We start from the raw sequence: 54110 nt of genomic DNA, 5'->3' as shown, positions 1-54110 counted from the left end.
AGTTTTCGTGATTTCAAGAATGAGAGATATTTTTCGTTAAGGGCCGCTGGTTTAAAGGGTGTTGTTAAGATGGAGAAATTGATTTTAGTGACTGTAGTTGCTTATATGTTTGTGATTCTTTTTGGTGTTGTTAGTGAAGGAATAAAGGAGTTTGTTGATTTGGTTTCTATGGTTAAAAATGGGAAAAAGAAATTGTTAAGCAGTTTCCGATTGGGTTTAGAATTATTGGATAAGCTGGATTTATCCAAATACCCGTGGCTTTTTTGTTTCAAAAAGTTATGCCCAACCGAAGATTAAAAGTGAGGAGTACTCAGCTGAGTTATCTGAGTCCTCGCTGCTTTTTGTCAAATTATTTTTATGCGCTAAATTATTAGCGGTAGCCGCACCCTTCAGGGGGCGAAATATCCCAGGATTTAAAAACATTTATCCGCAGGCTAAAGCCCGCGCCTACCATTTTACCGGTTACCACCTCAAGTCGGCATTTTTTATTTACGCAATGCGAAAGCCTTGCCCTAAAAAGTACCCAACGCTAAATCATTGGTTACCCTTACAAATCTTGACCATGAGTTTCATCGTTCCTTCATGTGAGTTATTACCAACTTGACTTCTAATCCGAATTTAATTATAATCATCGGTGATGGATGTTGATAAACGCGCCGAAAATATTTTCTAAGGTGCATGACTTATTTCAACTCTGGGTAATTTGGAGATAAACAAGGAGTAATTATGGTGCAGGCGTCGGAATTAAGAATCGGCATGATAATAAAATTACATAATGAGATATACAAGGTTATTTCGGCCGAAATTAAAGCGGGTACTGCAAAATTTGGTTCGATTGTCCATGCGAAGTTGCGCAATCTCAGGACTCATAGTCTAACCGAGCAAAGATTTCATCCGGATGACAAGATTGAAGATGTTATCGTAGATGTGGTACCCATGGAATTTCTTTATCAGGATGGCAGGAATTTTTGTTTCATGCATCCTGAGACCTATGATCAGATTCTGATTGGGACTGAAAAATTGGGTGAATTTAGCAAATTTCTCACTCCAGGGGCGAAGCTAAAGGTTGAGTTCTACGAAGGAGAGCCGATAGATGTGATAATACCTAAAACCGTTGAGATTAAAGTGACATCAACCGGTGAAGGCTTAAAAGGCGAGTTTGATGCTGCATATAAATCGGCAATTCTGGAAAACGGGATGGAGATTATGGTGCCCCAGTTTATTAAATCTGGTGATATAATAAGAATTGATGTAGAAACCAAGAAATATCTGGACCGGGTCAAGAGTTGATTATGGGGGTAAGAATTTATAAGGAAGTCGATTTGAAAGAGCCGATAATGTTATGTGGCTGGCCAGGTATTGGGCGTATTGGCCTGATTGCCATTGATACACTACGCGAACAATTGCAGGCTGAAGAGCTAGGTGAGATTGAGCCGCAGGATTTTTTCTACCCCACCACTGTCACAATAGAAGATGGTGTCATCAAATCTTTGACGTTCCCCCGAAATAAATTCTATTTCAAAAAGACCGAGACTTGTGACCTATTATTTTTTATTGGCGATGAGCAGCCTTCTGAGACCCAGGGTGGTTATGCCCGTGGAGAGGTGGCTTATCAGATTGCCCGGATGGTGATTGAGACGGGTTTAAAATATGGGGTCAAAAGGATTTACACCTCCGGGGCAGCGGTTGCCCAAATTCATCACGCCTCACGACCCAGGGTCTGGGCAGTTCCAAATACAGAGACACTCATCCGTGAAATTAAGCAGTATGAAAATACCGTCTTGATGTCGGAAGTAGAAGGAAGGGGTGGTCAAGGTACGATAACCGGACTGAATGGTTTGACATTAGGAGTGGCAAGAATCTACGGGATAGCGGGGATATGTTTGATGGGCGAAATTCCCTATTACCTCCAATGGCTACCTATTCCTTGGCCTAAAGGTTCTAAGGCGGTCCTTGAGGTTTTGTCCAAAATGCTCCACTTGCGCCTTGACCTTTCGATATTAGAACCCCTGATTGAGCAGGTAGATAGGAGTGTGGACAGAATCCTCAATACTTTTTTGGATAGTTTACCCACAGAGGTGAAGGAAAAGATAACCGAAAGTTTTGAACAGTTAAAGGATAGTCAGATTCCCCGCACCCCGATAAGCGATGAGGAGATAAAATGGTTCCGGGAGCATAGCGATGAATTTTTCCGGGAATTTTTCCAAAAAGAATCAGGCAAGTGATTGGGTAAGGTGGATTAAAAAACCGGAATTAAATAAACCCGAGTTATTCATAATCTGGGAAAAAATTCCGGGGCGGATTGGTGAGGCAGCTTTTCGGGCAATCAATGAAAAGATTGGCCTTGATTGCATCGGTGAAATAATCCCGCAGATTTTTTACCCTTTAAATGGTGTGGATATTGAGAATGATGTTGCCTATATTCCACATAATAGATTTTACTATTCGCCGCAGTTAAATTTAGTAATATTCAAAGGTTATGAGCCCCAGGTGAATCATTATCGGTTTATTGAGGTCATCGTTGACTACCTTTGCCCGGAACTTTCTATCTCCGTATTATATACATTAAACGGTTTTGTAGCAAATATCAGTTATAATGTCACCCGAAAGCTATGGGCGGTTTATAATGAAAACAAAATGAAAGAGCAGATGAGCAATTATGGACTTTATAACTTAACTTACGAGGGGACGCCGGCAGTGAGCAGTTACCTCTTGTATGAGGCAAAGAAAAGGAATCTTTTGGGAATGAGTTTATGGTGTGAAATACCTTTTTATCTTGCACTTGTGGACGATTTTCAAATGCAAAGGGTGGTTTTACAATTTTTAAAAAATAAATTTGATTTGGATTTTAATCTTGTAGCAGTCGACCGGCTTTGTGAAGAACAGAAGGAAAAGATACTTAATCTAAGACTCAAGGATAAAAAGGTTGACCAGTATCTTTGGTCGATTGAAATGAATATTGCGCTGAGTCAGGAAGAAAGTCTTTATCTCACCAATAAAATACTTGAAGAACTCCGTTGACTTTTAGACCATAAATTTTAATGAGGTTTGATTCTCACACATAACGGAGGAGGGTTTTGTAACCCTTCATTTTAGGATGATCACTTTTTCCGCCACAGAGACTTCTTCGGTTTTAAGCACTATAAAGTAAATCCCATTACAGTGGGAATCAAAATTGGTTGCCACATAATGAGTGCCTGGCTTTTCTAACCCTTGATAAATTTTTTGCACCAGGGCTCCTTGGTGGTTGTAGAGTGACAGGTTAATTCTGCTATTTTTTTCTAATCGGTACTGAATAAAGCACCTATCAGTAAGCGGGTTTGGGATACATCTTAAATGATGATTTTGCAGAGTGGTCCTAATGTCATCAATGCCGCTGTATAATGTAATGTAAGAGCCATAGATATCCCGATCGCCATTTCGGTTTGTCTCCCAGAAAATCCATAAATAAGAAGGGTAGCCATTCACCATTGTGGTTACGGGTAGAATGTCTTCGGCTGGATTGATGTCTACAGGAATTGTGTCATAACCACCTGTCCAGTAACGACGGAGCGAGTAGATATCATAGGTTCCATTACGGTCAGAACTAAAGCCGATAAGCGGTGGTCCTGATTCACGAACCGTAAGCATATAATCAAGGGGATTGGGATCAATGTCATTTGAAGTATTATTCGTTATTCGATAGAAGACATTCAAACTATCACATCCGGTGCGGTAGAGTTCATAATTCCCGTCACGGTTGCTTTGCCATACTACCCAGACTCTTCGATACGGGTCAGGCCATTGTGGTGTCACAGCGATCTCAGGCATGATATCCTCGGCCGGATGAGGTGCAATCGCCTGAGGCGTCGTCCAGGCATTGTTTATATATTCGCTGTAATAAATATCCCCCTCTCTCACCCAGACGACAAAGGGGTGATTATGGCGATTGCTTATTTTAGGATCATAGTTAATTACAGAAGCATCATTGGTTACTGGGATAGGCGCCGACCACGAAGTGCCATCATAATAACAGGAATAGATATTGTTGGCTTTCTTCCATACCACCCAGACATTGGTGCCAACAACACAGACCGAGGGCGATGTATTGTTATACAAATCATTGGTCAAACGAGCTGGCGGTGTCCATGAATTGCCCAAACTGTAAGAGACATGAATCTGATAGTTTATTCCTGAGAAATTATTTTGCCAGACACACCAGAAACAATTTCTTAAGGTATCATAAGCCACACTCGGATTGATATCCCAGTATGAGCTATTTGATATACAAACTGTATCACTCCAATTATAACCAATAAACCTTGAGTATATCTCCCAACCGCCACCCCCTGTGAAAGCCTGCCAGACAAGGCAGGTGCGGCCTTCCCACAACTGTTCTCTACAGGTTTGGGGATTGCAGTCTTCAACACCAGGGATTCCAAAATTTATTGGTGCTGACCATTGGGATAAAATAAAATAAACAATCATTGATAATTTCATATTTCCTCCTGATTAAAATTTTATTCACTCTCACCAGATTGTCAAGGTATTGTTAGACTGAGTCATCTCCGCATTTTTATAGAATGTTTTAAGCACAAAGAAACCTATTGGCAAAATTTTAAAGGATAACCAATCATCCGGTTGTCGGGCAAGTTTTAGCTTGCAGATGTCTAAATCGCCCGATATTACGCGCCTTGAATGGTGCAGCTACCATTAATAATTCAGCACCTGTTTGTGAGTATAAAAATAATTTGACAGGATGTAGACAACTCAGATTATTCGAAATCTGGATCTTCGATATTTCTCTTGAAATTTCTTCAGGCTTGGGTATAATTGAAAGGTACAACAACCAAGGTAGTGCTAAAAAAATTGAAACCAGAAAGGAGGTCTGATGAATTTGCCATTCGGCGAGATAAAGAATAATCTACTAATAATGAAATTTTCAACCGCAGATTATTCTATAGCCTCGGTATTATCTGCAATAAGAATTCATCTTGATGTGATTGAAGAAATGGGAGTGGTATTCTTAGGTGCCCAGACCGAGGTCGTTGCGGGACCAACGCCGGTCTTTCAGCCTGTGCCAGTGATTGCTCAATTTGAATACACGGGCAAGGGTGATGCTAAACAGACTCTGGAAAAGGTATATAAACTCATCTGGCAGGGAATAGTAAATTCATTTCCAGATGAGACCTGCTGGTCCCAGGCTAAGCAGGCGTATTCAGATTTTATAGCAGCGCAGGCGGATTTATTGAGAGCAAGGATTGAGGCGACGAAAGAATAGCTACTTAAAATCTAAAAAAGCCTAAGCACTTAAAAATGATAGTCCTTTTTTGTTTACTAACCTTAACCGCCGAATTAAAATGGGTTGAAGTAGATGTTGCCCTTTGGCAGGATGGTCGGGCAGACTTTGTTTATAAAATTCGCTGGAATGTTATTTCCGGCTCAATGAGTGCATTCTATCTTCAGGGATTATCGGTCGAACCTTTTTTTGACTATCAGAATTCCTGTGCCCTTGATGAATACAACAATAAATATCCTATAGATATTAGAGACCTCGGTGGTGGAAAATATGATATCGTGCTCAGCAAAGGAAGGAGATATGGACCTGGTCAAATAACTTTTATTATACATTTTGGTGGTGACCTGGGAAGGAGCGGTAATCTTGCAGTAACCCAGAGTGAATTTGGTGAACTCGTTGTGTTCCACTGGGCACCACCCCAATGGGATGAACCAATGGAACATTATACGGTCAAAGTCTCTTATCCGATAGAAGTAAAAGGCAAACAGGTCAATCCTGAGGCATACGGATTTCGAACTGAAAAATTTATGAACGAGAGATATCTATTAGATTATTTTGGCCAAGATTATAATGGAAAACACTACTTTACAGTTCGAATTCATAAAGAGGATGTCGCATCCAAAGAAAAATTGTTGATTCAACAGTATATTCCAGCAAGTTATTTTAATACCGAGAGATTCGGCAGAATTGAGGTCAAACCTGAGCGTCGCAAAAAGTTTTTTATCCCTTATGAGTTAATCTATATGTTATTTTCAGTCATTCCTTACTTATTTTATTCCAACAAAAAGGCTCAGAAAATAAAAGGGCTTTACAGTGATGTTCAGAGTTTACAATGGCTCAGGATGGATTGGATGCCACCCAAAATTGAGGTAGCCACATTTAGAAAATCAGGCAAGGTGGCAAAACTTGATTTAATTGAAGCCACAATATTATTGGATTATCCAGTGAATAAAGTTTTTACCATTATCGCTGAAAAATTACAGAAAGAGGGAGTTTTACAAATTCTGAATTATAATCCGATAAAACTTTCAATTTTACAGCGTCCCCCAGGATTAAAATATTATGAGTCAATGTTTCTGGATGCAATAAGGAGTGATGGCACAATGGATGAAGCTGGATTGAAGGCGCTAATCATGCAGATAGTTGAGAATATTCAGGCAAAGGCATGGGATTGTGACATAGAGGCGACCAAGGCATACTATACCGAAAAGATTGGCTCACCCGAGGTGGAAGAACCGATTGATGAAGAGTATAAAGATATGTATTACTATTATTACCTGCGGAACCGACCATTTGACCGCAGGGGGCATTTTCAGCAGATGGAGGATGGGTTTGTAATTTATGGTGAACCGATAAAAGATTATTCAACATTTGTCCGCTCTGATGCTTGCCACAGTGCGTGTTATGTCCATACCGCCTGCCACGATGCCTGCCACTCTGCCTGTCATTCAGCCTGCCATTCCGCCTGTCACTCCGCCTGCCATAGTGCTTGCCATTCAGCATGTGTGAGTGGTGGAGCAAGATAAATGTTAAGATATTTTAATAGAAAAATTAAATTCCAGAATCTGTATGCCGATCATCCGACAAATTCTACATTTCCGAAATCAGAGGTAAAAGAAATAATCGATTTAGAATGGGTGGATGGGTTTATAAAAGAGATCAAGCCTTATATTTATGTGAGGGAGTTAGATAATCTTTTAATTTTGATTCCCAATCAGGTTTATAAATTAAATCAATCAGGAGTTGCGATTTTAAACTATCTTTTAAAAGGTAATTCGATAAAAAACCTTATTGAACTGACTGGTGATGATGATGAAAAGAGAAAAGATCTGTACTACTTTTTCTGCGATTTGCGGGCTATTGTTAGGGGGTGTCTGAAAGAAGGTGAGAAGAGAGAGAGTGTATCCTATTATGAATTTAAGAGTGATTTAAATGATTATCCAATCCTCTCTGAGATTGCTGTCACCTATCGGTGCAATCTCAATTGTGAATTCTGCTATGTGGGCCATAAAGATTATCCTGAACTAAAGACAGCAGATTTGAAAAAGATTATATTCAAGATATACAATGAAGCAAAAGTACCATCAGTCAGTTTTACTGGAGGTGAGCCTTTATTAAGGAAAGATATTGTATCTCTGGTAGAATATGCAAATAAGATTGGTTTGTGGACAAATTTAATAACGAATGGGACGATGCTTACAAAGGAACTCGTAAGATCTTTGAAAAAGGCGGGTTTGAAAAGTGCCCAGGTAAGTTTGGAAGGTCCGAATGGCGAAATACATGACAGGATTACCGGGGTAAAGAATTCTTTTGCGAAAACCATTGCCGGAATAAAATATCTTCTTGAAGAGCGAATCGCTGTCCATACAAATACCACGATCTCAAGACACAATATAAATCACCTTGAAGGGATATTGTTATTGATCAAATCCTTAGGTTTGAAGAGACTATCGATGAATCTTATGATTCCTTGTGGAAGCGCCGAGCGGAGAAGTGATTTATGGATATCATACTCAGAGGTTGGTCCGCACATCTTGAAGATTAAAAACCATGCCCAGAAAGAGAATATTCAATTTTTATGGTATTCACCAATTCCGGTATGCAAATTCAATCCTATTGCTCATGGATTGGGGAACAAATCCTGTGCGGCAATTACTGGATTATTGAGCATAGACCCGATGGGCAATATTCTGCCCTGTTCATCCTGGAGAGAACCAGTGGGTTCGTTATTAAAAAGCAGTTTTAAAGAAATCTGGCATTCACCAATGTTGAGTTATTTCAAGAATGCTGATTATGCACCAGCGGAGTGCCATAAATGTCCCGAATTTAGCATATGCAAAGGGGCATGCCCGTTATTCTGGAAGGTATTTTCTGTAGACACCATCTCCGGCGGCGATTTTCATAAAATTGAAAATTCATCAGACGGAAATGAACTCAGGTTACAGATGGTAAGTCGTTCCTCCCAACATTAGAAATGGATAACTATTATCTTCTGGGTAAAATCTCCCCAAAACTTAGAAATTTTCTTACTGTAGTCCTTTTCTTTGTGGGTTTTGTTCTACAATTGAGTTCACGAAATATCCTTGTCGGCCTGCCCTTTTTCATTTTCTGCCTGTTATTGAATTTGATTAGAAATTTTACAATCAAGCCAATCCGTGCCCAGAAATTAGAATGGAAAGAAGTCACACCGGAAAGGATCGAGCAGGTTTACAATCACTGCCAGCGTCTGAGCAATATTAGTGGTGGTGCTACTGGATGTGTGGTTTTTTTCCTCATTGTTTTCTTCTTAATATTTTTTGCTCCAGTTTTACTGGAGATCTTTAGTGAGATAGCCCATATCGGTGATTCATTCCCAATAATGGCCTTGATAGTTGATTCTTCAATTCTCTTTAGTGGTGTATTACTGAGCGGCAGGCGTTCGGTCTGGATTCCTAATAACCTTGATGTTAAAATACCAATAATCAGACGGATTCTCAAACATCCAGTTTTTTCCAAAGATCCAAATATAAAGATAATACCTTATCTTGAAATTGGTACCACAGAACAAGGTCAGTTCCCCAATGATACTCGAATTCTGATTAAATTCCTCGGAGCACCACCCGAATTTATCGGGGTGCAATTTCAGATCTCAATAAATGATGTACAGGGCAAAAAATATCCATATTGTTATTGCGTTATTATTGCCCGTAAATCCTTTGGGTTGTTCGGAAAATTTAAGCCCTTGGAATTGGCAAGAATAACCATGGAAACCGAGAGAAGTAGCGATGCGGATGTGATTATAATCCGCCAGACGACGACAAGAAACACAGGTTATTATACGGATAAATCTGCCCAGGATTATATCTTGAACAGTAGCATAGCTATTGCAAAGAGATTAATCTTAACTCATTTCCATAAGCAACTTGTTGGGATGTTGTCAGCTGACAATATGAGGTAAATGTCAAAGGAGAACAGATGAAAAAAATTTTTGTTAGTGTAGTGGCATGTATTGAAATAATCCAGGCTGTGCCCTACTGGGTAACCGAGGATTTTGAGCGGGCAGAGTTATGTCTGAAGGGCAAACCGGTTTTGCAAAAGGATGTAGAATCTTTGCGAGGTGATTGGCAGACCTGGAACTATCTACATGAGCTTGTTCAGACTGCGGGATTTGTTGCCGCAATGCAAGTTGCCGATTCCTCAAATCCGGAATTTGGTGGCGTGATTGAAGGCGAAGACCAACCAATGGTTGTGGAAACCGATAATACCCAGCAGGCAGTCTGGGTATGGACGAGATATTATGAGATAACTGGAGATACTACTTATTTTCTAAATATCCGTCGGGCATGGATATACATAATGAATCATCCGGCTTATTTAGAAGAGGGGACTGAAAGTGATTATTATCGGGTTTGGAACTGCGGTCTGGCACTATTTGGCGAAACAAAATATAGAAAGGTCTTCAACGATTCAAGTTATCTTTGGTATTCAGATTCCTGTGCCCGGTATATTTTGCGCCATCCACTTCCTTTTGATGTGTCGAACCAGTACTATCGTCGTTTACATCCAAAGGTAACAGCACTTGCTGCGGGAATGTTATACCAGTATGGAAAAGAAATGGCTAATCAAGTTTATCGCGATTCTGCGCTCGCCTATGGGCAAAGAGTAAGAATTTGGATTGAGCAGAATCCCAATATCAATCTCAATGACGAAATTTGGGCGATGTCCGGGGGAACCGCGGTCTGGGGATTGTGCCGGTCAATCTTTGATGCCGATACCGCGAGTGGACAATTTTGGTTGAGTGCTTTTTTACCGTATATGAAATATTATCAACCCACCGGAACATGGAACAATTCTTGGAATATTTGGTATGCAAATGCATATAATTTTTCCGGTCGCATTCTCCAGAATGGCACTTACCTTAATTACCATCATTCCCTTACCGATAGTATGTTGATACAGGATTATGATGATGATGGTGGCATTCCACCCACGCGCTCTTGGAATCAATATCAGGACCATTCCTGGGTTTCAAATTATATGGTATTTATGGGATTTGAAGGATTGATGGATTCAATAAAAAATTTTGATGCTGGTCTCAGATATAACTTTGCACGTGGCACGAGGGATTTCTTTTTGATGGGTGATTCATTAAGGATATTTGTGATTGCAGGCAATTATGGTTTTAGGCCAATTGTGGGCGTAAATATCGCTATTAATGGGCCAAATTATTTTGCTGATACAGTCTTGGATTTTCCTATTGGTGAAGAAGATACCGTCTGGTTTCCCGAAATCTGGATTCCAAATGATACCGGCAATTTTACTTTCACGGGTGTGTCCAACCATCCTTCAGACCAGCGGTTCAGTAATGATACGATTTTTAATTCTATTTTTGTACGGCCCCTGAGGAATGTATCTGGAACAATCCGGGATACAATTTTAAATCAGGGCATTGTTGCTAAGGTATTTTTCCAGTTTATTGATGATACACTTGGTGTGTTCTTTGATAGCGCCAATACAGATTCTCAAACTGGAAACTTCCATGTGCATCTGATTGATTCAATTTATAATGTGAATGTATTTACTGAAATACCCTATCCCGATCTCAACCGGCGGCCCGTCTATGTGACACCCGATTCTTTTTCCAATCTTGATTTCTATGCATCATCCGCTGACTTACTGATAATCAATCGTGATACCCTGGGAAGATATTCGGAATATTATGCAAAACCGCTTGATTCTCTAAATATAACATACAAAATCTGGAAACCCGAAGAACAGGGGATTTTTCCAATCAGTCGGATTAACGAGTTTCGGAATAATGTCATAATCTGGTTTACGGGGAGGAGTCGGGTAAACAATGTGACACCTTCCGAGCAGGAAAGTCTCATTGTTTTTCTTAATGGTGGTGGCAAACTTTTGATTTCTGGGCAGAATGTCGGCGAAGAAATTTCTCAAACCATATTTTTTCGAAACTATCTCCATGCCCGCCTGCTGAATGATTCCATAAATGCGATAAGATGTTATCCCGATTTGACCGATTCGCTCGGCAGAAGATTAGGAAAGTTCCAGACCACCGGTTCCGGTGGGGCGCAAAACCAGTATTCGCGGGATTTGATTTCTGCTGACAGCCTCGCCCACGAATTTCTGTTTTATGATTCGCTCCAAACAAATTGTGCAGGTATATGGTTTAATAATCCTTTTCCTTCCCACCAGATAATTTATCTTGGTTTTGGTCTTGAGGCAGTTACCAAGATGCCTTGGTCCGGTTATGTTTCGAGAAAATATTTACTCCAGCAATTTCTAAGTTGGTTTGGGCTAACTGGCATTGAGGAAAATTTTGTGCGAAATCCAAAGATGAATGATTTTGATGTCTTTCCGAACCCATGCCGAAAAAATTTGATAATCAAATGGCGCTTGAATATTCCGCTAAGGGAGAGGAGATTAAGCTTGAAGATATTTGATGTGACAGGCAGGTTAATTAAAGAAGTTATCCCGGCTCTGCACGACAATCCCTTAGAAATCTTTACTTGGGATTTAACCGATGAGAATAGAGATTTAGTTCCTGCTGGGGTTTATTTCATTCAATTAATGGGTACTAATTTCATAAGGAATGAGAAGATTGTGGTAATAAGATGATTTGTATTAGACCTTTTTTATATCAATTAAATTTATCGCTTTAATCAAGTCTGCATAAAAATAAAAAGAACCGAAAACAATAAGTACCGATTTGTAATCCATATTTGCTAATGCATACTCCAGGGCGTTTCTCATTGAACTGGCGATGATCAGGTTATTGGAATGGCTTTTTGCCTTTTTGAAAATCTCTAATGGGTCCAGCGCTCTTGGATTATTGGCTTTGATGAGCAGAACTTTTTGTGCTAAAGGAAAGATGTTCTTTACCGCATAATTTATATCTTTGTCTTTACTACAACCAAATATGATATACATTTTATTTACATCTTCAGGCAAGACCTTTAAATTATCCCGCAGTGCTTTAAATGAATCTTCATTATGCGCAACATCATAGATTATCAATGGTTTCTCTGATACAATTTCAAACCTACCCGAAAGTTTTGCTTTTTTTATTCCCGTTTTAATATTGGAGATTTTGATTTTAAATCCCCTCTTTTTCAATTCATAAAGAACTGCCAGTGCAATCTGGAGGTTTTCAATCTGATGTCTGCCAGTGAGCGGTAAAAAGATCCCAAACTTTCCTAGCGCACCGTTAACGATCAATTTACTTCCCTTGATTGAGATATTCCTAATTATTATTTTATGCAAATCATCGGCAAAGATAAGCTGGTATTTTCTTTCCCGGGCGGCCTTTTGTAAAACTCTGTTGACCGAAGGTCGTTGATGAATAGTGATACAAACACTTTCTTTTTCTTCTGCCCTCAAAGGATTCAACTTTTTTGGAATGATCCCAGCTTTTTCATGGGCAATCTCAGAAAGTTTATTGCCCAGCAAATTCATATGGTCGCAACCAATTCTGGTAATCACCGGAATATGAGAATTGAAGACATTTGTTGCATCCAGCCTGCCACCAAGTCCGACTTCTAAAACGGCAAAGTCAACTTTTTTTTCAACAAAATGCATAAAAGCAGTTGTCGCAAGGACCTCAAAAAAAGTCCGTGCACCAATACGGGTTTTGAAATTGATGTGTGGTTTTATTATCCTGATATATTTTGCAATTTCTTTTTCGGTGATTTCCTGATCATTAATTTTTATCCTTTCGGTAATTCTCGTTAAATGGGGTGAGGTAAAGAGCCCTACTTTATAACCATTGGCAATCAAACAGGAGTTAATCATTGTGGCGGTCGAGCCCTTTCCTTTCGTCCCAGCAATCAATATCACATTTTTCAACTTTTCCTGGGGTGAGCCAAGTTTTTTTAGAAATTCCTTGAATGCCTCAAGGTCATATTTATAACCAGGTATTTTCTCATAATTCACTAAAGAGTTTAAAAATGCTTCTACCTTCATTGCTGGTATTTTAATTAAAAATAAGATTGTGTCAATAAAAATGAATTGACAACCCATCATTTTTTATTATAATCCGGTATGGTAAAGAAAAAAGAGGATTCCAGCGCCGATTACAAAAAAATTATTGAGGCACTGGCGAGGGCGGGAGATGGTGATTTAACCACCGAAATTGATCTATCTTCAAATGACCCAAATTTAAATACAATTGCCCGGGAATTTAATAAAATGGTTAATAAACTGAAATCAGCATTTAATGAACTGAGAGAATCAAATCGGCAGTTGGATGCAAAAGTAAAAAGATTAGAGCGAATTTTTGATAATAGCGAAGATATCATCGTTTTTATCAATAAATATGGGACGATTGTTGATATCAATAAGAGCGTTAAACAGATTTTAGGTTATGACCCCGATGATTTAAAGGGTAAACACTTTGCCAAGGCCGGAGTGATTTTGGCTGAGGAAGTGTCTGCTCTTCTGGAAGCCTTTAAAAACGCCTTGAAAAAAGAGGTCGTTAGAAATCCCATAGGTCTCACCGTTGTGACAAAAGAGGGTAATAAGTTAAACATGGAGGCAAATGCCAGTTTGTTGAAAAATGAAGATGAAATTGAAGGAATGGTGGTGGTATTAAGGAATGTGACAAGGCATATTCAAAAGGATATCAGACTGCAAGAGGAAAAGGAAAAATTGCGCTCTATTTTGTCTTCCATTGAAGATTTGGTTTTAATCGTGGACAAAGATTCACGGCTGGTTGAATATTACGAATCATCTGCCCATCCCGAGAGTTTTGCATTTGTCCCGCTCAAACAATATCTCGGTAAACCGGTGAAAACACTTTTTCCGAAATCCATCGCCTTAGAGATGGAGAAAGCAATAAATTACTGTATGAAAAAGAAAGAATTTCAAGAGATTGATTATCCTTTATCCAGTGGAAAAAAAGTCATCTGGTTTAGCACCCGCATTACACCCCTCCAGAATCCCGCAAGTGAGGTAACTGGTGCGGCGATACTTATTCGCGATATTACTCCCCAGGTGGAAATGGAGAAAATTCTGGAACAGACCGAAGAGAAATACCGCAAGGTATTTGAACAATCACCTCAGGGTCTGCTCATTCTGGACGCTGAAGGTCGGATTGTGGATGTAAATAAAAAAATGTGTGAGTGGCTTGGCTATAAACGGAATGAGATGATCGGGAAGGACCACATAATGTATCCTTTCCTTACCAAATCCGGAAAGATAATGGCAGTGAGAAAATTTATTCAGCGCCTGGCGGGAAAGATTGTGCCGCCCTATGAACTTGAGTTTGTTGCTAAGGACGGCACGGTCTATATTGGTGAGGTCGATGCCCGGACCATTAAAGATGAAGACGGCAATATCACAATGGTGGTGGTGATGGTCACCGATGTGACCCGCCGCAGATGACTCTAACCGATGGGTTTCATCTTCAAAGCAATATCGATCGCAGGGGCAGAGTGGGTTAAAGCACCGATTGAGATATAATCGATATCAAGATCGGCGTAATTTGAAATATTATCAAGATTAACACCGCCACTTACCTCTATTTCAACTTCCGGATGAGAACTTCGGATGAATTTAACCGCCTCCTTAATCTGCTCGGGACTCATGTTATCAAGCATTACCCGATTGACACTTAATGCCAGCGCCTCTTTCAATTCCTCTAAGGTTTTAACTTCTACTTCAATAAAAATCCTTTTCTTCTTGCTATTTTGTCGAACTGCATTGACTGCATTGGTGATGCTTCCCGCAATCTGTATATGGTTGTCTTTTATCAAAACCATGTCATATAGACCGAAGCGATGATTGTAACCCCCACCGGTTTTGACCGCATATTTTTCAATCAACCGTAAACCCGGGGTGGTTTTCCGGGTGTCCATTATTTTAATCCGATTCCCCACCTGTCGCACGAATTTCCGAGTGAGGGTGGCGATGCCGCTCAGTCGTTGCAAAAAGTTTAATGCAGTTCGTTCAGCCTTCAGACAACTACCCGCTGGTCCAATTATGGTTGCGATCGTCATCCCGGGATTGAACTCCACACCGTCTTCCATCTTGGGTTCAAATTTGATATTTTTATCTACCTCCTCAAATACAATCCGGGCGATATTGATACCGCATAATACACCATCTTCTTTGGGAAAGATTATTCCTAAGGTCTGGGCATCTGGGGGTACGATAGCATCTGTGGTTATATCCCCAGGACCTAAATCCTCCTTTAATGCTAATTTCACAATCCTTCTTACTTTATTTTCAAAATTTTTAATGGTGCCTCCTTGGTTGTACATTTTTTTCTCAAATTTATTTGGGAAAGTTTATTTTTTTGAATAACTCTTTGTGGCGGTTGCGCTGTTTCCTTTCGTTCATCTCCATTCTTTTTTTGATCGCTTTTATCTTATCTCGCAATTGCGCAGCCCTTTCAAATTCCATTAGCGCCACCGCGTCTGCCATCTCTTTGTATAACCTTTCAATTTCTTCAAAGGAATCGGTTTCTTTTTTATCTTCGGCTGATAGCCTGTCCGCAACCGAAGTGGCTTTAAGAATTTCCTCTTTGGTTTTAACGATACTACGTGGGGTGATATTATGGAGGCGATTATACTCAAGTTGTTTATTCCGCCGCCGTTCCATCTCGGCCAAGGCACGTTTCATAGAATCGGTAATTTCATCGGCATAGAGGATCACCTCACTCCGCACATTTCGCGCTGCCCGACCCGCAGTCTGAATCAACGATCTTTCGCTTCGTAAAAATCCTTCCCGGTCAGCATCCAGGATTGCTACTAATGCCACTTCGGGCAAATCCAATCCCTCTCTTAAGAGATTAATGCCGACCAGGACGTCAAATTCACCAAGTCGCAAGCCCCGGAGAATTTCTACCCGTTGTATTGCATCGATCTCAGAATGCATGTAACGCACGCGGATGCCGAGTTCGTTTAAATACTGAGCAAGTTCTTCAGCCATTCGTTTGGTTAGGGTGGTAACCAGAATTCGTTCATTACTGGCGACCCTTTTTTGAATTTCGTTTATCAGATCGTCGACCTGATTCTGGGCGGGTTTTACTACTACCTTGGGATCAACAATTCCGGTGGGACGGACGATCTGTTCAACAATCCGGTTATTTGATTTTTTAATCTCCCAATCCGCTGGGGTCGCTGAGACACAGATTGCCTGATTGATTAATGATTCAAATTCGTCAAATTTTAAAGGCCGGTTTTCCAGTGCTGATGGAAGTCGAAAGCCGTATTCCACCAGGGTTAATTTTCTTGAATGGTCGCCTTCATACATTCCTTGAATCTGGGGGATCGTCACATGTGACTCATCGATCACCATCAAAAAGTCTTTCGGAAAGTAATCGATTAAACAGAAAGGTCTTTCACCCGGTTTTCGACCGGATAGATGCATGGAATAATTTTCAATGCCCGGACAGTAACCGAGTTCTAAAAGCATTTCACAATCAAATAATGTCCGCTGCAAGAGACGTTGTGCTTCAAGGAGTTTACCATGTCTTTCAAATTCCGCGACCCTTTGTTCCAGTTCAATCTTGATATTTTTTACTGCTTCTTCGATGCGCGGACGGGTGGTGATGAAATGCTTGGCGGGAAATATGACGACTTCATCAAGTTCTTGCAGGATATGACCAGTCAGAGGATCAAAAACTTTTATTCTGTCGATAAAATCGTCAAAAAATTCCACCCTGATGGCATTCTTTTCATCGGCGGGGAAGATATCCACGATGTCACCGCGCACCCGAAATGTACCCGGCGTGAATTGGATATCATTTCTTTGATATTGAATCCCGACGAGTTGAGTCATCAATGATTCTCTCCCTTTTTCAACACCTTTTTTCAAAAGCACAACCAGTTCCTTTATTTCATCCGGAGAGCCAATGTTATAGATACAAGAGACTGAAGCGACAATTATCACATCACGCCGGGTCAAAAGGGCAGAGGTAGCTTTTAAGCGTAGGCGTTCGATCTCTTCGTTGATTGAGGCATCCTTAGCAATATAAAGGTCATGTTCAGGAACATAGGCTTCGGGCTGATAATAATCGTAATAAGAGATAAAATACTCCACCGCGTTTTCGGGAAAGAATGATTTAAATTCACTATATAATTGGGCGGCTAGGGACTTATTATGGGAAATGACCAAAGTCGGTTTCTGGACCTGTTCAATCACATTGGCAATCGTAAATGTTTTGCCTGAGCCTGTAACGCCGAGCAGGGTTTGAAATTTGTAGCCTGCCCGAATTCCTTCCACCAGTTTTCTTATCGCCTCGGGCTGGTCACCGGCCGGTTTAAAATTGGCGACGAGTTTAAATTTCACGTTTCAGGATTTTAAAGGATTTAGCTGGTAGCGATAATCTTAACTGCTGGGTTGTGATGATGAATCTTTCGCCGGTCATTAGATTTGTATATGTTCCGTTCCACACCGGTAATGTTGTATAACTCGGATTTTCACCACAATTGAAGGCGACAATTGTGCCACCCCGGTCATAAGCATAAACCCGATTGATATCATTGACATAGAGGGGATAGAAGAATTTTCCCGTCAGAAATGGATTTTCTTGGCGGATTTTTATCAGTTTTTTTATTTCTTCCAATAAGGCACGATTCTGCTTATCAATGGACCAGGGGAAACTTCCCATATTCAAAAATCTGCCTTCCTTCATTCCCACTTCATCACCATAGGTCAAAATCGGTGAACCAACGATGGTGAAGATAAAAGCATAGATTAATAGCAAATCTGCATTGTCAACAAGACTGGCAATCCTTTTGTTAAGAGTGCTCAGGTCAATCAGACTGGTCAGATTGACTTGGGAGAGATTAAAAAATAATGTCCGCCGCAACTCTTGGTCAAATTCACTGGTGTTAATTTTTTTCAGGGCAAAATAATTAATTATTAGTTCAGCAATCTTTTTATTCGTTGTGCCGTCAAATCCATTTATGCCGAAGTTTTCGGAAGAGCCGAGTATCAACAGATTAGAGTATTTCTTTTTTAAGGCATTTTTCAAAAGCCGGACAAATTCAGGGTCAATGGTTGGGTCTTCGCCTAGATAAACACCATCGAACCCGAAATGCAGCCAGTAATCAAGATAGCCGATCAAAAATGCCTGGACTGATGGGTCTTTTAAGTTTAATTTGGGGAAACGGGCATCATTTGCCCAGCAATCATAATTAGGGGGGTTGGTTTTGATGGGTAGGGAATGAATGTTGAACCAGTTATAATATTTTGAATTGGCACCGTTCTTTATCACATCTAAAAATCCCCCAAAATTAGAACCGGTGTGTGTAACGATAAATTTCAAAACAATAAATTTTTTCCGGAGATGGACTTCATTTATCAGTTGTTTTAGTTCTACTGTGTCCCCGAAACTTCCATCAATACTGGCGAAATCCCGGGTGTCATATTTATGGTTAGAATTTGCAGCGAGTATCGGTTGCAGTAATAAAATGTCAACATTTAGCGAATCAAGATAGGGTAATTTTTCTATAAGTCCCGCGATATCACCTCCATAATAGTATTCGCGATCCGGAGGTTTATTCCATTCTACCGTCGGTGCAGGGTCATTGGCTTTGTTTCCATTATAGAAACCATCAAGGAATAAACTATAATACACCCTGCCGCATGCCCAATTAGGCACCGTAAATGGTGGTTGGGAACATTTGAATGTGCCGGTGGGTGGCAACATTAAAGAATCGCTTTTGTCTCTTATTAATATTTGGTAATTGAATGTTGTATCAAAAACACCGATGTCCGCAACGAAATAATCAGATTTACTATCCTGGAAACCGAGATTCATTTTTAGGCGTTTATTTTTTCCATATAACACATAGGCTTCAACGATGGTTCCTTTATTTGCCTTCAACCTGATCTCGCCAGCTGCAGGATTGAGATAGAAAATGTTTTCAGGATTGTGGTATAAGAGATCAGGACTTATCCCGCGCGCAATGGAAAATGTCAGCAATATTATACCACCATAATATTTCATACATCAAATTTTATACACGACCAAAGAATTGTCAATAGGCAACTAAATCACTCCCTTTAGACTTAAATCTTTATTGCTTCCTTGACATTGTAATTTTTTTGATTATCATAACAATATGAAAGACGAACGTGGATTTCTTCGGAAAAAAACAATTGGAGTATTATATGGTGGTTGGTCCTCGGAACGGGAAATCTCCATTGGTTCGGGAACCACAGTGATTGAGTCATTAAAAAAACAGGGATTTAATGTAAAAGGGATAGATGTTGATCGGGATTTTATCAAAAAATTACGGGATATTGATATTGCTTTTATTGCCCTCCACGGTAAGCCAGGGGAGGATGGAACTGTTCAGGGAATTTTGGAGTTTTTAGGTATTCCTTATACCGGCTCCGGGATCATTGGTTCCGCAATCGGAATGGATAAGATCATTTCTAAATATATTTTCCAATCGCGCGGAATCCCCACGCCCGAATATTTTTATGAGAAGGATATTGATGTTGATAAGGTTATTGAAAAACTTGGGTTGCCAGTGGTCATCAAACCTCGTGCTGAAGGTTCGAGTGTGGGGGTATTCATCGTGGAGACCCGGGAAGAACTCATTAAAAAGATAAAATTTGTTACCCGGAAACATCCAGATATCTTCTTTGAAAGATATTTGGGAGGTAAGATTGCCACCTGTGGTATTTTAAATGAAGTCCCCCTTCCGGTCCTTGAAATCGTTCCCAAAAAGCGAAAATTTTATGACTATAAATCCAAATATACCAAAGGGATGACAGAATATATTATTCCCGCGCAAATTCCGGAAGACAAATATAAACTGACCCAGAGTCTGGCATTGATGGCTCATCAGGCGATTGGGGCATACGGGTTTTCTCGGGTGGATTTTGTTTTCGATACAGAGTATAATCCTTATGTCCTGGAGGTGAACACCATTCCGGGATTGCTGCCAGAGTCTAACCTTCCTCTGGAGGCAAGGGCAATCGGTTTGAGTTATGATGAGCTCATTTTTGAAATCTTAAAGACTGCCCTGATTAGATTGAAAGAAAAATAGATTTATTACCACCATGAGGATATTGATCCTCGCCGTTCCTATCGGTGCAGGTCATTTCAAAGCGGCGACAGCGATAAAACAGGGAATAGAAAGGTTATCACCTGGAGTTCAAATTAAATTGGAAAATTGTTTTGATTGGGTTTTACCAATATATGGACTTGCCTATAAAAACATCTACGAATTTTGTCAAAAAAATGCGATCTGGGCTCTGAGAATATTTTATCAGGGCATGGGGGTAAAGAAAGGCGGAGATAAGAAGCTTTATTTCTTTCATAGAATAACTGCACACCGATTTCCGGATTTACTTAAGGAGTATCGTCCAGATTATGTATTATGCACACATTTCTCCCCGGCTTATTATTCGGCGTTATATAAATGTGATTTCCGATATCGAATGGGTGTGGTGATTACCGATTATTATATCCATCCCCACTGGGTGAACAATGAGATAGATGATTATTTTATTCCGAACGAAGATTTGAGCGAACAACTCTTGAGTTATGGTGTAGAAGGTAAAATATATCCATTCGGTATTCCCGTGAATCTTGATCTGGAAGGAGCGATTGATAAAGAGGCTGCCCATAAGCGGTTTGGCATTTTGCCCGAACGGACTTCGGTGGTGGTGATGGGTAGCAAGGTTTTTGGGGGTGAATGGTTTGAGATTGTGCAGGAGATAATCGATTTTGATTATGACTTATTTGTGCTCTGCGGGGAAAATAAAGAAGCAATGAATAAGATAAAAGGTTTACAGGGAAAGGCAAATTTAAAAGTCTATGGAATGGTTGAGCGCATTCAGGAGTTGATCGCGGTATGTGATATTCTGATCACCAAAGCGGGCGGGATAACGACAACAGAAGCCACACTTGCCGGACCCTGTTTGCTTTTTGCCAACTCCATACCAGGTTTGGAAGACAAGAACGAAGAATTTTTCGTCCGCCACGAGGCGGGTCTTAAATTAACTAAAGAAAATGCGAAGAAGGTTATGGCAGATCTTCTTGCCCATCCTGAGAAGATGGCAATGATGAGAAAGAATTTATTGAAACTTGCCAAAAGGAATGCCGCATTGAATATTGCCAGGATAATTTTAAAGAATAGTTTGAATTCAGAATATGACTCAACAAGAGTTTGAAAAAGTGGTTAGGGAGGCATTAGCGAAATTGCCTCGGATCCTCCGGGAGAGACTGATAAATGTGGAGATTGTGATTGAAGACAAACCAGTAATTCAGAAGAACATATTAGGTCTTTATCAGGGCATTCCTTTGAGACAAAGAGGTTTCTGGTATGGTAATGTGCTACCTGATAAGATTACTCTTTTTAAGCAGAATATTGAACGATTAGCATCCGATGATGAGAAAGCCCGTCGCTTGATTTTTGAAGTCCTCCTTCACGAAATTGGTCATTATTTTGGATTTGATGATGAAGATTTAAGAAGGATTGCTTCTGAACCAGCAGTCGAATCCTGAGCATAAAAATTTAAGAACTTTTTATGATTTTTGTTGGGGTTATAATATAATCCACCCGGGTATCAAATTCGTTGTGGGGAACTTGTTCAACAATTTGTAATTCATGAATCGTCGTTGCCACTGGAATTCTGCCGAACTTCTCAAGGTGCATTGAAATCTCCCTATCTCCATAACCACCACCCTTACCTAATCTCCAACCCTCTTTATCAACCGCAACACACCCGGTGATGATCAAATCGGGTTTTATGAGTTCTTTTATTTTAATTCCATACTTGAATGCACCGGCAATCGTGGCCGCCTCTGCTTCATTACCTTTGACCTTTTGTGGCTCAATCTTCAAAAAACCTTCTTTTAGTTTTGGCGTCGCCATTATCAGAGTTTTACCCTGTTTAAGACACAATTCTCTAACTGGCTTCTGGGCATAATCAGGGTTGGTAAAGATTATCCTTGCATCTTTCCATTCTTGTAGTGTGGTAAGCAGATATGCTGCCTTTTCCGAGCCTTTAAAATTGGGAATTCGGTCTTTTAATGGTAGCGGAAACCTCGCAACCTTTTTCTCCTCCAGCAAACGCCATATCTCTTCCCGCAATCTTTGTTTTTCTTGTTCCATATTCAATTTTAATCACCAAAAGTGTCCTGTCAATTTATTAAACGCTAATCCTTATCCATCCTCTATTTTCATATCCGCTTTTCGCAGTCTCCCTGTTTCAAATTTTCCAACCGAAATTTTTATTTCTTTGTTTCTTAAGAAACAAAGAAATTGACTTGTAGCGAATTTATATAGTTGAAATGGATTTTTTATTGAGATTATTAAAGGCATTAGCAAATGAAACAAGGATTGAAATCGTCCAATTACTTATTAAGAGCAGGCAACTATCACTGAATGAAATTGCAACAGAAATAAATAGACCTTACAAGACCGTGGCAGGTCATCTCAAAACTCTTGAGAAAGCAGGACTTTTGAAATCCCAGCGATTTAAAGGTGAAACGCTTTATTCTCTTAATAATTCGGTCAACCTTGAATACAACCGGCTATTGATTGGACTCATTAAGAAAAGAATGCAACATAAATAACTTTCTTTGTTTCTTAAGAAACAAAGAAAATATTGTAGTAGCCATCTGGCGATTTTAGAATCTCAAAATTGTGGAATTTTAACGAATGCTTGTTATTTCTTCCCCTTTCTCATTCTCAATACTTCTGCTATTGCTTTGTCTATCGGGTCAATAAACTGGGCAAGGTTGTCAAAGATTTTGACTATTTCTTCAACTAATTGACCGTCTTTGATGATTTGAATCCATTCTCCAGCTTTATGAGGATAATAGAAAACCAAACCTCTATTTTCATCATAGTGCCAATTGGTCTTCAACTCTTTAACAATTGTTGAGAGTTTTGACATTAATAAATTTTTTTTCTCATCCTTTAATCCTTCTCCAGTCCAAATACCCGCAGTTGGTAGTTCTTCCGTATCTCCCAGCATATTGTTAAGCGTTATGTTTTCAACATATAAATAAACACTATGCCATTTTTTATTTCCATATTGCCATTGTTTATTAAAGATATGGATGGCGCGTGGCTCTCCTACCTCTGGATAAATCTGTTCACTAAAATTTCCACTCCGCCACCATTCTTTCTCTTTAAGAGAATCTATTATCTCTGGTATTGTTTTGGCTATTCTACTTTTAAATTTTTGCACTTCTTCTTGTAAATTTGCTATATCCTCCCAATGGTCAAGAAGATATACTTCTATTTCGTTCGATTTCCGCATTCTTTACCTCCTCTTTTTCTCTTTTTGCCTTTATTATATTTTTCTCTATACATTCAAGATATTGCCAAGCCATCCATTTTGCCTTTTCGGCTTGAGCTTGGTTGATAAAATCTTTTAGACATTCTGCTACTGTATCCCAGCCTAGCCATTTAAAGACAGTTCCTGCAAAAAATTCTGCACCAGGGTCTTCGGGCGAAAGAAGAAAACCATGCCTGTTTTCATTGGGTATCTCCATAAACTCTGCTTCTTTAATAAGGTCCCTATTTTCTTTATCTATCTGTGATTTATCTGGCATACTTCCAACTTTATTCTCAATATGGATTATAAATTTTCTACCGCATCCTCTTTTATGTGTAATTTCAATATCTATTCGTGATTCAGCGTGTTGCACCTCTAGTTGCACCCTATAATTATCATCTTGGGCGTAATCCGGTGGTAGATTCAGTTTTTTTAAGAAAATCTCAAAAAATAATTTACCCTGTGCGTGTGTTGCAAGTGGATCTAAAAGATAAGCAATAAATCTACTATGCCGTAATTCATCGTAGGTAAAATCAAGAATATCAAGGATATTTATATCATCTGCGGTTGCCCTTTGTTTTTCTCTAAGTTTCTTAAGGGCTTTATTGTAACCATCAAGAAGATTTTCAAATTTTTCAATTGTGGTAGTTACATATGCATCATTTTTATTCTTAAATTCAGTGAGAAAGGCAACAAATCTATTAAATAAAGCCGTTTTTTGTCATCCGGTATTGTGCAAAAAAATTTTCCATTTTATTTTTATATGATAAAAGATAGTTTTCTTTGGTCTTTTTATATCCATCCATCAAATGCACAATACGTTCTTTATTCAACTTTCCACTTCGCATGATAAAAGATTATATTAAAAACGAAAAAAGTCAAGTGCAATAGAGAGTTTTCTTTACTGATTTAAGTTCAGCAACATTAAGATACAGTATACAGGTTAACTATTTCCTCAATGCCTCTTCAATGGTTTTTTGTTCTTCTTTGGTAATCTGGTATAGGTCATAAAAGATTGAGTCAATCTTGGTTAATTTTTCAAACGGCATATTTTAATTTAATTTAAAATTGTAATAAAGTCAAGCGAACCAGTTTTCCCCATCTTGACTTTTCTTTTGTTTTCAATATTCTATATGAGTGATTGAGGTTAAAGAATGGCGTGTGGAAAGGGAGCGGATGGTCAAAGAGCAAATCATTGGAAGAGGTGTCAAGGATGAACGGGTTATTGATGCAATGCTCCGTGTCCCACGCCATCTATTTGTCGATAAAACTTATTATCATCAGGCATATAATGATTATCCACTGCCAATCGGTGAGGGTCAGACGATAAGTCAGCCCTACATGGTGGCGGTGATGACGGAGCTGTTGGAATTGAAAGGGAGTGAATCGGTGTTAGAGGTCGGAACTGGTTCAGGCTATCAAACGGCGATACTGGCTTTGCTCTGTGCCCGGGTTTTTACCATTGAGCGGATTCCGGAATTGAGTTTTCGAGCAAGAAAAGTTCTCAATGATCTTGGCTTTAACAATATAAATTTTTTAATCGGCGATGGGAGTGTTGGCTGGCCAGACTATGCACCATATGACGGCATTATCGTTACCGCTGGTGCGCCAGATGTTCCTAAATCACTGATCGACCAGTTGGCGGATAAAGGCCGGTTGGTGATTCCAATCGGTGGTGAATATTTCCAAACCTTGAATGTAATAAAAAAACATAAAGGGGTGATAACGAGAAAGGAACTTTTTGAGTGCACCTTCGTGCCGCTTGTAGGAAAAGAAGGATGGGAAGATAGAGAAAAAGTTTGATGGTTCTAACTGTTCTTTGGAATTTTGGTATCTGTGACTTTTTAGCATTTATTTAACCGGGGTGTGGCGCAGTGGTTTAGCGCGCATGGTTCGGGACCATGAGGTCGTGGGTTCAAATCCCACCGCCCCGATGTTAAAAGATAATCAGTAAATTTTTTATTAAAAAATCCCTCGCCCCTTGTGGAAGAGGGTAAGGGTGGGGGAATTGAAGTTACGAAATTGACTTTAATTTTGTAAAAAAGGAATTTTTATGAACAAAAAGATAATTGCAGTAATTGGTGGAGCAGAGACGAGCGAAAAAAATTTAAGGATTGCCGAGGAAGTTGGTGCTTTGATTGCTGAGAATGGAGCGATTTTAATCACTGGCGGACTTGGTGGGGTAATGGAGGCAGCATCAAGGGGTGCAAAAAAGGCGGGAGGTCTTGTAATTGGAATTTTACCAGGAACCGACAAAAGAACTGCTAATGAATATGTGGATATTCCAATAGTTACAGGAATGAATCAGGCACGGAATATCATCATTGCTCGCACCTGTGATTGTGCTATCGCCATTGATGGGAAATATGGAACACTGACTGAGATCGCCTACTGTCTTATGTTCAATGTGCCGGTGATCGGGATTAATACCTGGAAAATTGATGCCCCGATAATTCATGTGAAGACCGCCAAGCAGGCAGTGGAAAAGGCATTTGAACTTACTGAAGGGTGAAACTTGAAAATCCAAATTCCAAACAAATTCCAATAACCAAATTCTAAAAATCAAAGATGCGCAGAACAATCTTAAAATTAGAATTTTGATAAATTCGTATTTGGAATTTAAGCATTGTTTGGGATTTGGTACTTGAGATTTGGGATTTAACCGAGCAAAGCGGGGTTTAATTGCATGCTGAAATAATTGTCCAGGGCGTTGTGCAAGGTGTAGGGTATAGATTTTTTGCGATTCAAAAGGCGCGCGAATTTGGTATAACAGGTTATGTGCAAAATCTTCCAGACGGAAGCGTTCTGGTTGTTGCGGAGGGAGAAGAAGGTTTATTGAATGATTTTATAAACGAACTTAGAATTGGTCCACGGGCAGCACATGTAACAAAGGTTGATGTAAAATTTTCAGAAAAGGAAAAAGGATATAAAAACTTCAGTGTCAAATTTTAAGTAGTTTATTGCTCATGGTAACAATTTCTTTTAAGATCAATCGGCAAAAACATCAAAAATAACAATCTCTAACCCTTTGGGCTGAAAAGACAAGCAATTCGTGGAATTTAAGCCGAAGTTTATGTTTAATATCTCCAAACGGGTGCCCTCCCATTGAGATGTACCAGCGGTCTTATTTGCATTGGTTTTGGTGTATTTATATTGATGATGATATGCAAAATTAGGCACAAAGAGATTGTTCTCTACAAATTTTAAATCTTTATCCCTATCACCTACCTTTAGATTACAAATTCCCCTGCATCTTCAATTCCAAGTTGCCATTATAAGGCTCGGTCCATAATTTATCCACCTTAACTCCTTTTACCTTTTGTCTTTTATAAATATCTTGACTTTTTCTTCAGTATCTTTATAATTTACTAAAAAAGGAGAAAAATGCGAAAGCACCATATGTTAACAATATTGTTCGTATATTCCATTGCTTTTGCCCTCAGTTATGTTGAATCCTCCGTTGGTCTAAATGTGCCACAAATGGAAACAGGCAGAACCGAGATTGAGATGGTTGATATAAATAATGATGGAAATATTGACATCCTCTCTATCGGTGACCATGGTTCGCCTTATGTCAATACCCAGGAACACGGCGTTATGGTATGGTTTGGCAATGGTCAAGGGATATGGAGTGTGTATCAAAATGGTGATTTCGGCTATGGTGGTATTGCAATAGGTGATGTAAATAACGATGGATTTTTAGACATTGGGTATGGTATGCACCATAATGAATCAAACAATGATTTTGGCGATTCTATACTGGAGGTGGCGCTGGGTGATGGCACGGGTCAAAATTGGATTCCTTGGGATGATGGAATATCTATCGGTGATACAATATTCCCTGTGAACTGGGGAATGTTCTGTACTGATTTTGCTGATATAGATAATGACGGTGATTTAGACTTAGGTGCAAATTCATTCGGTGGCAACGATGGTGTTCATATATTTGTCAACCATCTTGATGGAATCTGGCATCAGTGTTTTGGTTTTTTAGGCGGTAATTCCACCAATGATTTTCTCTTCGGTGATGTGAACAACGATGGATATGTGGATTTCTGCGCTGCCCATCAATATGGAAGCATCTACCTTAACAATGGTGCTGGTGGTTTTATACTTGCTGATGGTAATCTACCACCCGGTGGTAGCAACGGTCGTCCCGGTCCGTCTTTGGGCGATGTTGATAATGATGGCGACCTTGATTTTGCTTTTTGTAATACAAATGGTGGTGTTGAGGTATGGAGATGGCAGGGTAATAATACTTGGAGTCAATTTTCTGGAAATTTACCGACGGCCGGTCGTTATCGTTTGACCCAACTGTGCGATATGAATATTGATGGCTTCATTGACCTATGCGCCTTTGGTGATAGTATCATAACAATCTGGCTGGGGGATGGCCAAGGTAATTGGATTCATGATACAACTTTTTATATTCCCGGTCCGGGCACGGTCAGTGCATTCAGGGTAGGTGCCGATGCCGACCATAATGGTTATCCGGACATCGCCCTCGTGGGCAGGTCGGGGAGTGTAAATTGCCCCAGATTTTATAAAGAATCTTCGGTTTCGCAAAACCTCTTCATCTTTCCTGTATTCCCCCGAGGCGGTGAAAAATTCTATCGCAATTCGGTTCAGTTTATAAAATGGACCTGTGGTGTACCTGTGGGTATCGCCACTATAAAACTGGAGTTGTCCACAACCGGTCCCAATGGTCCCTGGACATTGATTGCCAGTAATCTCAAAAATAACTGCCGGTATCAATGGCGAATACCTTCCAATATCCAGGGTTCAAATAATTGCTACATTAAGTTTACCGCTGCTACTTCCAATGATACAGCAGTTGCCCTAACACCCCGACCTTTCTCAATATTACCGGTCGTTGGTTTTGAGGAAAGACCAAGAAAAGAGAAAAGCAGGATTGCATTATCGATCTACCCCAATCCTTCAAATAAAGGAATTGCCATCAGTTTCAACACCGATAGAGGGATTACCAGCCTAAAGGTCTTTGATAATACCGGACGCTTGGTAAAAGATTTATTCCGGGTAATCGGCGCTGGGAGGTTCAATATCTACTGGAATGGAGATGACCAAAATGGAAAGAAAGTTCCACCCGGCTTATATATATTAAGGATGGAATACCCAGAAGGCAGCATAGAGGAAAAGATTGTAATAATGGAATAAATTTGACTTTTTTGATCTAATTTAGAAAAAAATGGTAAAGAAGATAAATAATTGAGGAGGTCTTTATGTTTAAAAATATTGCTTTTTTTGTATTCATTGTCAGTCTTTTATTTGGTCAGGGATTTCTCAATATCAAGGTAAATACTGATAATACAACTCAGATTCAGAATGAGCAGCAGATTGTAATAAATCCTACTGATACATTAAATCTTGTCGCGGACTGGCGTGATTTTCGCGTCGGGTACCGCCAGGTTGGCCATGCGGCATCCCTGGATGGCGGCAGAACCTGGATTGCCGAAACCCTCTTTGTTGAGCCGACTTATAACTGGGATTCAGACCCGGGGATGACCGTGGATGCTGATGGCAACTTTTATGCAATCGTGCTATCTTTTAATTCAACTTCCCAGCCTAATGGATTTTTTCTATTTCAGTCAACGGATAAAGGAATTACCTGGAGTCCGCCACGGACAGTGGTGAACAATGTCCAGAATGTATTTGAAGACAAGGAATTGATCGCCTGTGATAGAACGAACAGTCCATATCGTGGCAATCTTTATGTTGCCTGGGCAAGATTTCTTAACTTTTCCACACCTGCGATATATTTCACACGCTCCACAAATCAGGGTTATAACTGGTCGACTCCGATTCAAATCAGTGATACCCAGGGGAGCCTTCAATGGCCAGTGCCCGCAGTCGGTCCTAATGGTGAGGTTTATGTCGCCTGGTGCACATATAACTCAATAAAGTTTGATCGCTCTACAAACGGTGGTATATCATTTGGAACCGATAAAACCGTCCAGAGCATTTCTTCAATGAATCGCTATGTAAAGGGAACAATACTTACTTTTTCCTATCCGGCAATGGATGTGGATATTACCGATGGTCCGTATCGTGGTTATATTTACATCGCTTATATGGATAATGGAACCGATGGTTATCCGGATATGTTCTTCACCCGTTCCACGGATGGTGGAAATACCTGGAGCCCAAGGGTAAGAATAAATGATGACCCTGTGGGCAATAACATTGATCAATTCCATCCCTGGCTCACGGTTGACCGCACCGGCTGCATTTCAGTGATTTTTTACGATTCAAGGAATGACCCGAATAATATCCTCTGTGATGTATATCTTGCACAATCTACTGATGGCGGAACCACCTGGCTTCCCAATGTCCGTGTAACCAATGTCTCTTTTGATTTAAGGGCAGGGTCGTTTGCAGATTTTGAACCTTATGATCCAAATAAGCCCCTTGTTGACCAGCGGGCTGGTTTGATCGGTGAATATAATGGTCTGGCAGCAGCATCAAAAGGAAATCCAATACCAATCTGGACCGATACCAGGAACGGGAATCAAGATACCTATGTCGGTGTAATGGAGAATGTTGGACTGGACGAATATTACAGAATGCATAAGAAAATTCTGTTTTCAATTAAACCAAATCCTGCTACAAAAAATATCTCGCTGGAATTTAATTTAACAGAATCCAGAACAATCACCTTCAATATTTACAATTCCGCAGGTCAAATTGTAAAAAGAATTAATGAAGGGAATTTGAAATCAGGTAATCATAAGATAGATTTAGACCTTTCCCTATTTTCAGAAGGTGTATATTTCGTTAAAGGAGAAGGCATTAACGGAAAATTTACCTTAATACGATAAAAATTGACAAGTATCTTTTTATAAATATAATCACTCGCAAGGAGGTTTAATGGACTTAAAGAAATTTATTCGGGATATTCCTGATTTTCCCCAAAAAGGGGTCATGTTTCGTGATATAACAACGATTTTGAAAAATCCCGAGGCATTTAAATATTCAATAGATACCATTGTTGAAAAATATAAAAATGCAAAGATTCAAAAGGTCGTTTCAATTGAGGCACGGGGTTATATCTTTGGCGGTGCAATTGCCTATAATCTTGGCTGTGGACTTGTGCCGGTACGCAAACTTGGAAAATTGCCAGCCGAGACAGTCAGGATGGAATATGAATTAGAATACGGCAAGAATGTCATCGAGATTCATAAAGATGGGATTGAAAAAGGAGAGAGGGTCTTGTTATTTGATGATGTCCTTGCAACCGGTGGCACAATGCTTGCGGCATGTAAACTCGTGGAGATGCTCGGTGGAAAGGTAGTCGCCTGTGCCTTTATTGCGAATCTAACTTATTTAAATGGTAGAGAGAAATTAAAAGATTACGAAGTCTTTTCACTCGTTGAGTATTAGGAGGTATTATGCGTTATATCTTGATTCCACTGGTATTGCTTACTATCCTTGTGAAATTGACTGGAGCACAATATCCTGATTATGATACAACGGGACCATTTCCTACCGTATCTTACCGGACTGAAAATATCCCGGGTGTTTATGAAACGATGAATAACTCCCGGATTTATTATCCTTCTTCAGGAAATCAGGTAAATCCTGATGCTGTTCCCTGTCCGATTATCGTGTTTGGCCATGGATTCCAGATGGGTATTGACCGTTATTACAGTTATGCCCAACATTTAGCATCCTGGGGATATATTGTGGTTTTACCGACAATATCAAATCCATTTCCCACACCTGAACACTATACCCGTGCGCATTCAATGGTGGATGCAGCGCGCTGGACTGCGAGCAGGGATACAGTTCCAACCGATATTTTTTACAACAAACTCGCCCGATTCAAATGGGGATTTACCGGACACAGTATGGGCGGCGGGCTTGCCCTTCTTGCAGCAGATACATTCAGGCTATATGATACACTTAAAGCGGTAGTTTCTTTAGCGAGTCCCCAGACTACACCCGCAACCCATTCCGAGCACCTGATAACACCAAAGATGATTATTGCGGGTTCAGTTGATAATATTGCACCCTGGAATGATATTCGCTCTGCATACTGGCAGAATGCACCAGCACCAGGTACATTTGCGGTAATCTATGGCGCTAATCACGGATACTTTATGGATTATTCATACTCTTGGGAAAATGGTGGGACCGCAACCATAACACGTGCCGAACAGCAGAGAATTGCCCGCAGGCATATGACTGCATTCTTCCAGCGGTATCTAAGAAATGATACTACTATGTGGAATTATCATTATTGTTTCGGCGATTCAATTAAAGGTCATCCGACAATGGATACAGTTGAAGTCAGATATGGTGGGGTCGGAGTAAAAGAACAGAAAAATGCCAGTGATACAAAATCCGAGATATCAGTCTATCCCAATCCGTTTACTAAATCTTTGAAAATAACTGGGAAAAGTTGTTCTGCCGAGATTTTTGACATTACCGGGAAAAAGATTGCGGAAATAAAAATTCCCGGAACCTGGCAGGCGGATAGAACTCTCAATGCCGGTGTCTATTTCATAAAAACCCCTGATAACAGAACGAAAAGGGTAGTGTTTCTTAAATAATTACTAAAATTTTTGGGTCTGTCCGGAATATAGGTCACTAAATGTAGGGCAAACCTTCAGGTTTACGGTGATTTCATTGCAAGGCTAAAGCCTTGCCCTACAATTTTTTCCTGAATTATTACTTTACGAGTATATAAAAATAGGTGATAAATAAAATGATAATTAAAATTAAAAGTATCACCAGTAAAAAATGGAGCCCGGTGCTGCTCTTTTCTTGTTTTTTCTTCTTTTTTGCTTTACTTTTCACAACGGTTGTGACTTCCTTTGCCTGTTCAATTCGTAAAAGTAAATTTCTTATATTCTCTTCAACCAGTGCCTGATTTTTCCAGCCCAAAAAATTGTTCAATGCCTTGAGCATATCTTCGGCGGATTTATAACGAGCCTTCGGATTTCGTTTCATTGCTTTATTGATAATTCTACTCAATCGCCAGCTGTGATGTGGGTCAAGCCAGAAAGGAGATTTATATTTTCCACGGCAAATCTTGGCAATTATCCCATGGCTTTCTTCTGCAACAAAAGGTTTCTTACCTGTTACCATCTCATATAATACAACGCCTAAAGAGAATATATCTGATTGAAAAGAAACTTTTCCGCCACCGGCCTGCTCTGGTGACATATAAAATGGTGTACCGATGATTGCACCAGTCGTGGTCAATTCCGGGGCGTCAATATCTCTTGCTACTCCAAAATCTGTTAGTTTTACCACACCATTCTTTGAGATTAAAATATTTTTCGGTTTGATATCGCGATGGATGATACCATTTTTATGAGCGCAGACCAGTGCCTGACATACCTCGCGGGCAATGGATGCAGCAAGCACCGGATGCAAGGGGGCTTCTTTCTCAATTATATCAGCGAGACTCAAACCTTCAATATATTCCATAACGAGATAGTGTTCGCTACCTTCGCGGAGATAATCATATATCTCAACGATATTTTTATGATTTAGATTGGCACAAATCCTTGCCTCGCGCTTGAACCTTGCCTGTGCCTCACCATCAAGATTTCGCTTCATCTGTTTTATGACAACAATTCTATCAAGCGAGCCCTGAATTGCGGTATAGACTTGAGCCATACCACCCTTACCAATTGATTTCAGGATTTTGTAGTTTCCAATTGTTTGTTCTTTATTCATTTGCTACCACAACCCGATTACGGCCGGATGATTTTGCCTTATAAAGGGCATTATCAGCGGATTTAATAAAGTCGTGAGAACTTGTAAATCGCAAAAAATCCGTAGCAACGCCGATGCTTACAGTGATCTTTATCCCGATTATCTCAGCCGATTTTTCTTCCACAATTTTGCGCATCGATTCGGCAATCTGGGTTGCACTCGCGCTGTCCATTTTGGGAAACAAAACAACAAACTCTTCACCCCCATAACGGGCAACGATATCATCTTTTCGACATAATGCCTGAATCATATGGGCTACTCCCCTCAATACCTCATCTCCTTTATCATGCCCGTATGTATCATTTATTTTCTTAAAGTGGTCAATGTCAATAAAAAATAGGGTCAGGGGTTCTCTTTTCTGATGCGCGTTATTGAATTGTTGTTCAAAGGCACGGTCAAAATAGTGGCGATTGTAAAGACCGGTCAGTCGGTCGCGATTTGCCTGCTCGGTCAATTTTTTTCGGCTTTTCAGAACCTTTTCGTGATATTCTTTCAGACGCCGGGCAATATCCCTTTCCCGGATTTTTTCAGCAATGGATCTATATTCGGCAACAAGTTTCTGGGTTTCATTGCCCGCGTATGCAGATTGTGTTTCATCGTATATCCCTTCGACACCCCTGCCATCATCAAAAATAATCGTAAAATTGCCGATGTTTATTTCATCACCATGTTTTAACTCAGCTTTGGTGATCTCCTTGCCGTTGACAAATGTTCCGTTCGTGCTATTTAAATCTTCAATCTTAAATTTTCCATCTTCATAATAAATTCGGGCATGTTTTCGGGAGACTTCTTTGCCATCAATTATAAAATCACAATCATTTGCCCTGCCAATGATATATTCTTTTTTTTCAAGGGCAAAATTTTTGAGTAAAATGCGTTCGTCAACAAGAACCAGACAGGGATTGCCTGAAGCCATCAATTTAAGTATAGTAATATTCACTAAAAAGTCAATACGAGATTCTAATTTTTAATACCTTTTTAGATTTTAAATTTAAACCTTATGGGCTTGATTTTCGTCAAACTTTGCAGAAAGGGGGTAAAATGAGATATTTTAAAGCCATATTGGCTCTCGTTTCAGCCGGCGTCTTGATTATAGGTTGCGGGAGAAAAGATGATGAGGCTGAGATAACAGAACTCCTTGATAGGACTTGGTTTATTGGTGGCGAAGTTCAGACATTAGATGATAGTACCGCAACCCCTCAGTTGATTAATAAAAATCCGCAGAGTACCGGTGATACCTTTCCGTTTTATGTAAAATGGGTCAGGTTTATTGAACGTCCGGTTGAAAGGCATTATGATATTGAGGTTGTGGGAGATAGTGCCTTTGTTATAATGACTGCCTACCTCAAAGGAACACCCCCGAATTATGGTTTCTTCGTAAAGAATGATACTACTCATTCAACATTGGTCCATAAAAGGACGATTACTGATAGTATTGTTCGGAGAATAAAATGCTTCCGTGATGATACTGGTTGGCACATTGCTAGTATTACGGTCGCGGATATTTATACAGCTGGTGCCCAGCATCCAGTAACGATAAATAAGGTTGAGGTGAGGGTTGGCGGTAATCTGGTATTTTCTGTGGATGACCCTAATACCTATTTCACCAAGGCACAACTGCCGACATTTAAACCGTATGATACAGTTGAAGTGACAGTCTATTGTCAGGCAGAAGGTGATTCAACCTGGGCATTTTTACACCATGGCGCTGGACATAGACCCGGAGTTGGTCTAAGAAGACACTGGCGACAGCCCTTCTATCGTGAAAATACTACTACATTTACGAGAACTTGGTATATTGCAGATGATTCGATTATCAACACACCAGCAGTGCGACACAGTGCAATTGATGTGATCGGCTGGGCGACATTGTTTGGTGATTCAACCGCAACTTACTATTCGCATGCCTGGGGAATTCCCTATATAATTAAGAATCCAGAAGATACCTTGCCTGGAGACTCGGAAACCGATTGAGAATCATCTAAATTCAATTTCGGGGTTATCCTCCATTTTTATTTTGTGAAACCATGGCAACAAGAAGGGTAAAAGATTTTCTGACCCTATTGCTGTTTTCCATCCGACCATTGAATAGGCAAACCAAAAATACGGGGTGTTAGGGTAGAAGAAACTTCACAGTCGCAATATACAATTCTTCAGACCAGAATGTTTCTAAGTTCATTTCCCGCAAGAATTACCTCTGGTTCTGAAAGGACCATCAGTTCTTGAAGAAAACCTTGTCCTACATTGGTTGCTCCTCCTGTCAATTTTTTCTTGTAGTGGTTGAACTTGCTCGACAATTTACAGCAAATGTAGGGCAAAGCTTTCAGGTTTGCGATTATCTCTTAAAAATACCTTTTTCAACCGTAGGGATTATCATTTTTACAATTGTCGAAATGATAAAATGATAATCAGAAATATTTTATGCAAGGCTGAAGGTGCTTTGTTATAGTTCAAATTTCGTTGGTAGCTGCATCCTTCAGGTTGCGAAATACTTTGAGATTTAGATGTATTTATCCGCAGGCTAAAGCCTGCGCCTACCATTTTGTAAGTTATGAGGCGGGCTCTGAAGTCTTACCCTACACTTGGTGCTGGTATCAACGTCAATTTTTCCCATAGGGGTTGAGCTTGTTCAACATTGATTATTGCATGGTAGACTCTGTCACTACAGTTTTTATTGCAAACTAAGGTCTGCCACTACTGGTTTTGAAAAATTTTTATAGGAGAGAGCAGGAACAAGGGATTGATAATTGCTGCATTTTACATATAATTTAGAAATGTTGAGAATATTTTGTTGTCTATTCGAGACAGGGCTTTTATTTTCTCAGACACCCCAGGAATTGACTGTCATCTCGGTTGGTGATATCTTTATTCACAAAAGCATATTGAATAGTGCTTATGACCCAAAAGAGAAATACTACAATTTTTACCCATGCTTTGAAGAAGTAAAACCCTATCTGAGTTCGGTTGACTTATGCACCGCCTGGTTTGGTGGTGCCCTTGATACAATTGGACCTTATACTGGTTATCCCAGTTTTAAAACACCCAGGGAACTTGCTTATACTTTAAAGGATGCTGGATTTGATATTCTTTTCCGCACCAATCATACCCTTGATTATGGGTTAAGAGGATTGAAAACAACCACCAAGATACTTAAAGACATGGGCCTTGTGCAGGTTGGTGCCTATATAACCGAAGAAGAGAGTAAAGAAATATATGTTTTTGAAAAAAGTGACATCAAAATTGCTTTTTTGAGTTACACATATGGTATGAATGGTATACCAATCCCAAAGCCATGGATGATAAAGCTGATAGACTTAGAGGAGATTAAAAAAGATATTGAAAAGGCAAAACCAATTTGTGATTTTGTTATCGTCGCCCTCCATTTTGGCATTGAATATGAAAGGTTTCCCAATAAAGAACAAAAAAAGACGGTGAAGAGGATTGCCGAACTGGGTGCGGATATGATTATCGGTTCTCATCCCCATGTGATCCAGCCGGTTGAGGTCGTCGAATTGCAAAATAAGAAAATCTTTGTTGCTTATTCGTTAGGCAACTTTTTCTGCGGCCAGCGCAAAAGATATACCGACACCGGCATGATGCTTAAATATACGATTGCAAAAGATGGTAATGCTACATATCTCAGAGAAATTAGGTATATCCCAACTTATGTGGCGAAATATCGCGTTGATGGTGCTTATCGATTCAAAATTCTTCCGGTAGAAAAGTCATTGAAATTATATCAGCAGGATTCGTTGAGATATATCGGCCGGAACAATTATGAAAGAATGTTCAATGCTCTGAGAGAAACAGTGGATCACATTGATAATCCAGATATTGGTTTTACAAGGTTAGAGTGAACCACACCCATATTTATTCCTGGTTGGTTGTTGCTTGACACTTGCTGAAGAATAAGTAGAATAAAGTGTGGGTTATCTTTTAGTCATTCGGCCGATTAATTGTCTCATTACATTCATTTCTGTGTTATGCGGTGCATGGATTGGTAGGGAAATAATACTTAACCATAAAATTTTCTTCGCGGGCATTACCGGTTTTCTGGTCTGTGCTTTTGGCAATACCATAAACGATATAATGGATATCGAAATTGATAGGATCAACAATCCCCGCCGCCCCCTAATTACGGGTCAGGCAAAAAAAGACAATGCCCTTTTCTTGGGCGTTTTATTTGGTGGGGTGGCGGTAATAATGTCGTTTTTCCTGGGGTTAAAGCCATTTCTCCTGGTGACCATTGCAATTCTGTTTTTGCTTTTTTACTCTTGCTATTTCAAAAAAACCCCCTGGGGTAATTTATTTGTGGCAATCACTGCGGGCTTAAGTTTTATTCTTGGTGGATTTATTACCAATAATGTATTATCCCTTATTCCAGGATTCTTTGCTTTGCTCATTCACATCCCCCGGGAGATCATCAAAGATATTATAGACATTAGCGGTGACCGGCAATTTGGTGTCAAATCACTGCCAATAATCTATGGCGAAGAGAGGGCGCGTAAGATTGCCCGAATTTTTCTCTTTCTGCTTTTAGGTCTATCCCCTCTACCATATATCCTGGGCATTTTTAATCTGAGATATCTTCTCGTTCTAATCTGGGGTGCGTTCCCATTGATTGTATTTGCAATTATCAAAATTGATAATTATCCGTTTGCCAGTAATCTCATGAAAGTCATTATGCTTGTAGGATTGATTGCATTTATTATCGGATGATTAAAATAATTATTTTAGCCATCATTCAAGGTTTCACGGAATTTTTGCCCATCTCCAGTTCCGGACATCTGGCGATACTTGAGAATTTTATGGGGATTGCGGAACCGGTTTCGGTCGCCGCCTTTTTGCATCTGGGAACTTTTCTGGCAACGATTTTTTTCTTTAAACAGGAAATTGTCCAGCTTCTCCACGGTGTGTTTAAGAAAAAACCTCAAATGTTGAATTATCTTCTGTATATCATCATCGGCAATATTCCGATAGTGATATTCGTTGTGCTTTTCCGCGATTTCATAGAAGCGACTTTCACTGACATAAAACTGGTAATAATATTTTTAGGCATCACCGGGATGGTGGTGCTCCTTACTTCAATTGTAAAAAAAGGCACAAAACAGATTTCGTTTATTAATGCCCTGTCTATCGGAGTCGGACAGATGTTTGCGGTGTTTCCGGGTTTATCGCGTTCCGGACTGACGATTGCCGTGGGTTTTTATTCAAAAGTGGATCCTCAAGAAGCATTTCGTTTTTCATTTTTGCTCTCGCTACCAGCGGTTTTCGGTGCCAATCTTCTTGAATTGAAAGAAATCACCAATTCCCCCAATCCAATAGAACTCGTTATTGGACTCCTGATAAGTTTTATCTCCGGTTATATTGCCTTAAAGATTCTACGTGCCCTGGTGCAAAGGTGGTTTTATATCTTTGGCTATTACTGTTTGCTGATAAGCTTCATTTTACTTTTGATTTTAATCATTTAGCAACTTTAAAAAAGGAGGTTTTATGCTCAAGGCACTCGTCAGTTACTATTCCCGCACGGGCAATACCAAAATAATGGCTCAGGCGATTGCCCGGGGAATAAAAAAAGAAGGGATAGAAGTTACAATTCAAGCCGTGAATCGAATAAAACCGAAAGACTTGTTAAAATATCACCTCATCGTCCTTGGTTCGCCAACTTACTATGGTTTGATGGCAGCGGAGGTGAAGCGATTCATTGATGAGAGTGTGCGTTACCACGGTCAATTAGCTGGGAGAGTTGGTGGAGCTTTTACTTCCTGCGGGGGAATTGCGGGTGGGGCAGAAACAACGATATTAAGCATCCTTGAGGCATTTCTAATTCATGGAATGATTATAATGGGTGAATCGGGTTCATATCACTACGGACCGGCAGCCATTGAAAAGCCAGATAAAAAAGTGCTGACGAGTTGCGAATTATATGGGCATAAACTGGCAAAGCTAACTAAGAGAATATATGCAGATTACTGAGCCCTCTCCATATTTTTTATCTCTTATGAAAGAATGATAAAACTCATGGGCAAAATTTATAAGGGTAATCAATGATTTAGCATTGGGTACTTTCGTAGGGCAAGGTTTCGCCTTGCATAAATAAAAAAAAATGCCAACCTGAGGTCGTCGTCCGGTAACCGGTAAAATGGTAGGCGCAGGCTTTAGCCTGCGGATAAATTTTTTTTAAATCCCAGGGTTATTTCGCACCCTGAAGGGTGCGGCTACTTCTAATAATCCAGTGCGCATAATAATTTGACAAAAGGTGGAGAGGACTCAGTGCAGATTAGTATTGACTTTTTGGAAAATGTGATTATAATAGAAATAGAAAGGAGTTGAGATGAGGCTAAAAAATTTACACTCAAGTCTCTTTATAGTCCTTACCCTTTTTGGTCTAAGCTTCTCGGCCCAGAGGGTTGTGGTATGTGAAGAACTCTACCAGGAAGACTGAAGCAGCTGTGCTACCGCCAGTGGGACACTGGCACAGATTGCAATAAACTATCCTGGAAGGGTTGCCGCAATAGAGATGCATATCGATAACCAGTTCCCCTTATACAGTGCTGAGGCAAGACAGAGAATGTACTTTTATCCCGCACCATATTGGTACGGTAGTTCTTGGGTATTTGTAACTCCGTGGCTTTGGATCGATGGCACCAAACGCGGTCGCTGGATATATTCCACCTGGCAAGACTCAATAGTTGCCAGAATGAACAGACCTGCTCCTTTCACCTGCACAATGTGGGGAACCTACAATCAATCAACCGGGAATGGAACAGTCTATGCAAAATTTAAAAGCGATACAACAGCAATGGTCACTGGATATGTCCGATTTGTTCTAACTGAGGATAGCTTATATTACGCAGGACCAAATGGTGATGTATGGCATAACCATGTGGCAAGGGATTATCTACCGGATACCGGTGGAACTGCGGTAACGATTGCCCCTGGTGATTCGGTAATTGTCAGCAGAAATTTTACCGTCCAATCCGGCTGGAATGCAAACCGCTGTGAAATCGTTGCCTGGATTCAGAGTCCTTTTTTGCTACCTGATTCTACAAAGGAGATCTGGCAGGGAGGCATGATTAAAGTAACAAATTTGACACCGGTTGAAGAAATGGTTTCTCAAAAACCTACACAGACTCCAATTGCTTCCTTCCCTAACCCGTGTGTTAATCATACTCGCTTCACCTTCTTCCTCAATAAGGGAGAAGTGTATTCTATTTCAATCTTTGATGTCGCAGGTAGGAAGATTTTGGAGATAGATGGATATGCCTCAGGCGATAAAGAGACAATAGAATGGGATCTGAAAGATCAAGCAGGTAAAAGAGTGAATTCCGGGGTTTATTTCTACAGGTTCATATCATCTGATAAAGAAAAATCAGGAAAGATTGTGATAAGATAGGTGCCGAACCAATTTATTAAAAAGGCGGGTGTATGATGCATCCGCCTTTTTATTTTAAATAAACCTTGAAGATATCTGATTGTCATATATTATATAACCAATATTCCGATGGTAGCCCATTTAAATTCTTTACGCGGATTGAATACGGAGCTGCCATTTATCTTTAAAAATATTGGTAGCGCAGAATTATCAAAAGGCGATAGAGTAAAAAGAAGGGGGTCATGAATATGGAGCTTAAAGATGATATTAAACAGATAAATGAGGAGATTGAGCGAGAAAGTCTGTTTGTGCAGGCACTGATAGCGGAGATTAGCAAGGCGATTGTAGGGCAGAATTATTTGATAAACCGGTTGTTAATCGGTCTACTGGCGAACGGTCATGTCTTGATAGAAGGGGTGCCGGGGCTGGCAAAGACTTATGCCGTGCGCACCCTGGCGCGGGCAATAAAGGCAAAATTCCAGCGCATCCAATTCACTCCAGATTTGTTGCCGGCAGATATCACCGGTACATTGATCTATAACCAACGCACCGGTGAATTTACGGTGAGCAAGGGTCCGATTTTTGCCAATATTATTCTGGCAGATGAAATCAACCGCACACCACCCAAGGTTCAAAGCGCACTCTTGGAGGCGATGCAGGAAAGGCAGGTGACGATCGGCGAAGAGACCTTCAAACTTGATGACCCATTTCTGGTATTGGCAACCCAGAATCCTATCGAACAAGAGGGTACCTATCCTTTACCCGAAGCCCAGGTTGATCGGTTTTTGCTGAAGGTGAAGATTACTTATCCCACCAAGGAAGAGGAGAAAGAGATCATTGAACGGATTGCGGTGAGCGGTGAGCCGGAGATAAAGCCGGTGGTCGATCCCGCCACGATCATCAAAGCCCGAGAATTGTGTAAAAAAATCTATGTGGATAAGAAGATAAAGGATTACATCGTGGATCTGGTTTTTGCAACCCGAGAGCCGGAAAAGTATAATCTCAATGAGTTGAAAGGTCTAATCCGATACGGTGCATCACCACGAGCATCAATATATCTTACCACCACCGCCCGGGCGATGGCTTTTTTGAAGCGGCGTGGTTTTGTAATTCCCGAAGATATCAAGGAGCTCGCACCGGATGTCCTGAGACACCGCATCATCCTCACCTACGAGGCAGAAGCTGAAGAAATAACGACTGATGAAATTATTCAAAAAATTCTTGCCGGAGTAGAAGTCCCGTAAATGCTTGCTCCAGAATTTGTAAAAAAAATTCGTGCGATTGAAATTCGCACCAAGAAGTTGGTGAATACAACTTTTGCTGGCGAATATAAATCATCATTTAAAGGCACCGGAATAGAGTTTGTGGATGTGCGCGAGTATCTTCCAGGCGATGATATTCGTGCCATTGACTGGAAGGTCACGGCAAGGATGGGACGACCGTATGTGAAAAAATATGTGGAAGAAAGGGAACTGACAGTGATATTATGCGTTGATGCATCTGGTTCAAGCCATTTCGGGACCAAAAATCAATTGAAGATTGAACAGGCAGCGATGGTGGCAGCGACATTAGCATTTTCTGCGGTGCGCAACAATGACAAAGTGGGACTGCTTTTCTTCACCGATCGTGTAGAGAAATATGTTCCACCAAAAAAAGGGCGTTTCCATGTTTTACGGTTGATCCGGGATATCCTTTATTTCCAGCCTGAACACAAAGGTACCGATCCCGTTCAAGCGGTTGAATTTTTGATGCATATCTTAAGACATCGGGCGATTGTCTTTTTCATAAGCGATTTTCTTGGTTCAGGATTTGAACCCGAAAAGATTCGGATACCTTTTGGGGTAGCTGCAAAAAAACATGACTTAGTGGTGATAAGAATCACGGATCCTCGGGAAGAAGATATTCCCAAATTGGGTATCGTGGAATTTGAGGACTTAGAAACCGGCGAGATTATGATGGTGAATACCGATGATAAGAGTTTGCTTGACCAATACCGGCGTTATTGTGAAATGAAGGCGATCGCCCAGGAGCGATTGTTTAAATCGTTGGGTGTTGATTATATCGATTTAAAAACTGCTGAAGATTTTACGCCCAAACTCCACAAATTCTTTGAAGAACGGGCGCGCAGATTTCGCTAAATGGCGATATGATACTATTGATTTTTCTGTTATATAAGATTGAAGCAAGAGCAAATCTTGCTCGAGAGTATATCAACCGAAAACTGACCATCGGTGATCCTTTTGAGATAATTGTTGAAGTCACCTTCCCCACTGGTAAGAATATTTCAGAGCCATTCGTTGATTCCATTGGACCATTCACAATAATTGATCAGCAACACAAGATTGTTCAGGAGAAAGGATTTGCAAAACATAATTATCTTATAAAGGCGGCTGCCTTCGCCACCGGCGATTTAAAGTTTCCGCCTTTGAAGTTCATCTTTAAGGACGGAACCAAAATTGATACCGTGCAAACCGATTCAGTAGAAATCAAAGTGGCTAGCGTTTTACCTCAAGAGATGAAGGATATTAATGACATCAAAGAAATGATAGAATTTCCCAGTTACCTGCCAGTGATAATTTTGTTGATTGTTGTCGCTGCCGGGCTATCGACCTTTCTCGGACTACGCTTTTACCGAAGGTGGAGACAACAAAAGTCTGTAGCGGAAAGAAAAATTCCATGTTGGGAGCGGGCTTTGAATGCGCTTGATGGATTGGTAAAAGAGGATTTGTTAAACAAAGGTTTAATAAAGAAATTTTATTATACACTTACTGAGATCATTAAGCGATACTTAGAGGAAAGATTCCATTTTCCTGCGATTGAACAGACAACCACCGAGATAATTCAAAGTATGAAGTTACTAAAGGTCCCCATGCGTGATGAATTCCAACGTGTATTCCAGTTTGCAGATATGGTTAAGTATGCAAAATTTATTCCTTCATCAGAAGCGACGGATGAGATACTGAAAAAGAGTCGGGAGTTGATTCTAAAAACCATCCCGGAAGAAACGGAGTTAGAAAAATGAGATTTGCCCAACCATTATTCTTTCTATTACTCATACCGGTGGCAGGATTGATATACTGGGAGCTGAAAAAACGCACCGCGGCGATTAAATTTTCCGATACCCACTTTTTCAAAATTTATCCACACCGGAACTACTTTTTCAAGTATCTTTTTCTTATTCTTAATGCCGGATGCCTTATCCTAATGGTTTTGGGTCTTGCCCGGCCTCAACAGGGTCGGGTGTATGAAGAGACCGAGACCCGAGGTGTGGATATCATGCTCTGTCTTGATATCTCCGGCACGATGCAGGCAGAAGATTTCAGTCCCAAGAATCGCTTATATGTGGCAAAAGAACGCGCCAAGGAGTTTATCTCAAAAAGACCAGGCGACCGGATTGGCCTGGTGATATTTGCGGTGACGGCATTGACTCAATGTCCCCTTACCATTGACCATAAGATCCTACTCGACCTATTGGATCGGATTGATTTCGGTATCATCCAGGACGGAACCGCGATTGGAATGGGGTTAGCAACCGCGGTGGCAAGATTGAAGGACTCCAAAGCGAAAGAGAAAATAATTATACTCTTGACCGATGGACTTAATAATGCTGGAGAAGTTGATCCGCTCACGGCCGCCAGACTTGCCCAAGCCCATAATATCAAAGTTTATTGTATTGGTGTTGGCTCCAAGGGACCGGTTCCGATACCGGTGCGCCATCCAATATACGGCAAGATTTATGTACGTGAAGAAGTGGATTTGGATATGAAAACCTTAGAAGAGATTGCTAACCTCACCGGTGGGAGGGCGTTTCTTGCGACCGATGCCCAGGCGCTGAAAACTATTTATGATGAAATTGATAAACTGGAACCCACCACTTTTAAAGTATCAAGATACACAGTCTATTCAGAGAAGGCACAATCTTTCATGCTTCCGGCGATCATCTTTTGTTTCGCTAATTTTATTCTCTCAGTGACATGGTTGAGGAGGCTACCGTGATCAAGTGGGCAGAACCAAAATACCTTTATCTCCTCCTCGTGCTTCCAGTCATGTGGCTGGGATTTATATTACTCTATCTTCAGAAAAAGCGCGCGCTTAAAAAATTTGCTGATGATAATCTGATTCCATTTCTTATCGAGATGTTCAACGGGCGAATGTTCTGGATAAAATCGTTGCTCTTTTTGGGTGCAGTATTATTTCTGATTATCAGTCTTGCCCGTCCTAAATGGGGTGAAAAATTACAGATTTATAAAGGGAAGGGTATTGATATCGTTATTGCCCTTGATGCCTCCAAAAGCATGTATGCCCAGGATGTCAAACCTTCGAGATTAGAGAGGGCGAAACAGGACATTGCATATCTACTTAATAATCTCGGAACCCATCAGGTAGGTATTACCGCCTTTGCGGGAGACTGCTATGTGATGTGCCCATTGACAACGGATATCGATGCCGCTAAACTATTTCTGGATATCATCGAACCGAATATGATACCACGACCTGGGACAAATATTGCCCGTGCCATCGAGGTTTCTTCTTCATTATTCAATCCTAAAGAAGAAACCCACAAGGCACTCATCCTTTTCACCGACGGTGATAATCTGGAAGGTGATCCGCTGCCAGCATTGGAAAAGGCGATTGACCAGGGGGTGCGGGTGTTTACCGTGGGCATCGGCACACCTGAAGGGGCACCCATTCCAGAGACATCAGGCGGGAGTGTTGTTTATAAAAAGGACCGCGATGGGAATATTGTTATGACGCGACTCGCAGATAGATTATTGCTTTTGATTGCGCGCATGGCAAATGGAAGATTTTTTAGGACCGAAGGTCCCTACATTGAAAAGTTGATTGAGGAATTGGAATCAATTAAGAAAAAGGAATTTGGGGGTGGTGAGTATGTTCAGTTTGAGGAGCGTTATCAATACTTTCTGGCAATCGCCTTTGGTCTGTTTTTTCTCAGTGTTTTCTTGAGTGACCGGAGAGGAAAGTGGATATAAAATCAACCTTCAAATTTGTCATCACTTTTATCGCCCCAATATTTTTCCTTCCGCTTTATGCCGATGTCGGTTCATTGATGCGCCGGGGAAATGATTTTATGCGGAAAGGGAAATATGAAGATGCCTTAAAGACCTATGAACAGGCGCAGGTTCTTGAACCCGACAATATCAAAATTCACTACAATATGGGGCGGGCTTTATATAAAATGGAGAAGTATCCAGAGGCAATAAAAGAATTTGAAATCGGTCTACTTACTAAAGATAAAAAATTTCAAGCGAATTCAATCTACAATATTGGTAATTGTAAATTCAAACAGGGTGATCTGGAAGGAGCGATAAATGCCTATAAAACCGCCCTTCTTTTGAATAATAAGGACCGTAAGGCAAAAGAGAATTTAGAGTTTTGTTTGAAATTGAAGGAGCAATTGAAGAATCAACCCCAGAGTGATACTACGAAACAGCAGACACAGGAACCACCTCAACGACAACCTCAACCTTCACCCCAGAGTTCAAAACCCGAGATGTCTCAGGCAGATGCCAATAGAATTCTGGAGTTGCTGAAAAATAAAGAGAAAGAAGAACGGCAAAAGGAAAAGCCCAAGCCCCAATTAGAAAAGGTTGAAAAGGATTGGTGATATGCGGAAATTTGTCCGGGCATTTCGGAAATTTTATGTCGTTTCTCAAATGAAGTGGTATACTATTTTCCTGCCTTTGTTATTAGGGGCAGGTGAACTCAACTTTACCGCGACAGTCGATCGAACAACGGTTGGGCTGGGTGAGACATTTACTTTGAATGTTTCGGTGAGCGGTGAGGATATCACCGGGGTTCCGGCGCCTAAATTACCCGATTTACCCGATTTTAATGTTCTGGGGCGTTCTTCATCCCAATCCACAAGTATCAGTTTCATAAATGGCCGTATGACCCAGCGGACTACTATTACTTTCATTTATACCCTCACTCCCAAAAAACTTGGGAGGTTAACAATCGGACCATGCAAGTTGGATTATCAGGGTCGGAGTTATGAGACACAATCAATCGAGATTGATGTGGTAAAAGGTGCGACCCAGACTCCTCCTGTTCCGACACCTTCTACCCCACGCGCTGCTACCACGGATGGAATTATGCTTATCGCTATCCCCAGCAAGAAAGAAGTATATCAGGGAGAGCAATTAAATGTTGAATTTTATCTTTATACGCAATATGATATTGAAGACCTCCGATTTACAAAACTTCCGTCTTTTAATGGCTTCTGGTCAGAGGTTATATATGACGCAGATCGATTGAAGTATCAGAAAAAAACATATGAAGGAAAGACCTACTATGTGGCATTACTAAAAACTGTTGCCCTTTTTCCGCTCACCTCGGGCAATCTTACTATTGAACCCATGGAACTGATAGTAACCGTGATAAAGCCACCCCGAGATTTCTTTGATTTCTTTGGTACCGCCCAGAATATTTCGGTTGTGGCCAAAGCGCTTACCATAACTGTCCGTCCACTCCCGGAAGAACAATTGCCCGACTTCACAGGGGGTGTGGGTAAGTTTACAATGCACACCTCTATTGACCGTGATACCTCAACCGGAGGAGAACCAGTGAATCTCAGTGTTAAAATTAGCGGCACCGGTAATATTAAGTTGATAGAAAAACCACTTCTTCCAGCCGTTTCCAATCTCAAGATACTTGAACCAGAGATTAAGTTGAATATTGATAAATCCGGGGGTATCATCAAAGGAACCAAAGAATTTCGCTTTCCCCTTATTCCCCAAGCGAACGGCGAATATCTCATCCCCGAGTTTACAGTCTCCTATTTCAATCCACAGACTAAAAGTTATGAGGTGTTAAAAAGCGAAAAACGCAAATTTATCGCCACCGGCATCGTTGCCGGTCAAATAGTTACCGATGCGGGAGGAGTGAAAATTCTTGGAAGTGATATACGGTATATTAAGCCGGATAAGGTGGTGCTTAAGACCGATCTAATAAGTAGTAAAGACCTCTCATTTCTTTTATATCTGATGTCAATTCTGCTTCTGGTCGGCGCCTTTCTTTATCAACGGCATCAGGTCCGATTATCCCAGGACCGCGCCTATGCACGGCGATTTATGTCGGGTAAATTATTCAAAAAACGCTTCCAGGAAGTGAGGGACTATTTGAAAAAGAATGATGCAAAAAATTTCTATAGCGCGTTATCACGGGCGATAATCAATTATCTCGGCGACCGCTATAACCTTGATACTGGTGTGCTGACAACCGAACAATTAAAACAAGAGTTGTTAAACAAAGGCATTGAACCTAAATTCGTCGATGAATTATTTTCAATAATCAGGAAGTGCGAATTGATTGCCTATGCGCCGATTTCAGACGAAGATTTACCCATGGAGGAGCTTTATAAAAGAACGAAAGAGCTGATGGATCGGTTATGATTTTAATAATTTTTGCCACCCTCGCCGAGGCAGTGGAGTTATACAACACTGGCAATAAATTTTATTGTGCAGGTGATTATGCACAGGCAATCCAATATTACGAAAATGCGCTGAAGGTGTGCGAAGATAAAGACATCTACTATAATCTCGGTAATGCCTATTTTAAAAATGCCAACCTCGGTAAGGCATTAATTCAATACCGGCGTGCATATTTTCTCTGTCCTCGGGATGAAGATGTTATCTTTAACCTTAATTTTATAAGAAATTTCCGACCTGATCGAACACTTGCTATAACCAATCCCTTGGTACAATTTTTAGATCGACTTTTCCATTATTTTTCGGCCCGTGAGAGTGCCTGGTTGTCGGCGCTGGCGTTCTTTTTTGCATCCGTTTTTCTATCCTTCTTTTTAATCCGGCGTCAAAAATTTTTGCTCTATTTGAGTTTTTTAGGTTTGCTGTTTTTCGGCTATTTTATAATTACCTGGGCATTGTGGGAAGCAGAAAAGAATGCCCGAGTGGCGGTGGTGATTGTTCCGGAATTAAAGGCTTTCAGTGGTCCAGGTGCGGAATACAAAGAAATTCTGGCTGTCCATGATGGTGCTGAGGCACGGATTCGTGAAGAGCGTAACGGCTACTACCTCATCCAGTTGCCCGGGGGTATCGGCGGTTGGGTAAAAAAAGAGGGCGTGGAAAGGATTTTTGAGTGAAAAAGGTAATCGTTCGCCGAAGGCATTTTAACCATCCTTGGATATTCTCTAATGAGATATTAAAAACGGAAAATCCTTCACCGGGAGAGGTGGTAAAGGTAGAAGAAAGAAAGAAGGTGATTGGAAGCGGATTTTACAATCCTCATTCATTGATAAGCGTGCGTCTCTTCTCAGACAAAGAAGAGGCGTTTTCAAAGAACCTTCTGGAGCAAAGGATAAAAGAGGCATTTAAACGCCGTGCGGGATTGGGTGCGAGTTTTCGTCTGGTTTACAGTGAGAGCGATGGGCTGCCCGGTTTGATCATTGATAAATATGGTGATTATCTGGTGGTAATGATAAACTGTCTGGGGATGGAGAGGCAGAAGGAGATGGTGTATGAGGTGTTGAAGGAGTTATTTAATCCCTCGGGAATTTTTGAGAAATCCGACGAAAACCTCCGGCGGCTTGAAGGGCTGGAAATTGCAGACCGGCTGATCTACGGCGAAATACCGGAGTTAATAGAAATAGAACAGGATGGAATAAGATTCCTTGTGGACATTGTGAACGGACAGAAAACAGGCTTTTTCTTTGACCAGCGCGAAAACCGAAAAAAGATTGGAGAATGGGCTTTTGGTGCAATACTTGATTGCTTCTGTTATACCGGTGGTTTTACACTTTACGCTGCCCGAAAGGGCAAGGTGCTGGGTGTTGATTCTTCAGAAAGGGCGATTGCCCTGGCACAAAGGAATGCCCAGTTAAATAATCTTGAATGTGAGTTTATTTGTGCAGATGTATTCGAAATTTTAAGAGACTTCTATAATCGAGGTAAAAAATTTGACACCATCATCCTTGATCCGCCATCTTTCACCAAATCAAAAAAACAGAAATCAGACGCCCTGCGTGGGTATAAAGAAATAAATCTGATGGCGATGAAATTGCTGAACGAAGGTGGGCTTCTATTCACCTCTTCCTGTTCTTATCACATCTCTCATGAAGAATTTTTATTCATGCTGCGCGATGCAGCAAGGGATGCGCGGAGAAATTTTGTAATTCGACACTGTGGTCAACAGGCAAAAGACCATCCGATTTTATTGAATTTCCCGGAAAGTGATTATCTGAAAGCTTATTTTCTGAATTTGATTTAATTACCCATCATCATTGTCTTATCAATAATCTGTTGACATTCAGATAATTTTATGTAAAATTTTGTGATGCCCAAAAAGGTTGACTTCCTGGTGGTGGGCTCCGGAGTTGCAGGTTTGACCTTCGCCACCAAAAGCGCCCGCTACGGCACCGTCCTGGTTCTTACCAAAAAACATAAGGCAGAATCCAATACCAACTATGCTCAAGGAGGGATTGCGGGTGTATTTGGAAAGGATGACTCCTTTGATAGTCACATTGAAGATACCATAAAAGCCGGTGATGGACTTTGTCACAAAGAGGCAGTGGAGATAATGGTTAAAGAAGGACCGGCTTTGATAAGAGAGCTCTACACAATGGGCTGTCGGTTTTCGGTGGACAAAGATGGGAATTTTGAACTGGGGCAGGAGGGAGGACATTCCCACCGCCGGATTGTGCACGCCCGGGATTATACTGGTCAGGAAATCGAACGGGTATTACTTGAGGAAGCGAAGAAATACGAAATCACCATCAGTGAAAATGAGGTGGTATTGGATCTGATTGTGCAGGATAATGAATGTCTGGGAATTTATTATCTTGATATTGATACCCAGCGGGTGGAGACGATATTTGCCAGTGCTACTGTTTTAGCTACCGGCGGCATCGGACAGGTTTATGAACATACTACCAATCCTGCTATTGCTACTGGGGATGGGATCGCCATGGCATTCCGTGCCGGTGCCGAGATTGCTAACATGGAGTTTGTTCAATTCCATCCTACGGCGGTATATAACATCAAGATTGATGGACGGTCTTTTTTGATCTCCGAAGCGGTCCGCGGCGAAGGAGGAATTCTGAAAACCCGGGCGGGTAAGCCCTTTATGAAAAAATACCATCCCCTGGAAAATCTCGCTCCCCGCGATGTAGTGGCGCGGGCATGTGTAACTGAAATGCTGGAGAATAACGATCCGTATGTGCTGCTTGATGTTACACATCTCAAACCGGACTTTTTAAAAAATCGTTTCCCAACGATTTACGAGACCTGTCTGCGCTGGGGTATTGATATCACTCGGGAACCAATACCTGTGGTACCGGCTGCTCATTATTTATGTGGCGGAATCCGGGTCAATACCTGGGGCGAAACATCCATTGAACGTTTATTCGCACTGGGTGAATGCGCCTGCACCGGGGTCCATGGTGCAAACCGCCTCGCCTCAAATTCTTTACTTGAGGCACTCGTTTTTGCTACCCGGGCTGCAAAAAGGATATCCCATATCAAGGAACTCCGGTTAAGAAGGACACCCAAATTGAAGCCGACGGTAAAAACCGGCCCGGACTTCAAAATCCAGATCAAACAGTTGATGAACCAGTATGCAAATGTCATAAGGACTGAAGAAGGGTTGAAAAAAGCGAGCGAAATTCTTAATGAATACAGCAAACAATTTGAATCTGGCATTCATTTAAAAAATATGGAATCGCAAAATATGGTGAATGTCGCTTGGCTCATAGTTGAATCCTGTCTCATCCGGAAGGAATCCCGCGGACTCCATTATATTCTTGACTACCCGGAAAAGGACGAGGAGTTTCTTCGAGATACGGTCATCCGTTGTCCACCAGCATGATAAAATAAATAAAAATTCTATTAAAATCAGAGGAAAGGAGCATGCAATCAGGAGAAATTGAGGTTTTAATGGAAATAGGCCAGTCATATCTCATGAATAAAGAGTATGACAAGGCCATCAATAAATTTAGCGAGGCTTTAAAGATCAATCCCCATGACCCGGAATTGTATTACTATCTGGGTCTGGCTTATGAGCAATCGGGGAGGTTGGAACAGGCTGAGAAGATGTATGAGAAGGCAATAATGCTTGATCGGGGTTTCAGCAACGCGGAGATCAGGTTGTCAGAAGTGCGCAATAAAATTGCTCAGGAGCGAGCTATGTAACCAGCAAAATTTTAACGATTCTGGGCGGGTTTTACCAAAAGGATTAGCAATAGTGCGGAGAAAAGGGAAAGGAAGGCACCAAATAAAAGAGCGATGGTAAAGCCCAGCTTCTGCCATAGATAACCCATTAGAAGGTTTGCGGGCAAAAGGGTGATACCGACAACGGTGTGATAGATGCCGAAGATGGTACCCCGATATTCAGGAGAAGTCAAATCGGCAACAAGGGCTCTCAGATTACCTTCGGTAAACCCATAATAAAGACCGTATACGATAAAAATAGGCCAGAGGAGGTAAGTCTTATTGTTAAACGCCAGTGCCGAATAAGTCATTGAGTAGATGAGAAAGCCAAAGATAATGGTTTTCTTGCGACCGATACGGTCCGAGATTACACCTGCGGGATAAGACCACAGGAAATAAGAGATATTAAATACAAGCCAGAGGATAGGAATCATGTTTACCGAAAGACCCAAATCCTTAGCCCGAAGGATCAAAAATGCATCTGAGGAATTACCAAGGGTGAAGATGATAATGATGATAAAAAAAGTTTTTAATTGGGGATTGATTTCTTTAAGGGAAAACCTTAATGTTCTCTCTTTTTCAGGTAGAATATCCCGGACCGCGAAAATTATGATTAACACTGCAATGAGACCGGGAATGAAGGCGAGGGCGAATAAAAGTCGATAATTTTGATGGGAAAGAGAAAGAATTAAAAATGCGGAAAGGGGCCCAAGGATCGCTCCCAGCGTATCCATGGCGCGGTGAAAGCCGTAAGTCCGGCCGTAATACTCAGCTTTTGTGGATTCAGCAATTAGAGCGTCCCGGGGAGCAGTGCGGATGCCTTTGCCGAAACGATCTGCAAAACGGACGAGCAGGACATGCCAGCCTTGGGTGGCAGCCGCCAGTAGCGGTTTAACAATTGCCGAGAAAGTGTAACCGATGAAGATAAAGAGTTTACGTTTTTTCAATCGGTCCGAGATATATCCCGAGAAGGTTTTTAAAACACTGGCGGTGGATTCGGCGATTGCCTCTACCAGCCCGATGAAGACTGGTTGTGCTTTAAGGACCTCTTTTAAGAAGATCGGGATTAACGCATAAGACATCTCGGTGGAGAGATCGGTGAATAAACTCACCAATCCCAGGGCGAAGATATTTCGGGTGAGAAAAACGCTGATTCCTTGTTTTTTCTCGGGCATTAGGTTTACTTGTGGAGATTCAATTCCACAGTATCCACACCACCAGAAAGGCTCAAATACCAATATTGACGGGGCCAACCGGGATTATCGGTGCTGTCGAGCAAAACTGCCACGATTTGGCTACCCTGCAGACTGGTGGTGCCATAACAAACACTGTCCATTTCAAAGAAGCCGGGCAAAGAATCCGGTGAATAGCCAGTGATAGTGGGGCGGAAACGAAAATAATCAGTGTTTTCCGGATTGATATCTCGGACAAGAATTTTTAATCCATTTATTCCGCCCAGTGTATCATACCTGAGCCAGCCGTAAAGGTGGGTGAAATAAAGTTCTTCTTTTCTCGTACAGGTAAAAGAAACAAAAGCCAAGATGATAAATAAAATTGCTTTTTTCAAAAAAACCTCCGGTTCAGGCAATTTTACTCAAAGAAAATTAAAAGTCAAGCAGTATTTGTTTCTGTTTATTTTCATATTCCAATCATCCAAGTGCTCAGGTGTTTTCAATTGATTGGGGAGATATCAGTTTTGCCCGAGATTGAAACAATCTAGGTGGTTATTAAGGGTATATAGAATTGGTTTGTTGGTGGCAGGTGTATGCAATTGATTAAATTTATGTTATGCCTTGCTTTTGAAGCGAGACGCAAAGTGGAGAGGCATGAGTAATGTGAACTGAGTCCCTTCCACTTTTTGTCAAATCATTTTTATGCGCGCTGAATTATTAGCGGTAACCGCACCCTTCAGGGTGCGAAATACCATGGGATTTAAAAACATTTATCCGCAGGCTAAAGCCTGCGCCTACCATTTTACCGGTTACAACCTGTCGACTTCAGGCTGGTATTTTTTATTTATGCAATGCGAAAGCCTTGCCCTACAAGAAGGGAATATCTGAATTGTTGTCCTACAAAAGTACCCAATGATAGGTCATTGATTACCCTTACAAATCTTGCCCATGAGTTTCATTGCTTCTTCAAAAGATATAAAAATTATGGAGAGCTCAGTAATGTGAACTGAGTACTCCTCACTTTTAATCTTCGGTTGGGCATAACTTTTTGAAACAAAAAAGCCACGGGTATTTGGATAAATCCAGCTTATCCAATAATTCTAAACCCA

At 40.7% G+C, this 54110-nt stretch carries 52 protein-coding genes and 1 tRNA gene; 40 read left to right on the top strand and 13 right to left on the bottom strand.

Annotated features, from left to right (window positions below; all coding sequences use genetic code 11):
* From ABIL39_04265 to ABIL39_04250, 4 genes are all read left to right on the top strand, one after another.
* Positions 1-297 (top strand): hypothetical protein (locus ABIL39_04265; protein ID MEO0165335.1); only part of this gene is annotated, 297 nt, incomplete at its 5' end.
* A 429-nt stretch (positions 298-726) separates the two neighbouring features.
* Positions 727-1290, top strand: coding sequence for an elongation factor P (gene efp, locus ABIL39_04260; GenBank protein MEO0165334.1), 564 nt, complete (start codon positions 727-729; stop codon positions 1288-1290).
* A 2-nt stretch (positions 1291-1292) separates the two neighbouring features.
* Positions 1293-2225 (top strand): PAC2 family protein, encoded by a 933-nt coding sequence (locus tag ABIL39_04255; protein ID MEO0165333.1) that lies wholly within the window; start codon positions 1293-1295, stop codon positions 2223-2225.
* Positions 2182-3021 (top strand): PAC2 family protein, encoded by an 840-nt coding sequence (locus ABIL39_04250; protein MEO0165332.1) that lies wholly within the window; start codon positions 2182-2184, stop codon positions 3019-3021. The genes ABIL39_04255 and ABIL39_04250 overlap by 44 nt, the downstream gene beginning before the upstream one ends.
* A gap of 66 nt (positions 3022-3087) precedes the next feature.
* Here the strand turns inward: ABIL39_04250 and ABIL39_04245 are convergent, their stop codons facing one another.
* Complete coding sequence (locus tag ABIL39_04245; GenBank protein ID MEO0165331.1) at positions 3088-4479, bottom strand: T9SS type A sorting domain-containing protein; 1392 nt, start codon at positions 4477-4479, stop codon at positions 3088-3090.
* Between the two features lie 391 nt (positions 4480-4870).
* Between ABIL39_04245 and ABIL39_04240 the strand changes: the two genes are divergently transcribed.
* Genes ABIL39_04240 through ABIL39_04220 form a run of 5 tightly spaced genes read left to right on the top strand, consistent with a single transcriptional unit; the run spans position 4871 to position 11893 of the window.
* Positions 4871-5260, top strand: a complete 390-nt coding sequence (locus tag ABIL39_04240) for a hypothetical protein (GenBank protein ID MEO0165330.1) — start codon at positions 4871-4873, stop codon at positions 5258-5260.
* Positions 5261-5295: 35 nt separating this feature from the next.
* On the top strand, positions 5296-6804 hold the full coding sequence (locus ABIL39_04235; protein MEO0165329.1) for a hypothetical protein: 1509 nt from the start codon (positions 5296-5298) through the stop codon (positions 6802-6804).
* Positions 6805-8250 (top strand): radical SAM protein, encoded by a 1446-nt coding sequence (locus ABIL39_04230; protein MEO0165328.1) that lies wholly within the window; start codon positions 6805-6807, stop codon positions 8248-8250.
* 2 nt (positions 8251-8252) lie between these two features.
* Entirely contained in the window at positions 8253-9215 is a 963-nt protein-coding gene (locus ABIL39_04225) for a hypothetical protein (protein ID MEO0165327.1), read from the top strand.
* A gap of 17 nt (positions 9216-9232) precedes the next feature.
* Positions 9233-11893, top strand: coding sequence for a T9SS type A sorting domain-containing protein (locus tag ABIL39_04220; protein ID MEO0165326.1), 2661 nt, complete (start codon positions 9233-9235; stop codon positions 11891-11893).
* Positions 11894-11899: 6 nt separating this feature from the next.
* Here ABIL39_04220 and ABIL39_04215 read toward each other — a convergent pair whose 3' ends face one another.
* Positions 11900-13237, bottom strand: coding sequence for a folylpolyglutamate synthase/dihydrofolate synthase family protein (locus ABIL39_04215; protein ID MEO0165325.1), 1338 nt, complete (start codon positions 13235-13237; stop codon positions 11900-11902).
* Between the two features lie 78 nt (positions 13238-13315).
* Here ABIL39_04215 and ABIL39_04210 point away from each other — a divergent pair, with 78 nt between their 5' ends.
* A complete protein-coding gene (locus ABIL39_04210; GenBank protein MEO0165324.1) occupies positions 13316-14656 on the top strand; it encodes a PAS domain S-box protein in 1341 nt (446 codons plus the stop codon).
* A gap of 2 nt (positions 14657-14658) precedes the next feature.
* On the opposite strand, the gene nadC is transcribed toward ABIL39_04210, so the two are convergent.
* The 3 genes from nadC to ABIL39_04195 are packed head-to-tail and all read right to left on the bottom strand — an operon-like array spanning position 14659 to position 19232.
* Positions 14659-15534, bottom strand: coding sequence for a carboxylating nicotinate-nucleotide diphosphorylase (gene nadC / locus ABIL39_04205; GenBank protein ID MEO0165323.1), 876 nt, complete (start codon positions 15532-15534; stop codon positions 14659-14661).
* 13 nt (positions 15535-15547) lie between these two features.
* A complete protein-coding gene (gene uvrB / locus ABIL39_04200) occupies positions 15548-17566 on the bottom strand; it encodes an excinuclease ABC subunit UvrB (protein MEO0165322.1) in 2019 nt (672 codons plus the stop codon).
* Positions 17556-19232 (bottom strand): alpha-amylase family glycosyl hydrolase, encoded by a 1677-nt coding sequence (locus tag ABIL39_04195; GenBank protein MEO0165321.1) that lies wholly within the window; start codon positions 19230-19232, stop codon positions 17556-17558. Before ABIL39_04195 ends, uvrB begins: the two co-directional genes overlap by 11 nt.
* 115 nt (positions 19233-19347) lie before the next feature.
* Here ABIL39_04195 and ABIL39_04190 point away from each other — a divergent pair, with 115 nt between their 5' ends.
* The 3 genes from ABIL39_04190 to ABIL39_04180 are packed head-to-tail and all read left to right on the top strand — an operon-like array spanning position 19348 to position 21746.
* Complete coding sequence (locus ABIL39_04190) at positions 19348-20283, top strand: D-alanine--D-alanine ligase (protein MEO0165320.1); 936 nt, start codon at positions 19348-19350, stop codon at positions 20281-20283.
* 13 nt (positions 20284-20296) lie between these two features.
* Positions 20297-21412, top strand: coding sequence for a glycosyltransferase (locus tag ABIL39_04185; GenBank protein MEO0165319.1), 1116 nt, complete (start codon positions 20297-20299; stop codon positions 21410-21412).
* 28 nt (positions 21413-21440) lie between these two features.
* Positions 21441-21746 (top strand): metallopeptidase family protein, encoded by a 306-nt coding sequence (locus ABIL39_04180; GenBank protein ID MEO0165318.1) that lies wholly within the window; start codon positions 21441-21443, stop codon positions 21744-21746.
* Positions 21747-21756: 10 nt separating this feature from the next.
* Here ABIL39_04180 and ABIL39_04175 read toward each other — a convergent pair whose 3' ends face one another.
* Positions 21757-22356, bottom strand: a complete 600-nt coding sequence (locus tag ABIL39_04175; GenBank protein MEO0165317.1) for a 5-formyltetrahydrofolate cyclo-ligase — start codon at positions 22354-22356, stop codon at positions 21757-21759.
* A 179-nt stretch (positions 22357-22535) separates the two neighbouring features.
* Between ABIL39_04175 and ABIL39_04170 the strand changes: the two genes are divergently transcribed.
* Entirely contained in the window at positions 22536-22820 is a 285-nt protein-coding gene (locus tag ABIL39_04170) for a metalloregulator ArsR/SmtB family transcription factor (GenBank protein MEO0165316.1), read from the top strand.
* 92 nt (positions 22821-22912) lie between these two features.
* On the opposite strand, the gene ABIL39_04165 is transcribed toward ABIL39_04170, so the two are convergent.
* From ABIL39_04165 to ABIL39_04155, 3 genes are all read right to left on the bottom strand, one after another.
* Positions 22913-23512 carry a hypothetical protein gene (locus ABIL39_04165; protein MEO0165315.1) on the bottom strand — a complete coding sequence of 200 codons (600 nt, stop codon included), beginning with the start codon at positions 23510-23512 and terminating at the stop codon, positions 22913-22915.
* Positions 23475-24071 (bottom strand): PD-(D/E)XK nuclease family protein, encoded by a 597-nt coding sequence (locus ABIL39_04160; protein ID MEO0165314.1) that lies wholly within the window; start codon positions 24069-24071, stop codon positions 23475-23477. The genes ABIL39_04165 and ABIL39_04160 overlap by 38 nt, the downstream gene beginning before the upstream one ends.
* A 160-nt stretch (positions 24072-24231) precedes the next feature.
* Positions 24232-24378, bottom strand: coding sequence for a hypothetical protein (locus tag ABIL39_04155; GenBank protein MEO0165313.1), 147 nt, complete (start codon positions 24376-24378; stop codon positions 24232-24234).
* A gap of 328 nt (positions 24379-24706) precedes the next feature.
* On the opposite strand from ABIL39_04155, the gene ABIL39_04150 reads away from it, so the two are divergent.
* The 8 genes from ABIL39_04150 to ABIL39_04115 all read left to right on the top strand — a co-directional run bounded on the left by ABIL39_04150 (position 24707) and on the right by ABIL39_04115 (position 32100).
* Complete coding sequence (locus ABIL39_04150) at positions 24707-25333, top strand: protein-L-isoaspartate(D-aspartate) O-methyltransferase (GenBank protein ID MEO0165312.1); 627 nt, start codon at positions 24707-24709, stop codon at positions 25331-25333.
* Between the two features lie 57 nt (positions 25334-25390).
* A tRNA-Pro gene (locus tag ABIL39_04145) sits at positions 25391-25464 on the top strand.
* Positions 25465-25583: 119 nt separating this feature from the next.
* Entirely contained in the window at positions 25584-26042 is a 459-nt protein-coding gene (locus ABIL39_04140; protein ID MEO0165311.1) for a TIGR00725 family protein, read from the top strand.
* 170 nt (positions 26043-26212) lie between these two features.
* Positions 26213-26482, top strand: coding sequence for an acylphosphatase (locus tag ABIL39_04135; protein ID MEO0165310.1), 270 nt, complete (start codon positions 26213-26215; stop codon positions 26480-26482).
* A 432-nt stretch (positions 26483-26914) separates the two neighbouring features.
* Positions 26915-28705 (top strand): T9SS type A sorting domain-containing protein, encoded by a 1791-nt coding sequence (locus ABIL39_04130; GenBank protein ID MEO0165309.1) that lies wholly within the window; start codon positions 26915-26917, stop codon positions 28703-28705.
* Between the two features lie 65 nt (positions 28706-28770).
* Positions 28771-30366, top strand: coding sequence for a T9SS type A sorting domain-containing protein (locus ABIL39_04125; protein ID MEO0165308.1), 1596 nt, complete (start codon positions 28771-28773; stop codon positions 30364-30366).
* 49 nt (positions 30367-30415) lie between these two features.
* Entirely contained in the window at positions 30416-30928 is a 513-nt protein-coding gene (apt, locus tag ABIL39_04120; GenBank protein MEO0165307.1) for an adenine phosphoribosyltransferase, read from the top strand.
* An 8-nt stretch (positions 30929-30936) separates the two neighbouring features.
* Positions 30937-32100 carry an alpha/beta hydrolase gene (locus tag ABIL39_04115; GenBank protein ID MEO0165306.1) on the top strand — a complete coding sequence of 388 codons (1164 nt, stop codon included), beginning with the start codon at positions 30937-30939 and terminating at the stop codon, positions 32098-32100.
* Positions 32101-32218: 118 nt separating this feature from the next.
* Here ABIL39_04115 and ABIL39_04110 read toward each other — a convergent pair whose 3' ends face one another.
* Together ABIL39_04110 and ABIL39_04105 are read right to left on the bottom strand one after the other, a co-directional pair.
* Entirely contained in the window at positions 32219-33235 is a 1017-nt protein-coding gene (locus tag ABIL39_04110) for a serine/threonine-protein kinase (protein MEO0165305.1), read from the bottom strand.
* On the bottom strand, positions 33228-34190 hold the full coding sequence (locus ABIL39_04105; GenBank protein MEO0165304.1) for a GGDEF domain-containing protein: 963 nt from the start codon (positions 34188-34190) through the stop codon (positions 33228-33230). Before ABIL39_04105 ends, ABIL39_04110 begins: the two co-directional genes overlap by 8 nt.
* Positions 34191-34315: 125 nt before the next feature.
* On the opposite strand from ABIL39_04105, the gene ABIL39_04100 reads away from it, so the two are divergent.
* The 17 genes from ABIL39_04100 to ABIL39_04020 all read left to right on the top strand — a co-directional run bounded on the left by ABIL39_04100 (position 34316) and on the right by ABIL39_04020 (position 51811).
* On the top strand, positions 34316-35248 hold the full coding sequence (locus ABIL39_04100; protein MEO0165303.1) for a hypothetical protein: 933 nt from the start codon (positions 34316-34318) through the stop codon (positions 35246-35248).
* Positions 35249-36048: 800 nt separating this feature from the next.
* A complete protein-coding gene (locus ABIL39_04095) occupies positions 36049-37131 on the top strand; it encodes a CapA family protein (protein MEO0165302.1) in 1083 nt (360 codons plus the stop codon).
* Positions 37132-37198: 67 nt separating this feature from the next.
* Positions 37199-37993: a geranylgeranylglycerol-phosphate geranylgeranyltransferase gene (locus ABIL39_04090; GenBank protein ID MEO0165301.1), complete on the top strand. Its 795-nt coding sequence runs from the start codon at positions 37199-37201 to the stop codon at positions 37991-37993.
* Complete coding sequence (locus ABIL39_04085; protein MEO0165300.1) at positions 37990-38745, top strand: undecaprenyl-diphosphate phosphatase; 756 nt, start codon at positions 37990-37992, stop codon at positions 38743-38745. Before ABIL39_04090 ends, ABIL39_04085 begins: the two co-directional genes overlap by 4 nt.
* Positions 38746-38767: 22 nt before the next feature.
* Positions 38768-39250 carry a flavodoxin family protein gene (locus ABIL39_04080; protein ID MEO0165299.1) on the top strand — a complete coding sequence of 161 codons (483 nt, stop codon included), beginning with the start codon at positions 38768-38770 and terminating at the stop codon, positions 39248-39250.
* A 595-nt stretch (positions 39251-39845) separates the two neighbouring features.
* Entirely contained in the window at positions 39846-40670 is an 825-nt protein-coding gene (locus ABIL39_04075) for an Omp28-related outer membrane protein (GenBank protein ID MEO0165298.1), read from the top strand.
* A 221-nt stretch (positions 40671-40891) separates the two neighbouring features.
* A complete protein-coding gene (locus tag ABIL39_04070; protein ID MEO0165297.1) occupies positions 40892-41893 on the top strand; it encodes a MoxR family ATPase in 1002 nt (333 codons plus the stop codon).
* Positions 41894-42787, top strand: a complete 894-nt coding sequence (locus tag ABIL39_04065; GenBank protein ID MEO0165296.1) for a DUF58 domain-containing protein — start codon at positions 41894-41896, stop codon at positions 42785-42787.
* 8 nt (positions 42788-42795) lie between these two features.
* Positions 42796-43671 carry a hypothetical protein gene (locus ABIL39_04060; GenBank protein MEO0165295.1) on the top strand — a complete coding sequence of 292 codons (876 nt, stop codon included), beginning with the start codon at positions 42796-42798 and terminating at the stop codon, positions 43669-43671.
* On the top strand, positions 43668-44645 hold the full coding sequence (locus ABIL39_04055) for a VWA domain-containing protein (GenBank protein ID MEO0165294.1): 978 nt from the start codon (positions 43668-43670) through the stop codon (positions 44643-44645). The genes ABIL39_04060 and ABIL39_04055 overlap by 4 nt, the downstream gene beginning before the upstream one ends.
* Positions 44642-45640 carry a VWA domain-containing protein gene (locus tag ABIL39_04050; GenBank protein MEO0165293.1) on the top strand — a complete coding sequence of 333 codons (999 nt, stop codon included), beginning with the start codon at positions 44642-44644 and terminating at the stop codon, positions 45638-45640. The genes ABIL39_04055 and ABIL39_04050 overlap by 4 nt, the downstream gene beginning before the upstream one ends.
* Positions 45631-46275: a tetratricopeptide repeat protein gene (locus ABIL39_04045; protein MEO0165292.1), complete on the top strand. Its 645-nt coding sequence runs from the start codon at positions 45631-45633 to the stop codon at positions 46273-46275. The genes ABIL39_04050 and ABIL39_04045 overlap by 10 nt, the downstream gene beginning before the upstream one ends.
* 1 nt (position 46276) lies before the next feature.
* A complete protein-coding gene (locus ABIL39_04040) occupies positions 46277-48061 on the top strand; it encodes a BatD family protein (GenBank protein MEO0165291.1) in 1785 nt (594 codons plus the stop codon).
* On the top strand, positions 48058-48768 hold the full coding sequence (locus ABIL39_04035) for a tetratricopeptide repeat protein (GenBank protein ID MEO0165290.1): 711 nt from the start codon (positions 48058-48060) through the stop codon (positions 48766-48768). The genes ABIL39_04040 and ABIL39_04035 overlap by 4 nt, the downstream gene beginning before the upstream one ends.
* Positions 48765-49892 carry a class I SAM-dependent rRNA methyltransferase gene (locus ABIL39_04030; GenBank protein ID MEO0165289.1) on the top strand — a complete coding sequence of 376 codons (1128 nt, stop codon included), beginning with the start codon at positions 48765-48767 and terminating at the stop codon, positions 49890-49892. The genes ABIL39_04035 and ABIL39_04030 overlap by 4 nt, the downstream gene beginning before the upstream one ends.
* 66 nt (positions 49893-49958) lie before the next feature.
* The gene (gene nadB, locus ABIL39_04025; GenBank protein MEO0165288.1) at positions 49959-51488 is read left to right on the top strand and encodes an L-aspartate oxidase; all 1530 of its coding nucleotides are present in this window, start codon (positions 49959-49961) and stop codon (positions 51486-51488) included.
* Between the two features lie 41 nt (positions 51489-51529).
* Complete coding sequence (locus tag ABIL39_04020) at positions 51530-51811, top strand: tetratricopeptide repeat protein (GenBank protein ID MEO0165287.1); 282 nt, start codon at positions 51530-51532, stop codon at positions 51809-51811.
* An 11-nt stretch (positions 51812-51822) separates the two neighbouring features.
* Here the strand turns inward: ABIL39_04020 and ABIL39_04015 are convergent, their stop codons facing one another.
* Positions 51823-53004 (bottom strand): MFS transporter, encoded by a 1182-nt coding sequence (locus ABIL39_04015; protein MEO0165286.1) that lies wholly within the window; start codon positions 53002-53004, stop codon positions 51823-51825.
* A 5-nt stretch (positions 53005-53009) separates the two neighbouring features.
* A complete protein-coding gene (locus ABIL39_04010) occupies positions 53010-53396 on the bottom strand; it encodes a hypothetical protein (GenBank protein MEO0165285.1) in 387 nt (128 codons plus the stop codon).
* A gap of 307 nt (positions 53397-53703) precedes the next feature.
* Between ABIL39_04010 and ABIL39_04005 the strand changes: the two genes are divergently transcribed.
* Positions 53704-53889 carry a hypothetical protein gene (locus ABIL39_04005; protein MEO0165284.1) on the top strand — a complete coding sequence of 62 codons (186 nt, stop codon included), beginning with the start codon at positions 53704-53706 and terminating at the stop codon, positions 53887-53889.
* Positions 53890-54110: the final 221 nt, after the last annotated feature.

It is taken from the genome of candidate division WOR-3 bacterium (genome assembly GCA_039802205.1).
GTDB lineage: Bacteria > Hydrothermota > Tepidihabitantia > SM23-42 > JAOAFX01 > JAOAFX01.
Note: the sequence above shows the minus strand (reverse complement) of the source record. Positions and strands in the feature narration are given on the sequence as shown.

Bases quoted from the DNA above. Each gene is read 5' to 3' on its own strand.
- efp (MEO0165334.1), top strand. From the start codon at position 727: ATGGTGCAGGCGTCGGAATTAAGAATCGGCATGATAATAAAATTACAT.
- ABIL39_04255 (MEO0165333.1), top strand. From the start codon at position 1,293: ATGGGGGTAAGAATTTATAAGGAAGTCGATTTGAAAGAGCCGATAATG.
- ABIL39_04250 (MEO0165332.1), top strand. From the start codon at position 2,182: ATGAATTTTTCCGGGAATTTTTCCAAAAAGAATCAGGCAAGTGATTGG.
- ABIL39_04245 (MEO0165331.1), bottom strand. From the start codon at position 4,479: ATGAAATTATCAATGATTGTTTATTTTATTTTATCCCAATGGTCAGCA.
- ABIL39_04240 (MEO0165330.1), top strand. From the start codon at position 4,871: ATGAATTTGCCATTCGGCGAGATAAAGAATAATCTACTAATAATGAAA.
- ABIL39_04235 (MEO0165329.1), top strand. From the start codon at position 5,296: ATGATAGTCCTTTTTTGTTTACTAACCTTAACCGCCGAATTAAAATGG.
- ABIL39_04230 (MEO0165328.1), top strand. From the start codon at position 6,805: ATGTTAAGATATTTTAATAGAAAAATTAAATTCCAGAATCTGTATGCC.
- ABIL39_04225 (MEO0165327.1), top strand. From the start codon at position 8,253: ATGGATAACTATTATCTTCTGGGTAAAATCTCCCCAAAACTTAGAAAT.
- ABIL39_04220 (MEO0165326.1), top strand. From the start codon at position 9,233: ATGAAAAAAATTTTTGTTAGTGTAGTGGCATGTATTGAAATAATCCAG.
- ABIL39_04215 (MEO0165325.1), bottom strand. From the start codon at position 13,237: ATGAAGGTAGAAGCATTTTTAAACTCTTTAGTGAATTATGAGAAAATA.
- ABIL39_04210 (MEO0165324.1), top strand. From the start codon at position 13,316: ATGGTAAAGAAAAAAGAGGATTCCAGCGCCGATTACAAAAAAATTATT.
- nadC (MEO0165323.1), bottom strand. From the start codon at position 15,534: ATGTACAACCAAGGAGGCACCATTAAAAATTTTGAAAATAAAGTAAGA.
- ABIL39_04195 (MEO0165321.1), bottom strand. From the start codon at position 19,232: ATGAAATATTATGGTGGTATAATATTGCTGACATTTTCCATTGCGCGC.
- ABIL39_04190 (MEO0165320.1), top strand. From the start codon at position 19,348: ATGAAAGACGAACGTGGATTTCTTCGGAAAAAAACAATTGGAGTATTA.
- ABIL39_04185 (MEO0165319.1), top strand. From the start codon at position 20,297: ATGAGGATATTGATCCTCGCCGTTCCTATCGGTGCAGGTCATTTCAAA.
- ABIL39_04175 (MEO0165317.1), bottom strand. From the start codon at position 22,356: ATGGAACAAGAAAAACAAAGATTGCGGGAAGAGATATGGCGTTTGCTG.
- ABIL39_04170 (MEO0165316.1), top strand. From the start codon at position 22,536: ATGGATTTTTTATTGAGATTATTAAAGGCATTAGCAAATGAAACAAGG.
- ABIL39_04165 (MEO0165315.1), bottom strand. From the start codon at position 23,512: ATGCGGAAATCGAACGAAATAGAAGTATATCTTCTTGACCATTGGGAG.
- ABIL39_04155 (MEO0165313.1), bottom strand. From the start codon at position 24,378: ATGCGAAGTGGAAAGTTGAATAAAGAACGTATTGTGCATTTGATGGAT.
- ABIL39_04150 (MEO0165312.1), top strand. From the start codon at position 24,707: ATGGTCAAAGAGCAAATCATTGGAAGAGGTGTCAAGGATGAACGGGTT.
- ABIL39_04140 (MEO0165311.1), top strand. From the start codon at position 25,584: ATGAACAAAAAGATAATTGCAGTAATTGGTGGAGCAGAGACGAGCGAA.
- ABIL39_04130 (MEO0165309.1), top strand. From the start codon at position 26,915: ATGCGAAAGCACCATATGTTAACAATATTGTTCGTATATTCCATTGCT.
- ABIL39_04125 (MEO0165308.1), top strand. From the start codon at position 28,771: ATGTTTAAAAATATTGCTTTTTTTGTATTCATTGTCAGTCTTTTATTT.
- apt (MEO0165307.1), top strand. From the start codon at position 30,416: ATGGACTTAAAGAAATTTATTCGGGATATTCCTGATTTTCCCCAAAAA.
- ABIL39_04115 (MEO0165306.1), top strand. From the start codon at position 30,937: ATGCGTTATATCTTGATTCCACTGGTATTGCTTACTATCCTTGTGAAA.
- ABIL39_04110 (MEO0165305.1), bottom strand. From the start codon at position 33,235: ATGAATAAAGAACAAACAATTGGAAACTACAAAATCCTGAAATCAATT.
- ABIL39_04105 (MEO0165304.1), bottom strand. From the start codon at position 34,190: ATGGCTTCAGGCAATCCCTGTCTGGTTCTTGTTGACGAACGCATTTTA.
- ABIL39_04100 (MEO0165303.1), top strand. From the start codon at position 34,316: ATGAGATATTTTAAAGCCATATTGGCTCTCGTTTCAGCCGGCGTCTTG.
- ABIL39_04095 (MEO0165302.1), top strand. From the start codon at position 36,049: ATGTTGAGAATATTTTGTTGTCTATTCGAGACAGGGCTTTTATTTTCT.
- ABIL39_04085 (MEO0165300.1), top strand. From the start codon at position 37,990: ATGATTAAAATAATTATTTTAGCCATCATTCAAGGTTTCACGGAATTT.
- ABIL39_04080 (MEO0165299.1), top strand. From the start codon at position 38,768: ATGCTCAAGGCACTCGTCAGTTACTATTCCCGCACGGGCAATACCAAA.
- ABIL39_04075 (MEO0165298.1), top strand. From the start codon at position 39,846: ATGTACTTTTATCCCGCACCATATTGGTACGGTAGTTCTTGGGTATTT.
- ABIL39_04070 (MEO0165297.1), top strand. From the start codon at position 40,892: ATGAATATGGAGCTTAAAGATGATATTAAACAGATAAATGAGGAGATT.
- ABIL39_04065 (MEO0165296.1), top strand. From the start codon at position 41,894: ATGCTTGCTCCAGAATTTGTAAAAAAAATTCGTGCGATTGAAATTCGC.
- ABIL39_04060 (MEO0165295.1), top strand. From the start codon at position 42,796: ATGATACTATTGATTTTTCTGTTATATAAGATTGAAGCAAGAGCAAAT.
- ABIL39_04055 (MEO0165294.1), top strand. From the start codon at position 43,668: ATGAGATTTGCCCAACCATTATTCTTTCTATTACTCATACCGGTGGCA.
- ABIL39_04040 (MEO0165291.1), top strand. From the start codon at position 46,277: ATGCGGAAATTTGTCCGGGCATTTCGGAAATTTTATGTCGTTTCTCAA.
- ABIL39_04035 (MEO0165290.1), top strand. From the start codon at position 48,058: ATGATTTTAATAATTTTTGCCACCCTCGCCGAGGCAGTGGAGTTATAC.
- nadB (MEO0165288.1), top strand. From the start codon at position 49,959: ATGCCCAAAAAGGTTGACTTCCTGGTGGTGGGCTCCGGAGTTGCAGGT.
- ABIL39_04020 (MEO0165287.1), top strand. From the start codon at position 51,530: ATGCAATCAGGAGAAATTGAGGTTTTAATGGAAATAGGCCAGTCATAT.
- ABIL39_04015 (MEO0165286.1), bottom strand. From the start codon at position 53,004: ATGCCCGAGAAAAAACAAGGAATCAGCGTTTTTCTCACCCGAAATATC.
- ABIL39_04005 (MEO0165284.1), top strand. From the start codon at position 53,704: ATGCGCGCTGAATTATTAGCGGTAACCGCACCCTTCAGGGTGCGAAAT.